Raw genomic sequence first — 55,934 nt, 5'->3', positions numbered from 1 at the left:
GAACCCGATGCCAGACTTCTCGAACTCGCTGTCGTTCCCGGGCAGGACACCGTGCAGGTGACGGTGACGCGACGGTGATCAGCACCTCGACATGAAGGCCTCGATCAGCTGTTCGGCGAAACTGTTCGCCTCGGTACGGATCCCATTGTGATCGCCCGGGAACTCGGCGACCTCGAGACCGAGCCGGTCGGCGATTGCGGCGGCAGGCCGGGCGGACAAAGCGCTACCGCTGTCGCGGCCCACCGCAAGAGTGAGGCGGTCCGCTGATGCCGCCAGTGCCGCGAAATCGGGCTGGTAGGAGGTGATTGCTTTCAACTCGTGTTCCACCATGGCCGGCATGTTTTCGGCCAGTCGGGCTCGCAGCTCCCGAATGTGCGGCGGCAGTTCCGAGAAATCAGGAGGGGGTGTCAGCGTGCCGCCGATGCCGATCACGAATCGGGCCATCGCCGGGCCGACGCCGTCGGTGCGGAACAGTGACCGGACCTCGCCGATCATCGTGCGATGCGTGGCTGCGTCCGCGAGAACCTCGAAACAGGGTGGTTCGTGGGCGAGGAGTGTGCGTACCGAGTCCGGGTACCGGGCAAGTAGTTCGAGGCAGACGACGGCGCCCGCGCTGGTGCCGAAAACGTAGGCGGGTTCATCTGTCACGTGCGTGAGGAGGCGGTAGGCGTCGTCGGCCTGCACCGCCACCTGCCGATCCTGCGGTTCGCCGTCCTGCGGGCTCCGGGAGTAGCCGCGCGGATCGAACGCGACCATTGTGCACCGGCGCGCGAGAACCTCGGCCATCTCGTCGAATACCCCGGCATCGCCACCTCCACCGGGGATCATCAGCAGTAGCGGGCCGCTGCCGCGCACCTCGTAGTGCAGGGTGGCGCCGGGTACGGGCAAGGTCGCAGACTTCATCGTGGCTACGCCTCCTTCACGATGGATGCCGTTGTGTTCAGCACGATCACACGAAAGCTCCGACTGTCGCGGCCGCATCGAATCATGCTGAACTCGAGCTTAGTCCGGCCTGTGCGAGGGCCATGCGTGGTCGGTAGGTCGTTCGAACCGAAGCGAATACCGGCAATGAGCCATGAATGCTCCTCAATCGAGAGGACGCAACGCGATCATCGTTCGTGGGGCGCAGAAGACGAAATGGCCTGGGGATCTGGCAAGGAGTTCCCCGTTGTTGGTCAGCGCGTCGGAATCGGCGTTGATGGCGCGGAACGGTGTGGTCCAGACGGTTTCGCCGGTTCGGGGGTCGATTGCTCGCAGACCGGTGGGGTCGGTGAGGACGGCGACGTTGGTGTCCCAGGCAGAGATGGTGGCGAATCCGTCGGATTCGAGGCGCCAGAGACGTTGGCCGGTGCGCAAATCCAGGCCGGACATCGTGTGGGCGGTGTAGTCCTGAAGTAGAGCGATGTCGCCGAGGATTGCGGTCGCCGCGCCGCGGGTGTTCGGTCCCTCGCCCGTATCGGGGGAGGTGTAGACGAGATCGGGGCTGGACCAGCGGACGGTGCCGTCGCGGCGGTCGTAGGCGGTATCGGCCATGAGGACGGGAATGGAATCGTCGGCTGGTTCGTCCAACACCAGGTCGTGCACACCCGGTTGATTCGTGGTGGCGAGGGTGCGGCCGGTGCGGTCCCGGATGTCGGTGCTGGTGACCCGGTAGCCGTCACAGTCGGTATTGACGCGAAGTACCAGGGCTTCGGATGTTGCTGTGGTGCGGGAACATCCGTCCAGTTCGCCGGTCCAGGTCGGCTCACCGGTGACCAGGTCGAAGCCGGCCAGGTCCGCACCCAGGGCGAATATGCCCTGTCCATGCGAAACGTCGAGCGCATCGGGGGACAGGCTTTCCCATGCCGTGCCCATGGCGAACGACCTGGACCAGTGGGCCTCGGGATCGGCGAGAGTCCCCGAATGCACTCGGACGTCATCGGATTCGACATCGCCTTCTGCGACGTAGAGCCGATCGTCGGCCGCGGCGATGGCGAACACCATCCAGTCGGAGGGTGTGCGGGTGATCGCGCCGGTGTCGATGTCGTATCCGATGAGGGCGGGATTTTCGGCTGCCACCGAGGTGTAGCAGATGAGCGTGCCGTCGACCGGGGAGTCCGCGCAACCACCCAGCTCGGCAGCCGGTGCCTGCCAACGCTTCTCGCCCGTCTCGGCGTCGAACCCGTACATGCGCGGTTCGCGCAGCGACATGTCGCTGTCCGCTATCCCGATCACGGTGATGAGCGTGTCGCCGGCCTCGATGAAACCGGCACCCCCGACGTCGTATTCGGTGCCGTTGGCGGGGTCCCGGAACTCCGCGAACGCCCCGCCGTATGTCGCGGCCGCGTCGACCGACCAGGCCAGACCCGGTGCGGCATCGTTGGTGCCGGTGATCTTGCGGGCGGGGTCATCCGGCTGTGTCAACACAGCCACAGCGCCCGCACCCGTGACGAGCGCGGCCACGGCAGCGAGCACCAGGTTGCGTACTCCCGGTGTCATCGCTGAACCTCCAGTCCGGGAGCCAACGCGATCGCTTCGAGTTGCGTGGTGGACAGGGGTTCGGTGGGCGAGTCCGCAGTGGAAGACACCTCGATCTTGGTGCCGTTCGGGCGAGTCACCGTGATCGTGCGATCGGTGTGCTGTGTCATCGGCCCGGTGCCGTCGGAAGAGCCGAAGCGCGATTCGCGGAGCTCGACAACCGATCCGTCCGCCAGCCGTCGATCGCTGACCAGGTCGTCGTGGTCGAACGGCCGCGCAGGCTCGGTCGGCAGCGGTTGATCGGCGTCGATCGAGATACTCAGCAGCGTCTGCTGTCCGTCGGCGGTGACCCGGACTTTCTGGCACAGTCCGCCGAGTGAGCCGGGCAGCAGCTGACCGAGTGGCCGGTCCAGCACCAAGCCCTCCATCGGGATCTCCGACAGCACCGCACCCAGGCGCCGCGCAGTCGCCTCATCGATCTGCGGGGTCCGGTCTGCTACGAAATAGCAAGGCTCCGGCGGCTGCGGTGTTCCGGGCGGCACGGCAGCGGTGACGCGCACGCCTGGCACGGTCACTAACGTGACGAGTTCATCGATCGTCAGCGGCACGGTGCCGGTGGGATCGTTTCCGTCGGGTGCGTCGGTGGCGTTCGCGGTCACCACACTTCCGTCCGGAAGATATGCGGTGGCGCTGCGGGACAGGGTGCGGACACCGTCGGTCTCCGACCAGGAATCCTGGGTGTCGACCACCGTTGTGTCTGCGAGGTGGCGACGCTCCTCGAGTTGGCCTGCGACGCACGGCGGTATCGGCTCATCGGAGGGCCGCACCGACACCGACAACGAGCCCGCGTGTTCACCTCTGCGCAGTGACGCACGCGCGTTGGTGAAATTGTCGAACTCCGTTGTTTCGGGGTCGCCGAGGATCGGCTGGAAGAACAGGGAGTCGTCGATGGGGGCGAAGTCGAGAACAACCCCACTGGGGAGCGCATCGTGCACAGCGGCCGACATGGCGACGGCCTTGGGGCCGGAGAACCAGGGATAGCCCGGGTTGTCGTAGCCGAACTCGTCGACCGCCGCCCATCCGAACAACTCGCCGTCGGCGGGCGGATCGACGGTGTCGCATCCAGGGATCTGCGTCGGATAGGTCACCGACGGCGTGAGATAGGTGTGCTCCTCCGGTTCCAGGGGCACAGCCCTGGTCGTCGTGGGCGGTGCGGTGGTCAACTCCGGTTCGGGCTCGTGCAGCAGCCCACCGACGATCACCCCGCAGGCCACGATGGACACGCAGACCAGCCCGGTGGTCCACGCACTCACCGCCCGTGACGGACGGTCCGCGCTACCTTCGCTGTCGTTATCCGACACTCTGTCTCCCTCCAGCCCGACCATTAGATCAGCAGGCCGCCGCCGCTTACCCCACTCGGTCCCGCGCACGGCGGCCGGGACACCAGCGGCGGGGCCCCACCACTTGGGGTCTTTCGCCCGCGCGGCCGCACCCCTACCGTTCACAGCGTTCGACGTGGTCGGGGAACCGATGCAACCTGGAGGATCAGATGAAACGCACTCTCGCCGCCGTAGCCGTCACCGCCGCGCTCTTGCCCGCAGCCCAGTTCGCCACCGCGGCGACCGCGTCCGCTGCCCCGCAGCAGGCATTCGTGGACGGGCCGATGCTCGGTTCGGCCGATGTCGGCTGCGGTGCGCAGGGATGCACCAATCCGCTGGTGAAGTTCCTGCTCATCGATCTGCTTGGACTGCTTAATTCCGGATCGGCGGGAACCACCGCGTAGGCGTTCGATGGTTGCTTCCGCTGGAAAGGCAGCGGAAGCAATCACTCCGCCAACGCCGTGCGGAACAGTTCCCAAGAGCGATGCAGGTCCTGCTCCCAGTACCCCCAGGAGTGGGTTCCGGTGTCGCGGAAGTCGAAGGTGGCGGGGATGTCGAGGTCGCGGAGGCGATCGCGGAGTTGGTGGGTGCAGAGGTTGGTGACCTGTTCGAGTGGGGCGCCGAACAGGAGTTGGTAGGCGAGATTCAGGGGGCCGCCTGCGTTGGGGAGGTTGTCGAGGGAGCCGGGCAGGCCGGTGCCGGTGGAGACGTAGATGGCGGTGCCGCGCAGGTCGGCGGCATGGAGGTCGGGATCTTTCGCGGCCCACACCTCGCGGCTCGCGCCCCACATGTTCGCCGGGTTGCCGCCGTTGGCGGCGACCACCGCGGTGATCAGGGCTCGGCCGCTCAGATCGCTGGTTTGTACGCAGCCGCTGTAGGAGCCGATCGCGCGGTACAACTCGGGTGCGGCCAATGCCAGCTGGAACACCGCAGTACCCGCCATGGAAATCCCCGCGATGGCGTTCTTTCCGGTGCCGTCGAAGGCGCTGTCGATGATCGGCGGCAGTTCTTCGGTGAGGAAAGTGGTCCACCGTTGTTTGCCCAGCACCGGATCATCGGTACGCCAGTCGGTGAAATAGCTGCCGCGGCCGCCCATCGGGACGACGAGGGTGAGCTGCTGGTCGGCGAAGAAGTCGACGATATCGGTCGCGTTGGTCCAATTCCGGTCGGCGCCACCGTCGGCCCCGTTCAGGAGGTACAGCACCGGCGCGGGCTTCGAAGTATCGGGCGCGGGAAGCACTTTCACAGTGATCTCGGTGGCCATCGCGGTGGAGTGGACTCTCAGGTCCAGCATCCGATCGGCGCCTTCGGTCACGCTGACGATCCGGGACCCGTCGGGCGCGTGCTGCGCCCCGGAGGGAATCGGCACCGCCGTCCCGCCATCGGGTGCACCGGAGACGGACGCCGGTTCCCATGCGGTGCACAGCGCGGCGATCACGGACAAGGGCACCAGCACGCTCATCGCCCGCAGCCGGACCCGACCTCGCGCGGAATCGATGCTCACCGGACACCTCCGAATACCCGCCGTGCCTGTAGTTGGGACGGTAGGGGAGTGCGGTCGAGATAGCCGCGAATCCGGCCTTTGTTGGAAGCGCGGGCAGAAGAGGCGGATCCCGACTGGGTCAGATCACAAGGATCCAGCGTGGAAGCCTCGACATTTCGTTGTCGGGGGCGCGGGCGTCGGTATCGCATCACCATGATCGTCGGGTCAGAACGCGAAGTCCCCCAACCTTTCGGGACCACCGACCGTTCTCCCATATGTGGTGATCGTCGCCAAAGCTGAAATCGGAAGTTTCTGCTGTTATGAACGGGTCTACGGGAGTGGGGTGCGATGGAACAGCGCGGGGTGAGCGGCGTCGAGCCACACGAGCCGGTCGCGGCGGCGTTGCGCACCGCGGGACCTCGGATACCGCAGCCTCCTGTCGACACGCGCGGCCCGGCCCGACCGCCCATCGCGTCTGCGCCACGGCGCCCGTTGTACTGCGCCCATTGTGGCGGGACACCTGCCGCTGCGGTTACCGTCTACGGACACCGCGGTCTGGTGCTCTGGATGTCGTTTCTGCGCAGTTCAGGTCCCTTCTGCCGCGACTGCGGCCTCGCGACGTACCGGCGGATGACGCTGGAGAACGTGTGGCTCGGCTGGTGGAGCCCGTTCTCGATGTTCATCAACGTGGTGACCATGCTGATCAACCTGCTGACCTATCGGGGCATCGCCAAGCTTCCACCGCCGATTCCGGGTATGCCGGGGCAACCGATGATGCCGGGGAAACCGCTGCTGCGTAGACGTGCCGCTGTCGGATTCCTCATCCCAGCAGTCCTATCGATGGCGGCGGTGGTTGGACTCATCGTCGGCAGCGGAGCGGCGGTCGGTGGCCTGGTCCGAGAACCAGCACCGATAGCGTCGAGCGACGCGTTGCAGAGTGACCGTGACCTGGCTGACGGATGCGCCGACCAACGTAGCTATTTCACGCGGGCCGACGCGTATGCCGGTCCCGGCCCGCATCCGATCGCTGTGTTCCGGACCGACGCGATGGGAAACGTCGACCCGGTCGACGGCATACAGCGGGATATAGATCGGCCTCGGCAGTGGATGGGTGTCGACGCCGAGCGGTATCAGCTGATCGTCTGCCTGGGATCGGCGCGCGGCGAAGAGCGAGTGGGACAGTGCGATTTCGACAACGGGCCCCTTACGCTGTACCGCGGGCTCTACGACGCCACCGTGTACGAGGCGCGTACCGGGGCCGAGGTGGGCACCGCGCGGCTGCGCGGCTCCAGCAACATCGAGGGGGCGTGCCCCTATTTCGTGTTCCTACCCGCCGGTGCGAACCTGTATACCGAGCCCGGCCTCGCCGAAATTCAGCGGGTGCTCGGCACCTACGTCGACCGTACGATGCCCGGCCCGGCCGCGGCGGCGTCGACCAAGGACCTCAGTGGCTTGTGCCGCACTCTGGCTACCCAGATGCCGGACCGCGACCAGCTCGGACCCATGGGACCGGTCACGGATCCGACCGACACCCCCGTCACGCAATCCTGTAACTGGTCGAGCGACACCAGATTCGTCACCGTCGATGTGCGGGCGCACGCCAGCTACGGTGTTGCCGGATCTCAGTCCGCCGACAATGCCCGCACCCACCATGAGACGGCGACGAAAATGATGGCCGACCCGAAGCGCGGTGCGGGTCCGGAGAATATGACCGGTCTGGGAGAACAGGCAGCTGTTGCGCCGTCGCACCTGTACAGCAACCCCGGAGCCACGGTCGCGGTTCTGGCCGGCGATGTGACCGTCGAAGTGACCTGGACCGGCGAGGCGCTGTCCTACAGCGACGCCAGGGATCAGGCGGTCACGGTGGCGCGCACGGCGCTCGGGCTGGCGGGGAAATAGGCTGGGACCGGCAATCACTGCCAAGGGCGCCGGAAGTCGGTGAGGAGTTCGAGGATGGGAGCGGCTGGGGATACCACTGGCCCGCGGCTCGATTCGGCGTCGGTGCGGATTTTCGCGAATTCTGGAGCGGTGGCAGGCGCCGGCTTTGTCATCGGCCCGAATTCGATCGCGACCTGCGCGCACGTAGTCGCCGACGCCGTCGGCGCCGACCCGGCGGATCCACGGCCGCCGCAGCTGCCGGTGTCGATCGACTTCCCACTGGACGTCCGTAGCGGACGCGCCATGGCCAGGGTGCGCCGGTGGGGACCGATTTCGCCCGGCGGTCGTGGCGACATCGCGGTGCTCGAGATCGTCGAGGGTGTGGCCGAACCCCTTGCCGGACCGCCGTTCTGGGTGGCGTCGCAGCCGTGGGGCCGCGAGTTCCGGATGCTCGGATTTCCGGTCGAAATGGACGGCGGCATGTGGGTCGGGGGTGAGTTCCGCGCACCGCAGGGAGCAGGCTGGCTGCAATTGCAGGCGGCGGCGGGCGGGCAGCCGATCACACCGGGGTTCAGCGGGGCCGCGGTGTGGGACGTGAGTTCGGGTTCCGTGGTCGGTATGGCGGTGGCGGCGGATGCGCGCAGATATACCCGCACCGCGTTCATGATCCCGATCGACGAGGTGCTCGGACTGGACCCCGCGATGCTGCCGAACCCCTATCGCGGCCTGGAACGATTCGAAGAGTCCGACGCACACCTGTTCTACGGGCGCGACGCCGATATCGAACGCGTGCTCGCAGTGCTGGAGCAGCGGAGCTTCGTTGCGGTCACCGGCCGATCGGGGACCGGGAAGTCGTCATTGCTGAGCGCGGGCGTGCTACCTCGAATGCGGCGCACGGGCACGGTCGTCGCGACCGTTCGTCTCGTGGGCGATTCGGCTGTATCGCCGTCGGTGCACACGGGCGATCCGCCGGCCCTGTCCGATTTCATGGCAGGGCTCGCTCAGGCCGAGCACCTCGCCCCCGGTGACTGCGCGGCGCGACTGTCAGAACAGGTCGCGGGCGCCGACTTGCTGATCTTCCTCGACCAGCTGGAGGATCTGGTCACGGCGGATCCGGCCCGCGCCAGAGCCACCTTGCGCTGGATCTTCGGACTCGTCCAGGCCGAACCGCGGATTCGGGTGGTGACGACCCTGTGCTGGGAAGCCATCGGTGATGTCATCGACGACGAAATGACACACAGGTTCGACGGGTCGACGGTCTCGCTGGCCGCGATGGGCCGCGAACAGCTGCGCCAGGTGATCCGAGGTCCGGTAACGCATTCTCCCGGTGTCGTCGTCGATGCCGATCTGGTCGAGCGGCTCGTCGACGATACGGTCCATGAGCCGGGTGGATTGCCGCTGCTGGAATCGATGCTCAGCCAGCTCTGGGATCAGCGCCGCAGTGGCAGGCTGACCCTGGCCGACTATCACCGTTGCGGCGGCGTCGGTGCATCGATCGCCCACCGCGCCGAACGGGCACTCGCACAGTTCGCCGACCCCGGCTCGGCGGCAGCCGCGTGGCGGTTACTGCTGACGCTCGCGGTGCCGAGCGCCGCCGGAGCCGGTTTCGTGCGATCGGCGGTGTTGCTGGCCGACGTCGCGGAGTTACGCAGTGCCGCAGGGTATCTCGCCCGCGATCGGCTGGTCGTGATCGGTCGCCGGTCCGACGGTGCCGAGTTGGTAGAACTCGCCCATCAGGCTCTGATCGACAATTGGCCGAGACTGCGCGAGCGGCTGGAATACGATCGGGAATTTCGGTCGTGGCTACAGACTCTGGACCATAGTCGGCGCAGTTGGGCGGCGGCACAGCGTGATAGCGGAGCACTGCTGCGCGGCGGCGCGCTGTCGGTGGCCGAGGATTGGCTGGCCGTCCGCGCGGCCGACATTCCGCGACCGCATCAGGAGTACATCGAGGCGAGCCGGCAGGTGCGCCGCAGGGAGGTTCATCGCTGGCGGGCCGTCACCGCCGTCCTCACGGCACTGGTGGTGATCGCCGCGTCCACCGCTGTCGTGGCCTACCGGAGTAGTCAGCAGCGGGCGGCGCAGCTGCGGCTGGCGGCGGGTATCAGCCTCGCCAAGGAGTCGATCCGGCTGGCCGACACCGAACCGTTGACCGCCTTGCAGTTCGCACAGGCCGCGCACCGGCATGCCCCGGGCAATCCTGAGGTGGAGGCCGCGCTGCTGTTCCATCAGGCCGGTCTGGGGACGATCAGCGACTTCACTCCCGGTATGCCGCCCGGTGAGGGCAAAGGCGTCGCCAGCAGGGATGGTTCGGTGTTCGCGGTCGTCGATGCGACCGGTGCGGCCACAGTGGTGAGCGGACTCCGGGGGCGCACCCCGCGAGTGTGGCGTGTACCTGCGCCCGAGCCTGTCGTCGGTCTGGACCTGTCGCCCGACGGCCGCAAGGTCGCGTTGTTCACGAAGAGCGGCGAGGTATCGATGTGGGACGTGCACGCCCGCAGCGGGCCGGTGACCATTCGCGGCGCTGCCGCGCAGCAGGCGCCGGAGGGTGCGTTGACCGGAAGGTTCTCCGAGGACGGCGGGCTGTTCGCGCTCTCGTGGGATCCCGCCAGGGACGGGTTGAATGCCTCGCCTCCGGATGTCCTCGAAATATACGACACCTCAGGGCGCCGGCCAGTCCGGCTGAACTCGCTCCCGGCCGGCGCGCTCGACCAGTATCCGGTGGATATCCGCGCTGACGGTACTCGAATCCGGTTCTCCGAGTTCGACGGTACCCAGTTCCGTAATGTGGTGCGGGATATCCGAACCGGAACCGTCATCACAGCCCTGCCGGACGGTACCGCCACCCGGGACCACATCCTGCACTGTCTGCCGTCGCCGCCGGATCAGCCAACAGCGGAACTGGCCGTACTCGACGCGGACACCGGCGCGGAACGGTTCCGATTCCGGATGGGCCGCGAGACGTGTGCCAGTCCTGTGACAGATATGGCCGACCAGTTCGTGTTCACCGCCGACGGCCGCGACAGCGATACGGCCCACATCGGCACCCTGTCGAGCCTGGCCACTGGTGCCACCTATCGAATCGGCCTGGCGCGCAGTGTCGGCTACGGCGCGCTGATCGTCACCGCGACAGACCGTGGACCGGTCCTGAGCATGCTCACCAACGGCGGTCTTGCTCGGTACGCGCCTGCGGCGACCGTCGCGGACACCAGCGTGTTCGATGGCGAGCCCGCGGTGACGGCGTGGTCGGATGACGCCGAGTCCGTGGCCACCTACAGCGTCGACAACGCGTCGGGGGCCGGCCGGTTGGAGATTGCCGGCGTGGGTGCGGTGCAGCGCCGACTAGCGCACACCCTGCTGGTCCCGGCGCCGAACGAGGTCCATCTCGGGGACCGCCCTACGCTGAGATTCACACCGGACGGCCGCTATCTCATCGCCATCGGCAACCGCCCGGAGCTGGTGATCTTCGCCGCCGCAACACTGGAAGTCGTCCACCGGATCGCGCTGCCGACACCACCGGAGCTCGGTGATCCGACCGGATGGCGCGGGGCGGCGACGTTTCTCGGCAGCGATGAGGTCGCCGCCCTCTACGGCGGGACCCTGACACGCTGGCGCATCACGGATGGGCAGCGCGTCGCCGACCCGTTGCGGCTGTGGCGTGACCAGGTGGAACTCGAGCGGTTGAGCAGCGACGGCGGGATCGTGGAACTGGACCGTCCCGGCGAGATCCTGATCGGTTCCCGCCAGGGACTGTCGGTGTGGAATACGAACGAGCGCCGTCGCATCCGAGTGCTCGACTTCGAGCGGGTCTCACAGATGAAGGGCATGTATATCGACTCCGCCGAACCCGTCGTCTACCTCGCACGCAAAGGCGCCACCGAGATGTGGAACGCCGAGGACGGAACGATCACCCGCCCGACGCAGCCGATGCCGAGTCCGATCGATGTCGTGGGGGTGACCGACGGCGGTCTGTGGGTGTCGCAGGAGAAGGAGTCTCCGGACGATGTCGAAATCTGGGACCCAGTGCGCGGCCGGATCACGACGCTGAAGCTGCCCGACGGGTCGTACAGCGCCACCGTCGCGAACGACGTCCTGCACGTCCTGTACCGCAACGGCACACTGCGCATCAACCTCGCCAGGGCGAGCATGTTCGCGGGTCTGTGCGCGATCAACAACCGTGGATATACCGACGGCGAACTCGCACAGTTGCCGATCGGCGCCGACTCGGCACCACCGTGCGGCGACTGACGAACGTAGTGAGCTGGTGACCGTTGTGCGGAGACCGCAGGGCTAGCTGGTCCGGCTGCCTGCGAGCACCTCCGGCAACGCCCGTGAGCCCCTGGCGATGTCGGTCGCGACATCCAGGTCGAGTCGTACTTCGAGATCCGGTTCGGCGGCCGCGCCATCGTGGTGGGTGAGTCCTGCCTCGGTGATGACGTAGTGGAAGACCGTCTCGCCGATGTGCACCGTCACCGTTCCGGCTGGAACCACTGCCGCGACGGCGCGTCCGAGTGGTAGTGCGAACCAATGCGCGCGGACGGCGTCGGTGGTGCGGCGCTCGCCCAGGAGCGGGGTGCCCCATACCGACAGCGCTTCCAACACGGGCCGCAACCCAATACCGGCAGCGGTGAGTTCGTACAGGGCCGTCGTCGCGCGCGGACCCACTCGGCGACGGGTGAGAATCCCCTCTCGCTCGAGGTCCTTCAGCCGTGCGGCCAGCACATCGGTGCTGATGCCTGGCAGGTCGGCGAACAGGTCGCTGTAGCGGCGTGGCCCGGCGGTGAGTTCGCGGACCACCAGCAGCGCCCAACGGTCCCCGACGACCTCGAGGGCCCGGCTCACCGCGCAGTGGTGGTCGTAATTTCGGCGTGGCACCCCGCCACTCTATCCTCGTGCTTGGAAATTCCAAGTGCTAACTTGGATTTTCCAAGTAGAGTAACGCCATCCACACCGAGAAGAGGGCGTCCATGCAGGTCAAGCAGTCGAGCAAGTTGTCGGGAGTGTCGTACGAGATTCGCGGCCCGGTAGCCGAGCACGCCGCGCGACTGGAAGCCGAAGGGCATCACGTGGTGAAGCTCAACACCGGCAACCCGCTGCCGTTCGGCTTCGAGGCACCCGAAGAAATCCTGCAGGACATCGTTCGGACGCTGCCGAATTCGAGCGGTTACTCCAGCTCGAAGGGTCTGCTGTCGGCGCGCCGCGCGGTGGTGCAGTACTACCAGACCCTCGGCCTGCCCGATATCGACGTCGAGGAGGTGTTCCTCGGCAACGGCGTCTCCGAACTGATCATGATGGCCATGACCGCGTTGCTGGAAAACGGCGACGAAGTACTCGTTCCCGCACCGGATTTCCCGCTGTGGACCGCCGCGACAGCCCTCAACGGCGGCCGGGCGGTGCACTACCTCTGCGATGAATCCGCCGACTGGTTCCCCGATGTCGCCGATATCGAGTCGAAGATCACCGAACGTACCCGCGCGATCGTCATCATCAATCCGAACAACCCCACCGGCGCGGTGTATTCGCAGGATGTGCTGCGCGACATCCTCGAAGTGGCCCGCCGCCACAACCTGATGGTGTTCTCCGACGAGATCTACGACAAGATCTACTACGACGGTGGCACCCACACCGCGACTGCCGCACTCGCGCCCGACCTGCTGTGCCTGACGTTCTCGGGACTGTCCAAAGGCTATCGCTGTGCGGGTTTCCGCTCCGGATGGATGGTGGTGTCGGGGCCGACCCAGCACGCCGCGAACTACCTCGAGGGCTTGACGATGCTCGCCGGTCTTCGCCTGTGCGCGAATGTCCCCGGCCAGCAGGTGATTCAGGCCGCCCTCGGTGGGCATCAGAGTATCTACGACCTCACTCTGCCCGGCGGACGCTTGCGTGAGCAGCGCGACCGCGCGTGGGAAGCGCTCAACGCGATCCCCGGAATCTCCTGTGTGAAACCCAAGGGCGCGCTCTACGCGTTTCCCAAAATCGACCTCGACATGTATCCGATCGTCGACGACGAGAAGTTCGTCCTGGATCTGCTGTTGCAGGAGAAGCTGCACATCGTGCAGGGCACCGGCTTCAATTGGCCTCGCCCCGACCACTTCCGCATCGTCACCCTGCCGCATGCCGACGACCTCGAGGCCATCATCGAACGGATCGGGCGCTTCCTGGCGACCTACCGGCAGTAGTGGTCGAGCTTGTGGCCCAGTGCGCCATCGCGCGCCGGATCAACGCGCGCGAGCGTGGTCCAGCCGGTCCAACCTCGCTGGGCCAACAGTTCGATCAGCTGACGGGCCGGTGGCCAGGTGTCGAATGCCAGCGTGTCCAACAGCTCGACCAACGTTGACTCGATGCCGCCGCCGATGTACTCCTCGCCGTGCTCATCGGCTATCCGGGTGATGTAGGCGGTCATCGTGTCGGCGAGTTCGATGAGTTCCCGGTCGTCGGCGCGGTCGAGCGCCTTGCCGAGGACGCGATAGAAGTCGATGAGCTGCGGGTCGTCGAGTTGTTTCCGCTTGCGTGCCATCCATTCCGGGATGTGGTCGGGAGCGTGCACGACGAGCGGGATCCAGCCGTCGCGTTCGAGCTCGACTATCCGCTCGTCGATTCCGAGTGCCCGCAGCCGGTCGAGAAACTCGACTATTTCCGGAGGCAGTGCCAGGTTGTCCCCGGCGGCGAGACGGGCGATCTGCTCGCGGTGGCGCTGCCGCTCGCGGATCTCGTCCTGAAGCCGCTTGTCGATGTCTGCGACCGCCGCGGCAAATTCGTTCTCGTCGGCCTGCAGCAGTTCTCGCACGCGGGCCAGCGGGATCCCGGCCTTGCCGAGGCTTCGGATCTTGATCAACTCGACCAGGGCGTCAGCGGTGTACCTGCGATAGCCGGAGTGGTCTCGCTCTGGCTCCGGCAATAGCCCTTGTGCGTGATAGTGCCGCACCGCCCGCACCGTTACTCCGGCGTACGATGCCAGCTCGCCGATGGTCAGCATCAGACAAGTCTCCCGGACTTCGGGGCCGCGGACGAACCCCTCAACAGGCCGGGTGTCGTCGCTCGCGAATGATTCCGGCGATGTGCGGGGCATGCGTGAGGACAAGTCCGTGGTCGGCGTCGAGCCAGGACGTGGCGATATTCGGTCGCTCGCGGACCAGGCGCTCGATGCCTGCCCGCCAGTTCCGGTTGTACCGGCCGGCGCGCTCTTCCTCGCTGCTGCCTGCCATCGAGGCCGACATGATCATGCGGATGGGACTGTCGATGTTCTGGTACTGATCGAGGATTCCGGATCGGATCCGGTCCAACTCGACGTTGAGATCGAGAATCTGTTCCACGGTGAGCAACATTTGACGCGCAGTACCTCGGTAGGCCTCATGACCACTCACGAGTTCCTCCCACAGGCCCCGGAACCACGGCAGATCGGCCTCGGTGAGGAACGGTTCGGGCAAGGGGTTCGCGCCGTCGACGAGTACGAGTTCGGTACCAGCGTCGGGATGTTCGGCGGCATAATGCACGATCACATCCGCACCAAGCGAGTGGCCGACGAGCACCGGAGCCGAGGGCAGGCCGCGGCGTCGAAGCTCCGCCATCACGGCGACGAAATCGCTGCGGAACGCCGTGAAGGAGTACTGCGCGGTCCCCGTCGAAAGACCATGGCCTCGCAGGTCGAAAGTTATGACGTCGAAGTCGCGCCGTAACAGGTGTGTGAGTTCGCGCAGATCGGCCTGTGTCGTCAGGAGCCCGGGGCACAGGACCAGCGGTCGTCCACGGCCGCGTCGGGACACCGGAATCGTGACTCCGTCATGGTGGACTCTGAACTGATCGGTCTTCGTCGTCATACCGCCCATGCTGAGACGTTGACCCTGCGTCATGGTCAACAGTCGATTGAAGTCGGCTGTATGTCCGTCACGGAGTGCACACCACCGACGCGCCCGCGTAGGAATGTGCGGCCGTCTTGTGTCCCACGCCCATACGATCGAGCGATGAGCGAGCTGATCGCAGTCAGTGGGGCGACCGGGGCGATCGGCGGCCGGGTGGCCCGCAGGCTGGCTTCCGCGGGCGTCGAGCAGCGGTTGATGGGTCGCGATGCCGCACGGGCTCCCCGGCTTCCCGGCGCGCATTTCGCCGTCGCGGATTACGCCGATCCCGCGAGCGTGCGCACCGCGCTCGACGGCGTCGGCACCTTCTTGTTCGTCTCGGCCACCGAAACGCGCGATCGCGCCGATCAGCAGCGTGCGGTCGTGGGTGCCGCTGTCGCGGCGGGCGTGCGCCGCATCGTCTACGTCTCTTTCGTCGGCGCCGCGCCCGACTGCACTTTCACCTTCGGACGCGATCACTGGTGGACCGAGCAGGAAATCCGTTCCTGCGGCCTCGAGTTCACCTTCCTGCGTGACAACTTCTATCAGGACATGCTGCCGCTGCTGGCCGGCGAGGACGGCGTCATCCGAGGTCCTGCCGGTGACGGGCGAATCGGTGCCGTCGCTCGCGCCGATGTCGCCGATGTCGCGGTCGCCGTCCTCACCGGTGCCGAGCACGACGGCCACACCTACGACGTGACCGGCCCCCGGGCAATCACGCTGACCGAAGCGGCCGCCATGATCAGCGACGCCACCGGCCGCACCGTCCGCTACCACCCCGAAACCCTCGACGAGGCGTATGCGAGCCGTGCCGAATACGGCGCGCAGGAGTGGGAGGTGGCGGGCTGGGTGACCTCCTACCAGGCGATGGCCACCGGCGAGCTGGACGTCGTCACCGATACGGTGCCCAGACTCACTGGCCACCCAGCCAAGGACTTCACCGAACTGCTGGCCGAAACGAGGTCGTGACGGCGACGAAGCGCGACGACTGAGGAGGCCACAGTGTCGACGACCCGCATGCCCGCGGCATTCCTGGGACACGGCAATCCCATGAACGCCATCGAACGCAACCGCTACACCGAGGCGTGGCGCGCCTTCGGCGCCTCGGTACCGCGTCCACGCGCGATCCTGGTGATCTCCGCGCACTGGTACATCAATGCCACCGCGGTCACCGCGATGCCGCACCCGCGCACCATCCACGATTTCTATGGCTTCCCACCCGAACTGTTCGACGTGCAATACCCGGCGCCTGGCCTGCCCGCGCTGGCCGATCAGGTCGCCGATGTCGCCGAACCGCACTGGGTCGGCTGCGATGCCGACAGCTGGGGTATCGACCACGGCACCTGGTCGGTGCTGGTGCACGCCTTCCCGGACGCCTCGATCCCGGTCGTCCAGCTCTCGCTGAATGCCTACAAGGACACCGACTACCACCTGGATCTGGGCTGCAAGCTCGCGCCGCTACGCGATGACGGCGTGCTCATCGTCGGCAGCGGCAATATCGTGCACAACCTGCGGGCCATCGATATGAGCCTGCCCGACGGTGGCTACGACTGGGCATTGCGATTCGATGACGCCGCACGTGATGTGCTGACCACCTCGCCCGCCGAGATCGCCACCCTGGACCGGCACCCGGATTTCGCCGCCGCCGTACCGACTCCGGACCACTACCTGCCGCTGCTGTACCTCGCGGGCCTCGCCGGCGACGAGCCGCTCACCCCGCTGGTCCGTGGCCATGCGAGCGGCTCGATCTCCATGGCCGCCTACACGCTGGACGCGACCTGCCCGGACAGCGCGGGCGATATGCCGGGCGCACCGGAACTACCCGCCGACGTGCCCGCCACCGACAGCAATATCTAGCCCTCCTGGTTGCTCTCGGATAGCCACGCGGTGGCAGTGAACCGCGTAAGCTTTCGCCCAGTTGCCGAAGCACTGGCACAGGTGGGCGAAAGCATACTGATCGCGGTCGCCGAGAGTTTCCCGCCGTGTGGGCGGGCGCCGTAGAGCGCAGCGATCGCCGTAGGAGAGTGCCCCGCTTTCGTCGCATAACCGGTGACTTCCGTTCCGGCAGCACGTATCCGAACGCGCGATTCGAAAGGAGCGTCGCGTAGTGAAGCAGGCGCCGTCGAGGCCCGCCGGCGCTGGTGACCGCAGTCGGTAACGCCGAGATGGGATGTGACAATGAGCGAGTCCTGGCCCAGTTCGATGAGTTCCTTCGACGACATCTTCCAGCGATTCTTCGGGCCCGGAATGTCGGAACGGCCGCCGGTACAGCGCACCGATCTCGGCCGGTTGCTCAGCGACAACGCCAAACAACTCGTCGCCACCGCGCAGGCCGCGGCCAAGGACTGGAGAAGTCCCGAGATCACACCCGAACATCTGCTCTACGCGGCGACCCTTGTCGAACCCACACGCGGCATTCTCGCCGAACTCGGACACGACCCGGACGAGCTCAGCATGAAGATGCGCGAGGCAGCCTCCGGTAACGGCTCGAGCAATGGCAACGGCACGCTCGCGCTGAGCCCGTCGGCCAAACGCGCCATGCGCAACGCCCAGCGCAGCGCCGCCGAAGCAGGCAGCAGCTACATCGGACCCGAACACATCCTGCTCGGCATCGCCGAACTGGATACGGCCGCAGCGCAGGCCATGGCCGGTACCCAACTGCCGGGCAGCGACGGCCACCGCAAGGACAGTGACACACCGACCCTCGACGAATACGGCCGCGACCTCACCGCCGAGGCGCGCGCGGGCAAGGTCGACCCGGTGGTCGGGCGCGCCGAGGAAATCGAGCAGACCGTGGAGATCCTGTCGCGGCGGCGCAAGAACAATCCGGTGCTCATCGGCGACCCCGGTGTCGGCAAGACCGCCATTGTGGAGGGTCTGGCGCAGCGGATCGTCAACGGGGACGTGCCGAGCACGCTCACCGACCGCCGCGTCGTCGCGCTCGACGTCGGTTCCTTGGTCGCGGGCAGCAAATACCGCGGCGAATTCGAGGAAAGGCTGACCAAGATCCTCGACGAGGTGCGCGCCCATTCCGACGAACTGGTGGTGTTCATCGACGAACTGCACACCATCGTCGGCGCGGGCGCCGGTTCGGAGGGCTCGATGGATGCGGGCAATCTGCTCAAACCGGCGCTGGCTCGTGGTGAACTGCACGCCATCGGCGCCACAACCATCGACGAATACCGCCGCCATATCGAGAAGGATGCAGCCCTCGAACGGCGTTTCCAGCCGGTGATGGTGTCGGAGCCCTCGGTGGCCGACACCATCGAGATCCTGCGCGGGCTCGTCGACGTCTATGAGGAACACCACCAGGTGCATTACACCGACGAATCGTTGGTCGCCGCCGCGGAACTGTCGGACCGCTACCTCACCGACAGGTTCATGCCGGACAAGGCCATCGACCTCGTCGATCAGGCGGGTGCACGGGTGCGGTTGCGGACCCGGACTCCTGGCCCCGATGTGCGTGAACGCGAGGAGGAGGTGGCACGACTGCGCAGGGAGAAAGACGCCGCCGTTGCCGCCGAAGACTATGAGAAAGCCAAGGAGCTCAAGTCCGAGATCGCTGTCGCCGAAGAACAACTCGACGATGCGGGCACGACCGAAGCACCCGAGGTGACCCTCACCGATATCGCCGAGGTCATCTCACGGCAGACCGGTATCCCCGTCGCCGATCTCACTACCGAGGAACGTCAGCGCCTGCTCCAGTTGGAGGACGTGCTGCACAAACGGGTGATCGGCCAGGACGAGGCGATCGTCGCGGTCGCCGAAGCGGTGCGCCGGGCGCGGGCGGGGCTCAAGGATCCGAACCGGCCCATCGGGTCGTTCCTGTTCCTCGGACCCACCGGCGTCGGGAAAACCGAACTGGCGAAAGCGCTGGCCGAGGCCGTATTCGGCGACGAGGACCGGCTCATCCGCTTCGATATGAGCGAGTTCCAGGAAAAGCACACCGTGTCGCGGTTGGTCGGCGCCCCTCCCGGATATGTGGGCTACGACGATGCCGCCCAGCTCACCGACAAGGTGCGCCGCCAGCCTTATTCGGTGATCCTGTTCGACGAGATCGAGAAGGCGCACCCGGATGTGTTCAATGTGCTGCTGCAACTGCTCGACGACGGCAGGGTCACCGACTCCAAGGGCCGCACGGTGGACTTCAAGAACACCATCGTCATCATGACCAGCAATATCGGCTCCGACCTGATCCTGTCCGCGCCAGAAGGCGATCTGGACTCCATCACCCCGAAGCTGACCGAGCGCCTGCGTTCACATTTCCGCCCGGAATTCCTCAACCGCATCGATGACACCATCGTCTTCCACCGCCTCGACCAGCAGCAGATCCACCGGATCGTCGGCCTGGTGCTCGACGCCACCCGCCGCCTGCTGCGTGCCCAGGACATCGAACTCGACGTCACCGAACCAGCGGTCGACTGGCTCGCCGAGCACGGTTACCAACCCGAATTCGGCGCCCGGCCGCTGCGGCGCACGGTGCAGAAAGAAGTGGACAACAAGCTGTCGCGACTGCTGCTCGACGGCGATCTGAAGTCCGGCGACACCGTGCGGCTCGACGCCGACAGCAGCGGCCTGCAATTGTCGGCGGTCGAGCGCCGCGGGGCGAAAACCGTGGAGGCTGCCCCGTGACGGAGGAGCCCGACAAGGAGCTTAGTTACCGCACCTCGCTTCCTGGTAGAAGGCCGACAACCCGTCGTCGATGGGGTGGGGCTGCGGCGTCCCGGTAGCGTCCAGCTTGTTCCATCGCATGAGGTTCATCGCCACCGTCATCTGCCGCTTACCGTCGGCGCGGGTCCACGACCACGTCAAGGCCCCGAACACCGTGCCGCCGTGGCCCCAGAATGTGCCGCAACCCGGGAGCTCGATCCGTTGCAGGCCGAGGCCGTAATCGATCGTCTGCCCGTCCTGAGCGATGACCGCAACCGTGTCCTGCATCTGTGCCAGCGATGACGGGCTCACGAGCTCGCCGCCGAGGAGCTCGGCGTAGAAGCGGTTGAGATCTGCCGTGGTCGACACCAGGCCTGCCCCCGGCTTCATCCACGAGATGCTGTACTCGCTGTAATCGCGCGGCGGGTCGATCATCCCGTACATCGACTCGTACATTCGGGAGTGCGGCCCATCGATGCGAGGCTCGTCCGGAAAAGCGGTGTCCCTCAGTCCGGCCCGCTCGATGACGTTCTCGGCGATGTAGTTCTCCATCGTGGTACCGGTGACCTGCTCCAGGAGCTCGCCGAGGAGAAAGTAATTGGTGTTGGAGTACACCCCCGGGGAGCTGCCCGGCTCGCCGGTGGCGGGAGCGTTGACCCCCATCTCGATCAGCTCGGTCGGCCGGAACTCCGTGAACCGGTTGTCGTCCAAGCTTTCCGGCGACACATCCGCTAGCGAGGGGAAGCTCGCGAGGGACGGAAACGCCGTGGGGAGGTAGTCGGCGAGCCCGCTGGTGTGGTTGAGCAGCATCCGCACCGTGATCTTCTTGCCGCGATCTCCAGGGACCAGATGCGGCAGGTAGTCGCCGATCGGCGCGTCGAGCCGGATCCGGTCCTGGTCGACCTGCTGCATGATCGCGGTGGCGGTGAAGGTTTTGGTGATGCTGCCGACGCGTTGCAGCATGTCGTCCTGGATGGGGCGGCCGGTCTCGAGATCGGCGACTCCGGAAGCGCCGCGCCATATCTGGTCGCCATCACGCACCTCGGCGAACACACCAGGCATCCCCGCGTCGTGGACGGCGTCCAATGCCGACCGCAACCGAACAGGATCGAGGCCGGTCGAGGTGTCCGTGCTGCCAGGAGGCACACCTTCTGCCACGTCGGGGGCTGTCGCCGAGCTACACCCACCGAGGCTCAGCGCTGCCACACTCGCGAATATCGTCAGGCGCATCTTCACGACACCCGTCCTCTCGTGACCAGGGAGAACGCTGTCGGTTCGGGAACCATGATCATGTCGTCGATACTCGCGCCGATCCGGCATGTTCCGCGTCCGCTGGTGGGCGTCACCGTCTACGTGAATTCGCGTAGAACAATCGCGGCAGCTACGTCACTCGTCGTAGCCCGAGCCGCGGTACTTACTGGGCGAAATGACTCAGCCCGGTCTGGTAGGCGATCACGACCAGCTGGGCGCGATCGCGGGCACCCAGTTTCACCATCGCGCGGCTGACATGGGTGCGTGCTGTGGCCGGGCTCAGAAACAGCGCCGCACCGATGTCGTCGTTGCTCATGCCCTGCGCCACCAAGGCCAGCACTTCGCGCTCCCGGTCGGTCAGCACCGCGAGCCGCTCCTCGCCGGATCTGACGGCGCGGCGCTGCGCGGTGACCTGGCTGATGAGGCGGCGGGTGACCCGGGGAGCGAGCAAGGCGTCACCGGCGGCAATCACCCGAATGGCATGCAAGAGTTCGGCGGGGCCCGCGTCTTTGAGCAGGAACCCGCTCGCACCCGCCTCCAAGGCCTCGAAGACATTGTCCTCGGTGTCGTAGGTGGTCAGGATCAGGACCTTGACCTGCTCCAAGCCGCTGGTCGCGGCGATCTGCCCGGTGGCGCGTATCCCGTCCAGCTGTGGCATGCGGATATCCATGAGGACGACATCGGGGCGGGTGGCGCGAGCCAGTTCGACGGCTTCGGCACCGTTGGTGGCTTCACCGACGACGGTGATGTCGTCCTCCAGGTCGAGCAGAACTTTGAAGCCGGATCGGACCAGGCGTTCGTCGTCGGCGAGCAGTACCTTGATCGGCGGCGTGGGGTTCACAGGCACGACCCCGCAGGGGCGAGTGGCAGGCGGGCGATGACCTCGAAACCACCACCGGGTCGCGACTTCGCGTCGAGCTCGCCGCCGAGCAGTTGACAGCGTTCGCGCATTCCGAGAATGCCGCGGCCGGTGGTGGCCGAGCTGCCTGCGCCGTCCAGGACAGGTGCGGTGTCGTGTCGGCCCTCGTCGGTCACCCGTATCTGCAAGTCGTCGACACCGGAATGGATCGCCACCGCCACCCGGGTCGGGCCGACGTGGCGGATCACGTTGGTGATCGACTCCTGCACGATGCGGTATGCGGCACTGCCCACCGCACTGGGTAGCGACGGCATCGGCGAGATCTGCTCTATATCGATGTCGAGCCCGGCGTCACGGGCCTTATCGGTGAGTTCATGAATCTGCTCGAGACCGGGATGAGGCGTGCGTTCGTCGCCATCGCGCAGTACACCGAGGATGGCGCGCATCTCACGCAGCGCCCGTGCACTGGTCTGTTCGATGGTCCGCAAGGCTTCGCGGGCCTGCTCCGGCCGCCTATCCAGCACGTGTGCGGTGACACCGGATTGCACGTTGATGATGGCGATGGCGTGGGCGACGGTGTCGTGCACTTCGCGGGCGATGCGCAGCCGTTCGGCATCTACCCGAGCCCTGGCCTCCTCGTCACGGGAACGTTCGGCCAGTTCCGCCCGTTCCTGCGCATCGGCGGCGATGACCCTGCGAGTTCGAACGGACTCGCCGAGCGCTGCGCTGATCACCGACCCGCCGATCCGGAAGAACACCCAGCCGATGGCCACCCGCGGCTCGATATCGGCTGCCGCGATCAGCCAGCCGATGCCGAGAACCGTGGTCCCCGCGCCAACGATCATCAGCGATCGGCGCCCGTCGCCGTATGCCGCGAGGGTGTACAGCGCGACGAAAAGCCCGAGGTAGGAGAGTCGATCGGGAAAGTCGAGACCGAAATAGATCAGGCTCGCCACCGCGGTGATCATGAACACCAGAACAGGCCGCTTGCGACGGGCGACGACGGCCACGCCACTCACGATCAACAGGGCGTACCCGAACGCCGACACCGGCTCCGAGACCGGGGCGAGCGGCACCGGGATCGTGGCGCTCTGCACCTGAACCGCGGTGACGAACAGCGCCAGCAGGACATCCGCCGACCAGGCAGGTCGATGCGCTATGCGGGCAGATAACCGCTGTGACATCGCCCGCCGAACCATGCCGTGACAGTACGGCATTCGCCGGCGGACAGACGGCCGGTCGGCGGGTGTACGGGGCGTCGGTAGCCTGTCGGTGGACGCATTGACGACCAACGACAAGGAGTTCTTGCCTTGGAGGATGTACTACGGCCGCTCATCGTCTTCTGCGGGACCATCGCGCTCACCGTGGTAGCCGGTCTGCTCTTCGATCGGCTGATGCGCTTCTATGCGCGCAGACGCCCGGACACTCGGCTGCCGCTGTTGCTGCGCCGCGTGCGGTTGCCGCTACAGGTGTTGCTCGGTGCGGTGGCGCTGCACGCGACCTACCCGTTGGCGGAGCTGGAACTTCGCCAGGACGCGGTGATCCGCAATGTGCTGGCCACGATGGCGATCATGGCCGCGGTGTGGCTGGTGATCCGGGCCGCCGACGCGGTCGCGGACAACACCCTCAGCGCCTACGCGCAGCGCACCCGTGATGTCGCGCGGGTGCGGCAGTTGCGAACTCAGCTCGGGCTGGTGCGCCGCATCGTCACTTCGGTGCTGGTGGTCACCACGGCCGCGGTAGCGATCCTGCTGCTGTTCCCCGGCCTACGGACCCTCGGGACTTCGCTGCTGGCTTCGGCGGGCGTGATCGGCATCATCGCCGGTGTGGCAGCGCAATCGACGTTGAGCAATTTGATGGCCGGACTACAGATCGCCTTCGGTGATTCGGTGAAGATCGGCGACACCGTCGTGGTGGAAGGGGAGATGGGCACGGTCGAGGAGATCACCCTCGCCTTCCTGACGGTGCGGATCTGGGACGACCGCAGGCTGACGATGCCGGTGTCCTACTTCAACAGCCAGCCATACGAGAACTGGTCGCGCGGCGGTTCGCAGCTCACCGGCACGGTGTATCTGCACCTGGACCACAGCACGCCGGTGCCGCTGCTGCGCGAACACCTGCACGAGTATCTGCGGGAGCGGCCGGATTGGGACGGACGATCGTGGAATCTGCTGGTCACCGACAGCGCGCCGACCAATATCGTGGTGCGTGCGGCGATGTCGGCCGCCGACTCCGATGACGTGTGGACCTTGCGCTGCGCGGTCCGCGAGGAACTGCTGAACTGGCTCGGCCGCAACCACCCGTACTCGTTGCCCAAGATCTCGACGTCGATTTCCGGTATGCCCGACGAGGAGCAGCTGATGGCATTGACGGGCGCGAGCGAGAACGGGCACCGCAACTGACACCTCGCCCGCGGGCAGGTTGTGCTGCGGCAGGCAGGCTCAGCCACCCGGGCGCGCTGCGGCGTCCTGACGCGCGGTCTGCTGCCCCGCGCCCGACGGCTCGCGCCACGCCTCTGTGACGCCGGGCCGCCCGTCCTCCACGACGAACGCGGCCCTGGTCTCGATCGGTGCGCCCGGCCGGTGGACATACGGCACCACCCGGAAGTCACTGCGCCACAGCTGCTGATCCAGCTCGACCCGGACGTAGCCGCGCTGCCCGTTGTAGAACTTCATATCGGGATTGGCATCCAGCAGCAGCCGCCCGCGATCGGGCAGGTCGGCGCCGTCGCCGCCGGTGGTGATCGAGGTGCCGGTGAACTCGGAGGCCACCACCGGTGTGCTGGGATCGGCCGGGTCGCGGCGCAGGTCGGCGGCATAGTTCTCATGCCGGTCACCGGTGATGACAACCAGATTGCGCACGCCGTGGTCGACCGCGCCGCCGAGCACCGCGGCGCGTTCGGCGACGTAGCCGTCCCAGCCATCGGTTCCGACCGCCAGGTCCGGGCCCGGGTCGTAATCGCTCTGGCTCATCGCCACCTGATTGCCGAGGACCTGCCACCGCGCGGGTGAGTCGGCGAAGCCGTCGATCAGCCAATCCCGTTGCGGCCGGCCCAAAATGGTGCGGTCTGCGTCGAGCCGGTCGGCGCAGCCGGTGACGAGGCCGCCGTCGCCGCATGCCTGTGGATCCCGGTACTGCCGGGTGTCGATCATGGTGAAATCGGCCAGATCGCCGAACCCGTAGCGACGGTGCAGGCGCATATCCGGTCCGGCAGGCAGTTGCGCGATGCGTAGCGGCAGGTGCTCGTAGAGCGCCTGGAAGGCGGCGGCACGGCGTCGGCGGAACAGCGCCGGAATGCGGTAGATGTCGAAGCCGAGCCCCGGTGCGTCGGCAGCCCAGTTGTTATCGACCTCGTGATCGTCCATGGTGACCAGCCACGGAAACGCGGCATGCGCGGCCTGCAGTGGTTGCTCGGATTTGGCCTGGGCGTACAACAGCCGGTAGCCGGACAGGTCGAACGCCTCATCGCGCAGCTGCGGCGCGATGGCCGCACCGTCGCGGCCGAGCCGCCAGGACCTCTCGTAGATGTAATCGCCCAGATGCACGACCAGGTCGAGATCCTCCGCGCTCATGTGGTCATAGGCGGTGTAGTACCCCGAACTCCACGACTGGCAGGACGCGAACGCGAACCGCATCCGGGAGACCGCCTGCCCGGCCGCGGGTGCGGTGCGGGTCCGTCCGATCGGCGAGATCGCCGAACCGGCGCGGAACCGGTAGTAATACCAGCGATCCGGGGCCAGCCCGCGCACCTCCGGATGCACGCTGTGGCCCAGCTCCCGCGACGCCACCGCCGCACCGCGGGTGACCACGCGGCGGAACTGCTCGTCTTCAGCCACCTCGTAGTCCACGGTCACCGGTGCCAGTGGCATACCACCGAGGCCGTCGGGGGCCAGCGGATCCGGTGCGAGCCGGGTCCACAGCACGACCCCGTCGGGGGCGGGATCACCGGAGGCCACTCCGAGCGTGAACGGGTCGTCGCCGAGCAGCCGCGGTGCGGCGAACCGGGCGCTGCTCGCGGTCGCCGCACCCGCCACTATCGCAGCCGAGCTTGCGGCCCCGAATCTCAACAACTGACGACGCGACACGCCCATGGCCTCCAGCATGCCCCGATCCGCTCGAACGTGGGGCAAGGTCCGAATCCGGCGCATCGATGGCGTTGTGATCCCACTGCCCCGATGTCGGCTCAACGATTGAACTGCTGACGATGTGGACTCGCCGTCCGCGTGGTTCTGTGCCCGCTCTCCGGGATATTCGGTGCGCCCCAGCGCCCTGCGAGGCTAGGTTCGCCTCGCATGGGTAGCGCGCCTCGGCAGTGACCGAGCAGCCGATAAGGAGGACGAAGATGTCCGAAGCACCGTCGCCGGTTTCCCTCGACGCCGACCTGGCGCGACGACTGGCCCGGCTGGAAGCCGTCGAGTCGATCAAGGCCCTCAAGCATCGTTACTTCCGTGCATGTGATGCCAAGGACCCGAAGGGGTTCCGGGACTGCTTCATCGCCTCCGGTTCGGCGCTCGACTACGGCGAACTCGGCGCCTTCGACGCCGACGGGATGGCCGCGGTCTTCGAATCCATCGCCCTGAAGCAGGTCGACGGCAAGCACGTCGTCCTCGATATGCACCACGGCCTGCACCCCGACATCACCGTCCACGACGAGGCCACCGCCTCCGGTAGCTGGACGCTGAAGTTCCGCCAGGTGAACCTCGTCGAGAACACCGAAACCGTTTCGACCGGCGAATACACCGACGAATACGTCGTCGAGGACGGAGCCTGGAAGATCGCCACCTGCCGATTCGATCGCCTCTGGTCGATCACGAGGCCGATCGACGAGTCCTGCCGCGTGACGCAATAGGCGAGCGGGCCACTGCGCGAGCAGTCGGCTGTTCACCCGAGCGCGGCGACAGCGGCGCGCGTGGCATCCGCAATGAGCGCGTTGTCGGGTTCGGCGTCCTGTTCGGATTTGGTCGACAGCACGGCGATGACGATGGGGGCGCGGCCGGGCGGCCAGGCCACAGCGACATCGAGGGCGGAACCGTAGGCAGGGCTCCCGGTCTTGTCGCCGACTATCCAGTCGCCCGGCAGCCCTGCGCGGATGCGGGTATCGCCGGTGGTGTTCGCGACCAGCCACGAGGTCAGTTGGGCGCGTTCGGGTTCGGCGAGAGTGTCACCGACGACGAGGGTGCGGTAGTCGGCGGCGAGGTCGGACGGTGTGGTGGTGTCGCGCTCGTCGCCGGGGATCGCGGTGTTCAGTTCGGTCTCCCAGCGGTCCAGGCGTGAGGTGCCATCGCCGATGGACCGCAGGAACGCGGTGAAGCCCTCGGGGCCGCCGAGCAGCTTCAGCAGCTGATTACCCGCGGTGTTGTCGGAGATGGTGATGGCGGCGTGGCACAGCTCGCGCACGGTCATACCGGTCTCGACGCGCGTTTCGGTCACCGGCGAATATTCGACGAGATCGGTGGCGGGGAAGTGGATCACCTGATCGAAGTAGCCCGTCGACAGCGGATGGTCGCGCAACAACGCTCCGCAGGCGAGGCCTTTGAAGGTAGAGGCCATGGGGAATCGCTCGCCCGCGCGGTGCGAGACACTGCGCCCCGAGCCGGTGTCGACGGCGAACACACCGAGCCGTGCGCCGTATGTCGTCTCCAGCTCGGCGAACTGGGGTGTGGCAACCGCGGAGGTGGCAACGGCGGCTGTGCCGGAAGCGGGCGCGGCTCCCGAGTTCGAATCGCACGCGGTCGTGAGCGTCAGCGCGGACACCGCCAGTGCGGCGGCGAGTAGCCGCCTGCGGTCGACGGGGATGAGGGCCGATGGTGAGAAGGTCACGGCGGCACCACATCATCGAACCGATGGCCCACGCCAATAGCAGGCCGCTGCGTCCGCGAGTCGCACTCGATATCGCCGCAGGTCGGCGCGGGTATTCTGGCGTCGAGACGGCCTGTTCCCGCGCGATGGCATCGACCAGTCACGACCGGCTGGTTCAATGACCGCCATGGACCTGATCCGCCACCTCCGCTTCTTCGTCGCCGTTGCGGACGAGGGGCATTTCGGGAGGGCGGCGGCCGCGTTGGACATGACCCAACCGCCGTTATCGCAGGGTCTGCGCCGGCTCGAACAATTCCTCGGCGTCGAGCTGGTGCACCGCACGCCGCACGGCGCGGTTCTCAGCTCTGCGGGGCGGCAACTGCTGCCGCGGTCCCGGCTGCTGGTCGACGACGCCGAACAGTTCTTGGCCGAATCGCAGCGCATCGCCCACGCCCGCGGTGACGTGCACTGGGGTGTGGCCGCGCCCGTGCCGGACACAGTGGTCACCGCCTGTGTGACCGCATTGCGAGCCTCGGCAGGCCCCGGCGCCACGGTCTCCACGACAGTCGCAGCGACCACCGACATTCTCGGTGATCTGCGTGCGGGTCTGTGCGATGTCGCGGTGATCGAGCACCCCGCCCTCCTCGACGGCGTCGAGGCGGGACCAGTGGTCAAGATCGCGCGCCGGCTGGTGGTGCCGTCGGATCACCGCAGCGCCGCTGTCGAACGGCCCACCTTTCGCATGCTCGCCGACCTGACGTTCGCGCATCCACCGCGCGCGGGCAACCCGCCCGCCTTCGATACCGTGCTCGACCTGCTGCGCGAACGCGGGCTGGACACACCGGTCACCACCGCCCGCGACGATCGCGCAGTCCTGGCTGCCGTCGCTTCCGGCACCAGCTTCGGGCTCACCGCGATGCCGCCGTCGCCGACGCCGGGCGTGGCCTGGCTGACCATGGCGCCGCAGGCGTTCGCGCTGCGGGTTCGGGTGGTCCGGCGACCGGACGCCAAGCCGCACGCCGACGCCCTGGACCGCGTGCTGTACCGGGAGCGGCTGCGATGAGAATCGCGCAGACCGTTGGCAGGGCCGCGGGCCGGGAGCCGGCCGATCGGATCCGCGCAGTCTTCGCGGACGCGGGCTGCACCGGCTGGCTGCACGCCCGCCGCTGCGGTACGGCGGCGGAGATCTCCGTCGACGGCCTGGACCGGGTGGTCACCGCCTCGGTCTACAAGCTGGTGCTGTTCGTCGCGTTCTGCCGCCGGGTCGACGCCGGGCTGATCGATCCCAGCGCCCGGCTGACCGTGCATCCGGCCGACTGCACACCGGGCCCTACTGGCATCGCGGCTCTGCACGATCCGGTGACCATGAGCCGCCGCGACCTCGCCACCTCCATGATGACGGTCTCCGACAACGCCGCCGCTGACATCCTGCTCGGTGAGATCGGGCTGGGCGCCGTCGAGGAGCTGCTTGCCGAGCTGGGACTCACCGAGACCCGGATCGTGGGCGGCACCGCCGACGTCCACCGCAGCCTGGTTCGCGATACCGACACCCATACCACCGCCGAGGCGTTCGCAGCGCTGGCCGACAACGACGAGGCCTGGTCGGTCTCGGCCTATGACCCCTCCTACGCCAGCGCGACGACCCCGCAGGAGATGACCCGGTTGCTGGACCTCATCTGGGGTGGCGGCGTGCTCGCACCCGAGCAGACCGCATTCGTGCGCTCGGTGATGCGCAAGCAGGTGTGGCCGCATCGCATCGCCTCGGCGTTCCCGCATCGCGGCGTCTTCGTCGCGGGTAAGACCGGCACCATCGGCGTGATCCGCAACGAGGTGGCGGTGGTGGAATTTCCCGGCGAGTATCCGGTGGCGGTCGCGGTGTTCACTCGTGCGGCGCGTGCCGATCCGCAGCTCGCGGTCGTCGACGCCGCCATCGCCGAGGCCGCGCGTATCGCAGTCACCGAGCTGCGGCACCCGCTCACGCAGGGCTGACAGCTATCGGCACCTGCGCCGACGGCTAGTTCCCAGATTCGATAAACAGGTATTACTAAACCCTGTTCACCCGGTCTGTGATTGTGGTCTAATCGGAGTGGAACCTGTTCTACACAACGCTGTGAGGTCTGCACCGGAGCAGGCCGCAAGGAGGTACTCGTGGCCGCACCGTCCATCCCCGCCGGGTTCGATTTCACCGATCCCGACCTGTACGCCCAGCGCTTGCCGATCGAGGAATTCGCCGAGCTGCGCCGGGTCGCGCCGGTGTGGTGGTGCCCGCAGGGTAAGGGCCGCAGCGGCTTCGACGACGGCGGCTACTGGGTGGTCACCAAGCTCGACGACATCAAGGAGATCTCGAAGAGTCCCGAGCTGTTCTCCTCGGAGGAGAACACCGCGATCATTCGCTTCAACGGCGATATCGCGCGCAACGAGATCGAAATGCTGCGCATGCTCATGCTCAACATGGATCCGCCGAACCACACCAAGATGCGCCGCATCGTGTCCAAGGGCTTCACCCCGCGCGCGGTCAACAGCCTGCGTGACGCCCTGACCGAGCGCGCCGCACGCATCGTGCACGAGGCCAAGAAGGAAGGCCGCGGCGATTTCGTCCAGCAAGTCGCCTGCGAGCTGCCGTTGCAGGCCATTGCCGAGCTGATCGGCGTGCCGCAGGAAGATCGCGGCAAGATCTTCGACTGGACCAACCAGATGATCTCCTACGACGACCCGGACTTCGAGGGCGACCACAAGATGGCCACCGCGGAGGTCATGGGTTACGCCTGGAACCTGGCCGAGGAAAAGCGCAAGTGCCCGATGGACGACATCGTGACCACGCTTCTCGACGCCGACCTCGACGGTGAGGCGCTGGGCTCCGACGAATTCGCCTGGTTCGTGATCCTGCTCGCCGTGGCAGGCAACGAGACCACCCGCAACGCCATCACGCACGGCATGAAGGCCTTCGTCGACAACCCCGACCAGTGGGAGCTGTACAAGGAGCAGCGTCCGCGCACCGCGCCCGACGAGATCGTCCGCTGGGCCACTCCGGTCACCGCCTTCCAGCGCACCGCGACGGCCGACACCGAACTCGGTGGTCAGCAGATCAAGAAGGGCCAGCGCGTCGGCATGTTCTACAGCGCGGCCAACTTCGATCCGGAGTCGTTCGAGGATCCGTTCGCGTTCAATGTCCTGCGCAATCCCAACCCGCATGTCGGCTTCGGCGGCACCGGTACCCACTTCTGCGTGGGTGCCAACCTGGCCCGGCTCGAGATCGACCTGATGTTCAACGCCATCGCCGACGCGATGCCGAACCTGCGCGAGCTCTCGGAGCCGGTGCGGCTGCGTTCGGGCTGGCTCAACGGCATCAAGCGCTGGGAAGTCGCCTACGAGTGAGTATCACCGTCGAGTGAACGATGAGCGGCATCGCCCGGACGGGCGGTGCCGCTCTGGTGTGTGCCCCGATCAGCGGCACGCTGGACCCGATCCGACGTGAGGGACGACGGGCTCGGCGTGAGCACTACTGTCGGGGTAACCGGTCCGGCCGAGGACTGAAAATGTCGTGGAGGTGGAACTCGTTATGTTGTCGACAGCGTGGTCACGCGAGATGGGCCTGCGGGTCCCGATCGTGAACGCCCCCATGGGTGGCGTGGCCGGAGGCAGGCTTGCCGCCGCTGTCACCGCAGCCGGTGGTCTCGGCATGATCGGCATGGGCAGCGCGGGCTCGGCGGCGCGGTTGACCGCAGAACTCGAGCAGCTCGGGCCGGATCCCGGACCGTTCGGCATCGGGATGATCGACTGGGTCCTCACCCGTGAGCCTGCGCTGTTCGACACCGCGCTGGCTGCACGGCCAACCCTCATCTCGGTCAGCTTCACCACCGACCTGTCCTGGGTCGAGCCCGTGCACCAGGCGGGGATCCTGGCCGCCACCCAGGTCTACGACCGCGAGCAGGCGCGGCGCGCGGAGGCCGCGGGCGTGGACGTGATCGTGGCCAGGGGAGCCGAGGGCGGCGGTCACGGCGAGCCCACGCTGGCGACCCTGCCGTTGCTCGAGATCGTCTGCGACGCCGTCGATGTGCCGGTGCTGGCGGCCGGTGGCATCGCGACCGGACACGCACTGGCCGCGGTACTCGGCGCGGGAGCCGCCGGAGCCTGGCTCGGTACCCGCCTGGCCGTGTGCCCGGAAGCGCTGACCACCGACCACGCTCGCGCGGCATTGTTGCGCGCTGACGCGACCGACACCATCACCACCCGCGTCTTCGACATCGGCCAGGGCCTGCCCTGGCCGACCCGCTATCCGGCGCGCGTCCTGCGCAACGATTTCACCGACCGATGGGACGGTGCCGAGGACGCCCTCGCGACCGACGAGCGCGCTCACGTCGAACTCGCCGCCGCGGTCGACGCCGACGATCCGCGGCTGGCACCCGTCGACGCGGGCCAGGGTATCGGCCTGGTGACCACCAGTCAGCCCGTCGCCGAGGTGTTCGAGGACATATGCACCGCCGCCGCACGGTATCTCACCGCCCGTTCTACGATCGCCGAACCCGACGCCACCCCTGGCTGATCCCCGGCAACTCGGCCCGCTGTGCGGGCGGTCGGGTGCATCGGCATCAACCGTTGTAGCGGCGCAGCCAATCGAGGGTCAGCTCGCGACCGAGTTGAGCGCCCGTGGTGAGAACCGCCGCGTCGTAGGCGTGCTCGACGAACGGGACCTCCACATAGCGGTGCGGGATTGCGGCTGCGGCGAGGTCGCCGGCGAAATCGGCGGTGTGCGAGGCGAACACGAGGTGGTCGGCGCCGCTCTGGATCAGCAATGTCGGCGGTGATTGCGGGCTCAGCTGTGGTGCGGAATCGGTGGCGGCGTAGCGCTCGGGGTATTCGGCGGGGCTGCCGCCGATGTACTTTCGCCCGACGTCGGCGCCGCCGGCCGAATCACCTTCGGAGGCGGTGAGGTCGACGGCGGGATAGATGCCGACCGCGGCGCGCACGCGCGGCAGATCTGCGGCGTCGCCGCAGGTCGGCTTCAGCGCATCGGCATTGATCTTATTGGCGACATTGATCGCCAGGTTGCCGCCTGCCGATCCACCGAAGGTCGCGACCCGGCCCATATCCCAGCCGTATTCGTCCGCATGGGCAGCGGCCCAGGTCATCGCACAGCCGACATCGGCTTCCTCGGTGTCCCAGCGGTGGACGGTGGCGTCGGAGAGCCGATAGTCGACATCGAGGACCGCATATCCCTGATCGGCGAGCCAGCGGGTGTACGGGTTGGGGCCGCGGCTGCCCGCGATGAATCCGCCACCGTGGATGCTCACCACCAACGGGGCCGGCCCGTCGGTGCCGGGCAGATAGAGATCGGCTTTCATCTGTTCGCCATCGAGTGTGGCGTAGGTGACGGTGCGGTCGGGCTGCCCGCCGACCGCCGCCAGCGGCACCACGGGGGCAAACAACACCCATCGGCCGGTGTGCTGATGCATGGTGTACACCAGCGCCGCGCTGGTGACGATGGTCAGTGCCAATCCCGCACCGGTGATTCCGGCGACCGTGCCCGTCAGCCGCCGCGAACGCCCACCCCGGAAGGCGAACACCGCGAGCGCCACCGCGACGATGCCGAGAACCAGATTCCACGAGCCCACCGAGTCGCGCAGCGAACCGAGGATCAGGATGGCGGTCTGCACCCCGAAGACCTGCAACAGCGGGCTCGTCCAGCCGACCGGAACCACCGCGAACAGTTGCGCCACCAGCAGATACAGCCCGAGAAGTGTGGCGAATACGAGTGCGACCGAACGCAGAACAGGCCATCGTCGCCGATCTACGTCGGTGTCCGGTGGCTCGGACTGCTGTGCGCGTTCATCGCTCACTGCGGCTCTCCCTCGTCGACGCCCAACGGTACCGAGGGGGCGAGCATCCGCTGCCGCCGGTTCAGCGATCAGAACCCCATAGCCGCCAGCCGCGGCAGCTCGCCCGTCCGGCACCCTTCGATCACGAAGGACTCGTGCTCCACCAACGGCGTCGGCAGCTTCCCGATCGGCCACCAACGCAGATCGGCGGCTTTGTCCGGTTCCATCAGCCGCGGTTCACCGGTCCAGGTGCGGCATTCGAGGAAGAAGTCCACCCGGTGGTCGATGTCCTGCGCGCCATCGCCGTAGCGGCGGTGAAGGACGGTGAGCGGCACCAGGTCCGACACAGCGACCTCGATCCCGAGTTCCTCGGCGGCCTCCCGTGCGCCCGCGGTGAACACCGATTCGCCGAACTCGACATGCCCGGCCGCGGCATGCGCCCAGAACCCGTCCATGAAGCCCGTGTTGTGCCGCAGTTGTAGCAGCACTTCCTCATCGTCGCCGGTATTGCGTCGAAACAGCACATAGACGGCGGGCACCAGCCGGAATCGCTCGGTCACTTGTGCAGGGTAACGAAATCTCGGGCGCGCCCACTGCGGAGCAGCGTTCACACGCTCGACGCGCGCAGGTGCTCCAAGACCGCGAGCACCCGCCGGTGATCGTCGGCTTCGGGGTGCAGACCGAGCTTGAGGAAAATCGCCCGGACATGAGCTTCGATCGTGCGTTCGCCCAGGAACAGCGCGGCGCCGATGGCCTTGTTGGATCGGCCCTCGGCCATCAGCGCGAGCACTTCGCGTTCGCGCTCCGACAGCTCGTCGACCGCGCGTTGCTGCCGATGCGGGCGTGCCACCATGCGGCTGACCACGCTGGGGTCGATGGCGCAACCGCCGTCGGCGACGCGGCGCAGGTCACCGACGAATTCGTCGATATCGGAGACCCTGTCCTTGAGCAGGTACCCCAATCCGGCGGTGCCTGCCGCGATGAGGCTCGACACGTGCTCGGTCTCGACGTACTGCGACAACAGCAGCACCGCGGTGTCGGGATACTCGCTGCGGATCGTCATCGCCGCGTCGATGCCCTCGGTGGTGTGTGTCGGTGGCATGCGGATATCGACCACAGCCACCGTGGGCCGGTACTCACCGACCATCCGGAGCAGCGTCTGCGCGTCACCGGCTTCACCGACCACGTCGATGCCCTCATCCCGCAGCAACCGGGTGATCCCGCCCCGCAGCAGGGCCGAATCGTCGGCGAGTACGACCCGCAGCGAATCGTTGCGCCGCACAGCCGAAGCTTGGACGGAGTCGAGTCGAGTCGGCACGGCATCGGCCGTAGCGGCCTCGGGCACAGTGCTCGGCTCGATATCGAGTGCTTCGGCGGCAGCGGCGACGAACGCCCGGCAAGTCGGATACCGGTCCTCGGGTGTTTTCGCGAGCGCCCGGGCCAATACCGCGTCCAGGCGCGCCGGAATTCCGGGCCGGTCCCGGCTGGGCCGGGGGATCGGGCCATGACTGTGCGCCTGCCACAACTGCGCGAGACTGCGCCCCGGATAGGGCGGGCGGCCGACGAGCAGCGCGTAGAACGTGCAGCCCAGCGCGTAGATGTCGCAGCGATCATCGACCTCGCTGCCACCGAATTGCTCCGGCGCCGCGTATTCCAGGCTCGCCACGAACATGCCGGTGCGGGTCAACCCGGTGGCCTCGTCCAGGGCTTTGGCGATACCGAAGTCGGCGAGCAGGACGCGTTCGGGCTCATCCGGGCTCGGTGGCGGACCGAGCAGGATGTTCGCCGGCTTCACATCGCGATGCAGCACACCGAGGTGGTGCGCATGATCGAGTGCCCGGCCGATCTCGCTGACGATGTGCAGCGCCCGGCCCGGCCGCACCGGCCCGCTGTGTACCAACTCGGCGGCCGTGGTGCCGGGCACGTACTGCATGGAGATCCACAACCGGTCGTCCACATGCCCACGGTCGTAGACGGCCACGATATTGGGATGCTCGAGCCGGGCGGCGTGGTCGGCCTCCAGCTCGAACCGGGCGCGCACGGACTCATCGGCACCGGGCCCGGTGTGCAGCACCTTCAACGCGACCTGTCGCGGCAGGTGCGGATGCCCGGCCAGGTAGACCGCCCCCATGCCGCCGGAACCGAGCAGCCCTTCGATGCGGTATCCCGCGAAGAGGCTGCCGGTCGTCAATTGCCCGCTGTTCATCGCCAACCACCATCCTTCGCGGCGGCCTACCTCCATTGAACTACGCGCGCGCAGGTCGGGGAACCATCTGCCGGTTGTCGGTACGGACTAGGTATCAGGAGGTGGCTTCGGGGGTGAACGGCAGGACTGCGGTGAGCCGGGTGCCGCCGCCGACGGGGCTGTCGACGGTGAGGGTGCCACCGAGTGCCGCGGTGCGATCACTGAGCCCGCTCAGCCCGCCGCCGGGGGCGATGACGGCACCGCCGACGCCGTCATCGGCGATTTCGAGGGACAGGGCGTCGCTGTCGCAGTGCAGCTCGATTGCGATCAGCCCGGCCCCGGCATACTTACAGCTGTTGGCCACGGCTTCGGCGGCGATGAAATATGCCGCGAGTTCGATACCGGGCGGTGGCCTCGTCCGCAGACCATCGTGGATTTCGACCGGCAGCGGCGCGCGCTCCGCCAGTGAGTTCAGCGCGGCGGCGATCCCGCGATCGGCCAGCACCGGCGGGTAGACACCGCGGGCGAGTTCGCGCAGCTCGATCAGCGCGGTAGCCAATTCGGTCGCGCCGTCGGAGAGCAGTGCGCGCAGACGTTCCCCGTCGGGTGCGCGCTGGGCGCGGCGCAATAGCAACTCGGCCGCGACCAGACGTTGCTGCGCGCCGTCGTGCAGATCGCGTTCCAGCCGCCGTCGCTGGGTGTCGCCCGCGGTCACGATCCGTTCACGCGACCGGCGCACTTCTACCAGCTGGGCACGCAGTTCCTGCTGCAATCGCGCGTGTTCGAGTGCCAGGCCCGCGGCGCCGCGCACCGCGGCCAGCAGTTCCGGCTGCGAACGCAAGGTCTCGTCGTAGACGAGCGCGCCGAGCGGCACACCGTCACGCTCGAGCACGGTTGCCGCGCGCGGGCCGCTCCCGTGTGGCAACGTCCGCGTGGTTCCGTCCTCGTCGACGTACACGCCGAGCTCGGGTTCGTAGGTCCAGAGCACGAGGGTGGGGTCGTGCAGGGCGCGGCGTAACGCACCGACGAAACTCTCCTCGACCGGAGCGTTCCCGATTTCCACCATCGCGTCGCTGATCGCGGCTTTGGCCAGGCGATAGCGAACCAAGCCCCAGACGACCGCGATCGGCAGCAGCGCCGTGGTCGGATACCGCAGATCGCGCAGGCTGTGGAGCCACCCTTGCTGGGAATCAGGGAATTCCGCGGCCGCGACCAATATCCAGATGGTGAGCGCCGCTGATAGCAGACATGCCACGGCCAGCGGCATGAATCCCGCGCGGAACGCAGGCGAACCGGTCCGCCAGCGATAGCCGATGACACCGAGCAAGGTCGCGCCCATGACCAGCGCGATCGCACCCGCACCGATCTGAATCACCTCGGCCAGCGCGGGAATGTCGCGAATGAGCAGCAGATTGACCGAGGTCGACGGGTAGGTGCTTTCCGCGAGCCGCGGATCGAAGAACAACCATTCGCAGGCGACCCCGACGGTCGCGAGCAGCCATGCGCCGCCGACGAACCAGCGCTCCCACCTCCGGCGCAGCCGTCCGGACGGGAATCCGAGCACCATGTGGATGAGAACCGGCAGATACAGATTGGTCAGCAGGACACCAGCGGTGAACAGTGCCGGATCACTGGAACGGCGGATGCCGCCGGCCAGCCACAACAGCCCGGCCATCGCAATCAACGCCCCGGCCTGCACATCCGGCCGGGCTCGCCAGGCCAGTGTCCCCGAGATGACGAATGACAGTCCGGCGCACAGGAACAACACCAGCTCGATCACGCCGAACACCGGCGGGTTCGGTCCCTGTGCGGCCACGAAGGATTCCCGCGGGCCGAGCAGCAGTGCCCGCGCCGGATCGTGGACCGCCGGCTCGGACCAGTCCACCGCCAAGACCACGGCTGCCACCAGTGCCACGGTTGCCGCGACCATCAGTACGAGTGCTCGACGACTCATCGCCTGTCCTTCGATCAACCCGTCGATATCCAGCTTCGTCCACCCGCGACCGTCGCACCACCGTGCCTGCACCGAAATCTTGGTCCGCTGTGCCGGGAGCCGCCCCGACGGACCCGCGGGGCGGATGCGCGAAGATGGGTCCGTGACCACCGATAACGACCGGCCGGGACCGCCCGTGACCAGCGCCTCCATCCTCGTGCTCACCCTCGCGCGTCGGGTGGAGACCGAACTGAACGCCGCGCTCGCGCCGCTGGACCTCACTGTCGGCAGGCTCGGACTGCTCGGCCATATCTCCGGTGTTCCCGGTGCGTCGTTCAGTGAGCTGGCGCGCATGTCGAGTATCAGTGTGCAGAGCGTGCACACCGCGGTGAAGGCTCTGGTGGGTGCGGGTTTGGTACGTGACCGCACGGCGCGCGCGGGGTCGGCGTCGACGATCGAACTCACCGCCAAGGGAAAACGCCTGCTCGGACAGGCGCGCAAGGCGGTGTCGGAGGTGGACGAGCAGCTGTTCGGCCCGGACGCGGATCCGATTCAGCGCAAGGTGGGCGCCGCCCTCGTGGCGGTGTTCACCGAGGCGATGGCCGCGGAGTAGCCGACAAAGGTGAGCTGAGTCACCAATGCTTCAGGTGAGTTGAAGGTTGCGGCTAGGCTTCAACCGATCTGAAGGATGGAGTGGTCGGTGCAGCAGGTGTTGTTGTCGGTGCACGTTCTCGCGGGCATCGTGTTCGTCGGTGGTTCTGCCGTCGCGACGAGCTTGTTTCCGCGGTACGCGCCCGTCGTCGTGGCCGGTGCGGCGGCCGAGGTGCCGTCGGAGCGAAATCCGGCGGTGGCGAGTGCATTGCACCGGATCACCGGAGGTTATGCCGCCTGCGGAATCATCGTGCCCGCCATCGGGATCGTACTGGCGGCGGTGCAGGGGCGGATGGGGGAGGGGTGGATCACCGCGGCCATGATTCTTACCGCGGTCGCCGGTGGGCTGCTCGCCGTGCAGATCTATCCGATGCAGCGCGACGCACTGCGCGCGCCGGATGACGGTCGCCGCCTGCGCGTTTTGGCGATGCTGGCCGGCATCTACAACGTGCTGTGGACCGTCGTGGTTGTCCTCATGATTGTTCGGCCGGCCTGATCGTCATCGTCGAGTAGCGGAGCGGTCGGTGCGATCGAGGGTCTTTTTCCGTAACTGCGAGTTTCACTCGTGGTGAATTGTGCTGCGAGGAGTTTCGCGCTGCGGTTCATCTCGTCGGCGACGATCGGCATGATCGCCGAATAATCGGTATCGGCGCGCGGTGATCCGGTGTAGTGGGTCTCCAGCGTTACCACTGTCGGTGAGTTCCGCGCGTCCGCAAGGGAAATCGAGTAGGTGAAATGATTACCGGTGAGTCCGATACCGCTGAGTCCGAGCCGTTCGAACGGTATGCATTCGGTGACGGTGAGGTCGAGCTCGTGGATGATGCTGGCTATGGTTGCCTGGGCGCGGACGGTGATGCCGAGAGCGAATGCCTCCGGCACCGTGCCGATCCAGAAATCATGATTCGGCATCCACCTCGCCAGCTGATCCGGGCGGGAAATCAGCGCCCACACTTTCTCTTTCGGTGCATTCACCGCGCAGGAAGCGCTACTGCGGGCCAGGGCCACTACTGTTGCCTCTCCATCGACTGGGGTTGAAGGTTACATCATCGTTAGATGACAGGCAGCTGGACTCGCCGAATTGGTGGGTGGAATGCGAACGGCGGGAGGAAAATTCACGCCATGTGAATGCGATTGTCGAATGTAAGAACGTTTGTGTCGTTCATCTGCAATTGACGTTCGCGGCAAGATGATTCCCCGGTACCGCCGCGATGGGGTCGATCGGCGCGCTCGCAGTGAGCGAAGCCGGCGTTTCGGCAAACGTTCAGCTTCCGGGTCGCGGTAGGCGTCCAGTGGCCTCGACGTGCGGCTGCCTGCGCGGGTAACGGTTCGTGGTCGCATCGTGACCGGACGGCGACATATTCCTGGCAACTCTGTGATCTAATCCGGTTGACCGTACGATCTGGTCACACGATCACAACACGCTAGGGGACGTCATGTCAGTGTGGGATGTGTTCTGGCTCATCATCATGAGCTTCGCGTTCGTCGCGTATCTGATTCTGTTGTTCACCATCATCACCGACCTGTTCCGCGACCGGCAGACTTCCGGTTGGGCCAAGGCGATCTGGGTGGTATTCCTGTTCATCCTTCCGTTGATCACCTCGCTGGTGTACCTGATCGTCCGCGGCAACAGCATGGCCGAGCGGGCCAATGCCGAGGCCGACCGGGTGCAGGCGGCCACGGACACCTACATCAAGCAGACCGCCGGTACCAATTCCGCCGCGCAGATCGCCGACGCGAAGCAGCTGCTCGACGACGGCACCATCTCGCCGGACGAGTTCGACCGGCTCAAGGCCAAAGCACTGGCCTGACAGTTCGCGAGAGCGGCGGAGGCGGTGGGGTGTGCGAGTGGCCGCCTCCGCCGGCTCCATGTGGCCAATCGCGATCATTCGACCTCGCGGGGGTGGCAAGGGCCGGATGGCCGGGCCTTGCACGACGGCGCCGTCGACGGTGAATCGGGAACCGTGGCACGGACATTCCCAGGTGCGTTCGGCATCGTTGAATGCGACGAGGCAACCGAGGTGGGCGCAGGTCGCCGAGACCGCCTGCACCGCGCCGTCCTCACCGCAGGCGGGGAAACAGCACCGACCGTCGAACACCGGATAGTGCGTCGCGACCACGACGTCACCGGCGGTGAGGCGGGCGCCGGAAGCGACGGTGAGCACCGGCGCGCGGCCCTCGTCCAAGTTCACGACGCGACTGTTTTCGTAGACGAGCCCGCCGCGCGCGATGATCGCCCCGGCGAGTGCGAGCAGATAACGGCGCGGATGGAACTGGGCCTGCTCCTGGAGCCGCACTGCGGCCGAGACCGGGAACGGCAGCCCGGTCTCGGTGACGAACTCGGCGGGCAGGCCTGCCGCGGTGGCCGCGTCGACCTCACGCCGATGCCGGCACCGACCACCGCAACGTCGACTCGGGTCTCATCTCCATCCAGCGCGGGGTATGCGGTGGTCTCGGTGGAATCCATCCAGAACGATTCGTCCACGACTCGGCTGGTTACACTCGGCGTCTTCCCTGTTCGGACGTGCTCGAACGCGACCCGGCGGCCGGTCATTCGACCGCGATAGGACACGAGGTAAATGTCACAGCAAGGTAACGGTCGACGCTTGTGGCTCGACACCCTGGACAACTCATGTGGTGGTCGATCCGACGGCGTCGGGCGGGGGGCGATGGCCGCGTGATGCTCATGTCTCGTCGAGAAAGGCTTCATCGATGCGGTTGCGCCGCCCCGGCCCCCGGCCCGAATCCTCCCGTACCGGCATCGGCCGGGCTCTGCTCGCGCCGCTGGTCGCCCTCGTCATGGCAGTCGGTGCCGCTGTCATGGGGGCGCCGAGCGCCTCGGCCGCGTTCAATCCGGACGGCTTCGACTTCTGGGTCGATTCCAGCATGGGGCCGATCAAATCGCGCGTGTTCCGTGCCGCCGACGGCAATACCGACCGTGTCGTCTACGCACTCGACGGCATGCGTGCCCGCGAGGACCTCAATGGCTGGGAAATCGAGACCGAGGTGGCCAGAGAGCTGACGAAGGCGAACATCAACGTCGTCATGCCGGTCGGCGGGCAGTCGAGCTTCTACATCGACTGGAACGCGCCGTCCAGCTTTGCCGGGATACCGCCCGGCGCGGCAGGCTCATCCAGCGGCTCCGGCGGCTTGAACGTCTTCTCCGGCGGTCCGGGCAAGGACTACACCTACAAGTGGGAGACCTTCCTGACGCAGGAACTGCGCTACTCGCTGCGTGATCGCCTGGGCTTCAACCCGAACCGCAATGGTGTGTTCGGGCTGTCGATGGGTGGCAGCGCCGCGCTCACCCTGGCCGCCTACCACCCCGACCAGTTCAGCTTCGCGGGTTCGTTCTCGGGCTACCTGAACATTTCCGCGCCGGGTATGCGCGAGGCGATCCGTGTCGCGATGATCGACGCCGGTGGCTACAACGTCGACTCCATGGCCGCGCCGTGGGATCCCAAGTGGCTGCGCATGGACCCGTTCGTGTTCGCGCCGCGGCTGATCGGCAACAACACCCGCCTGTGGGTTTCCGCCGCCAGCGGCTTGCCGACCGCCACCGACGCCCCGAGCTTCGGCACCCTCAACGGCATGGCCTTGGAAGCCCTCGCGCTGGTCAATACCCGGGCTTTCCAGGTCCGCATGGCTACCCTCGGTGCGAACAATGCGACATTCGACTTCCCGGCGTTCGGCATCCACGCCTGGAACAACTGGCAGGACCAGGTCATCCGCATGCTCCCGGCTCTGTCGTCGTCCATCGGCTGAGGTAGCGCGGTCTGGCAAACCTCGAACCGGCGAGGCGATCACACGATCGCCTCGCCGGTTTCGCATATCGGGCCCGTGACGTGGGCAAATACTGCTACGGGGCGGCAGGCGCACTGCGGGGTGGAAGAAATGAGCGGGCCATGTGGTTAAAAGTTGAACCAGTTCGATTCGATACCGAGTAGCACGGTCCGCGCCCCCGAACCGGGGGAGCGGTAGAGAATGGAGACGCTATGCCTGCTGTTACGGCCGATACGCTGACCCTGCCCCGGATCGCGCCCGCCGCGCCCGAGACCGTCGAGCGCCCCGTGCGCTCGGTGACCACCGGCCCACGCGGCTATGAGGGCGAAGGATTCCCGGTGGTTCGGGCATTCGCCGGAGTGTCGAGTGCGGACCTCGATCCGTTCATCCATATGGACCAGATGGGTGAGGTCGACTACGAGCCGGGGGAGCCGAAGGGCACCGACTGGCATCCGCACCGCGGATTCGAGACCGTCACCTACATGATCGACGGCCGCTTCCAGCATCAGGATTCCCATGGTGGCGGCGGGATGATCGAGAACGGCGCCACCCAGTGGATGACGGCAGGCTCGGGCGTTCTGCATATCGAGACCCCGCCTGCGGAACTGGTGGATTCCGGTGGACTGTTCCACGGCTTGCAGCTGTGGGTGAATCTTCCGGCCAAGGACAAGTTCCTGGCCCCGAAATATCAGAGCCTCGAGGGCGGGCAGGTGCAATTGCTCGCTTCTGACGACGGTGGCGCGCTGGTCCGGGTGATCGCGGGCTCCATCGACGGCCACGACGGCCCCGGATCGACGCACACCCCCATCACCTTCGCGCACGCGACGATCGCCCCCGGCGCGCGGCTGTCGACACCATGGCAGCCCGACTACAACGCCCTGGTCTACGTCTTGTCGGGCCGCGGCACCGTCGGCGCCGAAGCCCGGCCGATCGAGCAGGGCCGGCTGGTGGTCTTCGGGAAGGGAGACCGGATCACCGTGGCCGCGGATACCGCGCAGGATTCGAATCGCCCCGCGCTCGAGGTCCTACTGCTCGGCGGCAGGCCGATCCGGGAACCGGTCGCGCACTACGGGCCGTTCGTGATGAACACCCGCGCCGAACTGATCCAGGCCATCGAGGACTATCAGTCCGGTCGGCTCGGCGTCGTTCCGGAGAACGCGCTCATGCCGCACCGCCCGCACTGACGCGGGTTCAGCCCATGCGGGCAGGTTCGCTGCGGTAGCGGGAAACTGGGCCATCGATGCGGCACAGCTTCCACAGCAGGCGCGCGACGGGATTCATGAGGCCCAGGTCGGTGGCGAGCATCCGGACGTCGGCGAAGGAGTCGCGCAGCATCTTGCGTGACTGCGGGCTGCTCCAGAAGACCTCATTGACGACCCGCCTGGGCACATCGCATTCGCGCCGGAACTTGCGGGTCGGAACCGCGATGAGATCGCAGATGATCCGCATGGTCGGCGCGAACAGTAGCGACAGGAGGAACCTGCGGAGGGGCCCGAGCTTCGGTACCGCATTGTGCAGGTACTCGTGGGCGAAGCTGATGTGGCGGGCTTCCTCGGCGACGTGGATCGACATGACACGCTGCAACATCGGGTGGGTCTGCGCACCCGCCCGCAGGACGGTCTTCTGTGCGTGATCGATCGGCTCCTCGCCGGCCAGCACCATGGTGAAGAACCATGCGGGGAAGATCGACGCCAGGAACGGAACCAACGGCCCGACGAATTTCACCCAGGTGCGCATCCCGCCGACGTCCATCCCGATCCGGTCGACGACCTCCTGGAACATCATCGTGTGATTGCACTCTTCGATGGATTCGTGTGTGCAGTAACGGAACTCGGGGGAGCGGTTGGGTAGGGAAAAGACGTACTGCATGAGCCCGCGGATCAGGATGTTCTCGAATTGCAGGCCGACCTTGGCCACATTGGCCTGCCGCCACATGCCGACGTGGATCTGGCGTTCCCGTGGCAGCGCCTGATACCAGGGATGGCCGCCGAACGGATCGGACGGTGGCAGGATCCAGCGTTCGTCGTCGGCGTGCACGGCGAAATCGGGGTCGTCCCAGTCGATGTCGATGTACGGGTCGAAGCGTCGGTGCACCGAGCCGTGCGACAGCGTCGCCAGTATGTCGGTGTACCGATCGATCTCGGGCTCGATGCCCGGCTGCGTCGTCTTCATCCCTGCCTCCTCGTCGGATGACTGTGACACCGCGTCACGCTCACATGGTCGACGGTACAGCGCAGGAGGGTCCCGAACAAGGGTTGATCGTGACAAAGTGTCACGCACAGGTGAGTGGGTGAAATCCTGGTCAGGCCGAGATCAGGCGTCGGCTGTGGCCTGGGTCAGCAGCTCGCGCAGCGGCAGATCCGGGTCGACGGTCACCCCGCGAGCGCGTGCGTGGCCGTCGATGAGAAACCACAGCGATTCGGTGAGCAGCCGCGACACTTCGTCGGCGTCATACCCGGACGGCTCGGTCTGCAGCCACCTGGTCACCGCACCGTCGACCATCGACACCACCGAGTACGCGGCCACATCGATGCCGGGCTCATCGATTCCCAGCAGGGCGGCCGCCATGGTGAACAGATCGGTGATGCGCTGGGCGATAGCGAGTTTGGTACTGCCGACCACCGCGAGACCGGCCGGGTCGTGACTGCCGGGTCCCTGCTCGACCCACAGATGCAGACGCGGCCGCGCCGACACCAGCTGCACGTAGGTGTCGATGATCCGGCTGAGGGTCGCGTGTAGGCTGTCGTCCAGATCGAGGGTCGGCATGACCTGGCCGATGCTGGACTCGACGACGTATTCGCGGGTCTTGTCGTCGAGATCCTTACGATCGGTGAAATGCCGGTAGACGACCGACCGCCGGATCCCGGCCCGCTCGGCGATGAGCTGCAACGGGATGTCGGCGCCGGGCTCCGATTCCTCGATCAACGCGATCAGTGCGTCCATGATGGTGCGCCTGCGTTCGGAATTGTGGTCACCCCACCTTCCGCCACCCGCATCCGCTTGCTGCGACACCATGATCACAGCATCCCACCTCGGTGGGCGGGGCGAGAAACCGTGGAGGGCGGTGGTCGGTATCGGTCGACCACGGCGCTGCCTGGGCGACCAGATCGCGGACGCTCGAGCTCAATGGAGGCGGCCCTCGTGACTGGGTCTGTCGAAGGCGGGGACCATGCCGGTGCGCAGCTGGCGAGCCAGGCCGGGCTCGGCCAGATGCAGGCGGCCGATCGCGGCGAGATCGAATTCCCCGTCGTCGAGGCGGCGCAGCAGGCCGTCGAGATCGGCGGGTTCGGGGCGGCCGGGGTCACGCAACGATTTGTTCAGGCCGATGCTGCCGACCGCCATGCTCACTGCTCCGGTCAGTTTCTTGGCCCAGCCGGCCAAGGTCAGGTCGCTGCCCGCGAAGGCGGGGTCGTGGAAGCGGCGGGCGCTGGCGTCGAGCACGTCGACTCCCGCGTCTACCAGTGCGTTCAATACGACCGACAGCTCGTCGGGTGTGTCGGCGATCCGCGCGCTGTAGTCCTGCTGCTTGTGCTGGGAGAAGCGGTAGAAGATCGGCGGCCGCTCGCCGATTTCGCGGCGGATGGCGCGCACGACCTCGGCGGGAAAGTTGGTGCGCCGCCGCAGGTCTCCACCCCAGTGGTCATCGCGCACATTTGTCGACTCCCAGAGGAACGAGTCGAGCAGGTATCCGTGGCCTGCGTGGATGGCGATCCCGTCGAAGCCGACCGCCATCGCATTGCGCGCCGAACGCACGTAGGCGGCGATCACCTCCTCGATATCGCCCTCGGTCATCGCACGGGTGGGGACGTTCGCCTTCGCGATGTAGTCCGCGGGATAGACGGTGCGTCCTGGCTCTCCCCACAACCCCGACGGGCGCATGGGGGCCACTTCCGGATCGACCGCACCCATCGCGCCCCACAGCGGTCCCACATGCCAGAGCTGCGGAACGATCCGCCCGCCCGCCGCGTGTACCGCGTCGACAACGCCACGCCAACCGGCCATCGCCGCATCACCATGTAGGCGAGGCACTTTCGCACTGTCCACCGCGCTCGGATGGTCGATCGCGACACCCTCGGTGATGATCAGCCCGGTCCCGCCCTCCGCGCGTCGGCGGTAATAGGCGGCGACGTCGGCGCCTGGCACCCCGCCCGGGGAATGCTCACGCGTCATCGGCGACATGACCACTCGGTTCGGCAAGGCCAGCGAGCGGATATCGATCGGGGCGAACAGTGGTGTCACAGCGGCCGCAGGTAGTCGAAGAACCCGGGCGTCTTGTCCTCACGCAGCCGGGTCAGCTTGCGGTAGCTGATCAACCAGCGCTCGCCCACTTTGCGATACTCCTCGTGATAGTGCCCGTAGCCGTGCAGGTGTTCCTCGCGGTCACCGTCGCGCCACCAGAGTTTGTCCTCCATGGCCCAGATTCCGGTGGCGGTGGTGTCGCTGGTCAACTCGATTTCCGGGGTATGGCCGTGATGGACGGTGGTCACCGTGGTCGGGCCGTCCAGCAGTGCGCGGATCGCCTCGGCGAGCCGGTGGTTGCCGACGATGCGGTTCGCGGCGCCATCGGTCTGCGGCTGCTTGTCGCCGGGCAGGCCGCCCCAGGTTTCGGAGACGACGTCGTCGGTGTGCAGGCGCGGGTAGAGGTCCCACTGCTTGGTGTCCATACAGCGCAGCCGTGCGGCGAAGGTGCGTTTGATATCCTCGATCGCCAGTAGCTGCTCGGCGGCAGACGTTGATGTCGCGTGCGTCATGGTTCCACGCTGTCAGCGCTGGTGGAGACCGGCAAACGCGGCTTCCGGTGAGCGGACGCTGGCGCCGGGCGCTGGTCGGCGGACAGGTCGAGATAGTGCGCGATCGCCGCGGCGGTCAGCCGGACGGGGGCGGCATTCGGGAGGTCGAACCGGACCTGGGTGCGCGGCCCGCTGATGGAGACTCCGATCTGCGTTCCGCGGTAGGTGCCGATTCGGGCTCCGATACAGCCGAGCCCGCTGGTGCACACACCGAACGCGATCCCGGCCGGGCGGTCGGCGACGGCACGGTGCGCCGGCGCGGTCAGTGCCTTGCCGATCGTCGACGCGGCCGCCGGAATACGCGACCCGACCCGGGTGTGCAGTGTCGATGACTTCCGGTCGCCGACCTTGTCCAGGTAGACGACTTCGGCGCCGTCGAGGACGCCGAGGTGCACGATGTGGCCGGTCACCCGGTGCAGTTCGCTCAGCAGCGGCCCCACCACCCGGTCGAATCCGTTCTGGTAGGCGGCGAGCACGCCGAGTTCGGCGAGTCGATCACCCAACTCGTACTGGTGACCGTGGCGGCGCAGCCAGCCCATCCGCACCAACTGCTCGAGCATGCGCAGCGTGCTGGTGCGCGGGATGCCGGTGTGGCGGGTGATATCGGTGAGCGTCGCGCGGGGAGTGTCGCGGAAACTGTCGATGACCAGTGACAGCCGGTCGAGCGTCGAGGGCGGAACGGCAGTGTTCGGTGTGTCGGTGACCGGCATACTCACCCCTCGGGCGTGGGTGGCCGGTACGCGCAGCCCGGCCGACGGTGTAACAGGTTCCAGTCAGTGAACCATGGGATGCGCCGGTTCGATGGCGCCGGTCCCGCTGTGCGGGCATCGCGTCTGCCTGCGGTGATTCCGCTGTTCGGATGCGGGTGTTGCCTGTGGGCCCGGTTCACCGGCAAGGTCCGGAGGAACATGTGAAGGAGCGAGGCCGATGACCCCATCCGAGGATGCCGTCGAACAGCGCTTGGCGCGCTTGGAGCACCGTATGCGGTTGCTCGAAGACCACAACGAGATCATGCGGCTGCTCTACACCTACGGTCCCGCCGTCGACAGCGGTCTGGCCGAGGTGGTGTCCGAATTGTGGACCGAGAATGGGGTCTACGACGTCGACACCGGCCGGATGGACGGTCGCGATGCCATCGCCGTGATGGTCCGTAGCGAGGCGCACCAAGGCTTCATCCACCAGGGTTGTGGCCATGTCATGAGTCCGGCACGCATCACCGTCGACGGTGACACCGCGACTGCGGTCTGTCATACACAGCTGATCCTGCGTGATCCGGACGGATCCGGATACCGCGTCAGCCGCGTCACCGCCAACCGCTGGGAGCTGACCCGCACCGCCGAAGGATGGCGGGTCGTCACTCGGACGAGTCGCATTCTCGACGGGCAGGAGGCAGGTCGGGGGATCCTCGCGAGTGGGTTGCCCGAAGAGGCGCCGTAGGGCATGGAGTCGTGCAGACGCGCTGGTCGATCCGCCTCGGCGACCCGGACGCGGATCGTTACACACTCAGCCCGTCGAGTGCCATCCACGCAGTCTTCGTCGCGTCTTCGGCGGCGGGTAGCAACGGCAGTCGGACTGCGGGGCTGGGAATCCGCCCTTGTTCCGCCAACATCGCTTTGATCACCGCCGGATTCGGTTCGGCGAAAACGGCTTCGGCAAGGTCGGCCAGGCGGTGTCCGAGAGCGCGAGTCGAGTCGATCGGACCGTCACGCCACCCGGTGACGAGGTCGGCGTAGGCCGCGGTCGCCAGGTTCGCGCAGGCGAGAATTGCGCCGTGTGCGCCGAGGGCGAGCATGGGTGCGGCATACAGATCGTCGCCGGCCAGGACGGCGACCTCGGGCGAGACGTTGCTCATCAAGCCAACGGTGGTCTCGTCGATCGCGCCGACCGCATGTTTGAAGCCGATGATGTTGGGTGTCCGCGCCAACTCCAGCAGCGTGTCGAGGCCGAGCGTGCGGCCGGTCCGATACGGAATGTTGTAGACGATCAGCGACACCGGGCCCGCGGCGAGGCTTCGGAAATGGGCCAGCACACCGGCTTCGGAGGGCCGGGTGTAGTAGGGGACGACCGTGAGCGCCGCCGTGATTCGCTCATCCAGAGCAGACAGCGCGGCGAGAGAGCTTGTGGTCGAGTTCGTGCCTGCTCCGGCGATCAGCGGTGCTCCGCGTTCGGTGCAGACGCGGACGCAGATATCGAGGACGCGGGCGCGTTCCTCGGCGGTGAGCGTGGCCGGTTCGGCGGTGGTGCCGAGTGCGACGATCCCGGTCGCGCCGTCGTCGAGGACTTGGTGGGCGTGACGTTCCAGAGCGTCCGGCGCGAGTTCACCGTCAGCGGTGAACGGCGTAATCAGCGGGACGAAAAGGCCGGCGAGGGTCATAGGAACAGATTGCTTCCCCGATGAGCCTCAGGTCTAGTTCATGTTTCTATTGTTGAGCGTAATCTGACCTGATGCTCGATGTGCGCAGGTTGCGACTGCTCCGCGAACTGGCCCACCGGCAGACGATCGCCGCCGTCGCAGAGGCGATGAGCTATACGCCCTCAGCGGTCTCCCAGCAGCTGAGCGCACTCGAACGCGAGGCCGGCGTGCCGCTGCTGGAGCGAACCGGCCGCCGCGTCACGCTCACACCGGCCGCACAGACCCTCGTCGAGCACACCGAAACCATCCTCGCCACGCTGGAGCGCGCCGCAGCCGACCTGACCATCGCAGGCGCACAACTCACCGGCACCCTGCGCATCGGTGCCTTCCCCACGGCGGTGCCGACGATTCTGGCGCCCGCCCTCATCACGCTGAGTGGTGACCATCCGGGCCTGGAACTGGTGGTGACACAGCTCGATCCGGCCACGGCCCCCGCCGCGCTGCGCGCCCGATCGGTTGATATCGCCCTGGTCCAGGAATACGACCACGTGCCCGTCGCACCGGATCCCGCGCTGGATACCGATCCGCTGCTCGCAGAAACGATCTACCTCGCCGCGCTCACCGACGATCCACTGTCGGACCACCGCACCTCACCGTGGATCGCGAGCACTCCGGGCACCCTCTGCCACACGATGACCATCAGGGTCTGCGAAGCCGCGGGATTCACTCCGCGAATCCGCCACCACGTCGACGATTTCAGCACCGTCCTCGCCCTCGTGGCCGCCGGCCGCGGAGTCTCTCTGGTACCCGAACTCGGCGTCGGTACCCCACCCGCGGGCGTGGTTCTGGCCCCGCTCGCCACGCGACGTCACACGAGGTTGGCCTACCGGAGCGGCACCCGTGACCATCGCGCGGTCAGCGCCGCCCGGGCGGCGCTCCACGACTGTGCTGCAACATATTTCCCGCAGGCCCTGCCTTAGGTTCGTCAGCCGAGGTCGGCGAGTTTGCGTTGCAGAACGGCGCGTTCCTGGTCGTTGCCGCACCGGCGAACAGCCTGTTCCAGCTGGGTGCGGGCTTCCTCTCGGCGGTCGAGGCGGAGTAGGAGTTCACCGCGCACACTGGGCAGCAGGTGGGAATTCGCGAAGGCGTCGGTGGCCGCCAGTTCGTCGACGATCGGCAATGCGGCTGCGGGCCCGTCCGCCATGGAAACGGCAACGGCCCGGTTCAATTCCACCACCGGCGACGGTGCGAGCCGGCCGAGCGCCTCGTACAGCAGCACTATCCGATCCCAGTTGGTCTCCTCGACCGAGGGTGCGACGGCATGACATTCGGCGATCGCGGCCTGCAACCCGTACGCGCCCAGACCGCGGCCGAGTTGTTCGGTGCGGGCCAGCGCTGCCCGGCCGCGCGCGATCGCGGAGCGGTCCCAGCGGCGCCGGTCCTGCTGTTCGAGCAGGACCGGATGACCTTTCGCGTCGGTGCGGGCGGGAAAACGTGCTGCGGTCAGTTCGAGCAATGCGAGCAGGCTGTGACCCTCGGGCTCATCGGGTACCAGCCGGGTCAGGACCCGCGCCAGCCGCAGCGCTTCGGCGGCGAGGTCGAGGCGCATCAACGCGGAACCGGAACTGGCCGACGATCCTTCGGTGAAAATCACGTAGATCACGCTCAGTACCGAACCGAGCCGCTCACTGCGTTCGCCGACCGCAGGCACCTCGAACGGGATCCGGGCCGCGGCGAGGGTCTTCTTCGCCCTGGTGATCCTCGCCTGCACGGTGGCGGTCGGGACGAGGAACGCCCGCGCGATCTCATCGCTGGTCAAACCGGCCACGACCCGCAGGGTGAGCGCGATCCGCGCCTCCCGTGACAGCACCGGATGGCAGGAGACGAACATCAGCGCGAGCAAATCGTCGTCGATCTGGTCCGGGTCCCACAGCACATCCTCGGCCTCCCGCACCGGATCGCTGGGCGGGCTGCCCGCGACAACGCCGCCCTCACCCAGATCGTGGGCGAGGACGGCGTATTTGTCGTCGCGGGCGGCGCGGCGGCGGAACGCATCGATCGCGCGCCGCTTGCCGACGGTGAGCAGCCAGCCCGCGGGGTGGCGAGGTACGCCCTCCCGCGGCCAGGTCACCAACGCCTCGGCCAAAGCCTCTTGCGCGAGGTCCTCGGCCAACGCGAAATCGCCGGTGTAGCGCGCGAGCGCACCGACGATCCGCGCGGATTCGATCCGCCAGACCGCGGCGACGGCATCCCGGCCGGTGGGGTCGGTCATCGCCGGAGCCCGGGCTCAGAGCTGGCCGGTGGCCTCACGCCAGGCCCGCTCCTTCTCGACCCACACGTTGTCCTGCGGAAATTCGTCGATCGTGGTGACGCGGCGGATCTCGGCCTTGGAACCGGGTCCCGCCATCGGCGCCCGCTTCGCCCATTCGACGGCCTCTTCGGGTGAGGCCACATTGAGAATCCAGAAGCCGCCGAACAATTCCTTGGTCTCGCCGTACGGGCCGTCGGTGACCACCGGTGTCTCGGACGAGTAGTCGACCACGACGCTCGTCGCCGGGTCGGGGTCGAGGCCCTCGGCGGCTACGAGCACGCCTGCCCGGATCATCTCGTCGTTGAAGGCGCCCATCGAGTCCATGATCTCGTTGAAGTCGACGTCCTGGAACGCCGCGAAGGTCTCGTCGGTGGCGCGCATGATCAGCATGTACTTCATGGTCAGTCTCCTCGGGGTTGTCCGGGTCCTTATGACCCTTTCACTCCTAGGTCGAACAGGAGGTGCGACCGATCGACACGACCGTGAATTTTTTTCCGAGAACTTTTCCCAACGGCATTCGCGCAGGTCATCAGTAGGCGATGAACAGAATTTCCTCGCGCGAGTAGTCGTGGCCCGGGTGTTCGGCGGCGAGATGGGCCTGGGTCTTGGCGACCAGGTCGTCCTCGTCGGTGCCGGTGATGTGCTCGCCGCAGGGGCAGTTGAGCCTTGTCTTCATCGGGTGCCCTTCTTCCTCATCGACCACGTTCTGTCGAGTGAACCACGCCCATCCTATTCGTGAACGGGTTTTAGTAATTGGGTTTCACTGCTGCCGGCCAGGTCCCCGGCGACCTCACGGGACGATGGCGAAAACAGTTGCGGGGGAGCCCGAACCGCCACGGTAGATCGGCCCGCCCGCCAGCACCCATGCGCCGATCACCGGAAGCGCACCCAGACCGGCCAGGCATTCCAGGCTGATCCGGTGCTCACGGTAGAGCAGCTTCGACACCGCATAGGAGTCGTCGGTGCCCAGGTCGGGTCCGAAGGTGTCGATACCGAGTGCACCGCGGCGGCCGAGCCTGCCGGTGTCCAGGAGCCAGTCGACGGCATCCACCGCGAAACCGGGCATATGGCCCGTGTCTACGCCGGTGCCGAGGAAGTCGGGGGTGCCCCATTTCTTCTCCCAGCCGGTCCAGGCGATCACGGCGGATTCGTCGGGGATGCGCCCGTGCCGGTCCTCCCATGCGCGCAGGTCGGCGGCCGTGATCGCGTGGTCCCGGTTCTGTACGCACTCATCGCGGACGTCGATCTTGACCGCGGGCAGCAGCAGATCGTCGATATCGAGCTCGTCGGCGGCGAGACCGGAGGGGTCGAAGTGGATCGGGGCGCCCCAATGCGTCCCGGTGTGCTCGCCTTGCCGCACGTATCGCAGGTAATAGCCGTCAGCGGCGATGGTGGCGACGGTGTCGATATGAAAAGCGGGATCGCCCGGGTAGAGCGGCGTGGTCGCGGGGTCGTGCACATGCGACAGGTTCACCAGCCGGCCGAACGGCGCGTTCATCGCGGGTCCGGCCGCAGCACCGAGGCGCCGAACCAATGGCACAGCAGCAGCGCCATCTCCACATCGAGCCGATCGCCGGTGATGGGTTCGCCGCGACGCTCGATCGCCCGGTTGACGCGGTACTTCACCGAATTGGCATGCAGGTTGAGCGCCTCGGCGGCCGCCTTGTGGCTCGACCCGGTCTGTAGAAACACCCGCAAGGTCTCGCGCAGCCTGGCGTCATTGTCGCTGTCGACGGCGAGCGGCCCGAGTACGTTGTGCACCCAGCTGCGGGCCTCGGAGAGATCGCGTCCGAGCAGCGCGGCGGCCGTCAGGCCCGGATCGCCCGCGGCGGTGACCCGTTCCGCCCCTGGCCCGGCCGCCAGCGCGACCGTCCGCGCCTGCACCGCCTGCCGGTGCGAGTCCCGGAATCCGTCGATGCCTGGCAGCGGCGTACCGAGTGCGATCCACGGCGCGTCGGCCCGCCCGGCAGCGAACCGTCGGACCTGCTCGGCGCTCTCGTGCGCGGTGGTGGATGCCAGGGGTATCCAGCCCCACCCGGTGAGCCGGTCAGCGGCGACGAACAGTCCCGCGCCGAGCGCATCCATCGATTCGGCGAGCTCACGAACGAACCGCTCCATCCGGCTCAACTCGTCACCGCCGGCGGGCAACCACAACACCAGTGCCAGATGGGTGCGCCGCAGCGGATACCGGATCGCGTCGGTCACCGCGTCGACGTCGACGGCGCCACCGTCGAGCACCTCCCGCACCCGGACCGCGCGCGTGCTGTTGCGGTTCTCCAGCCAGTGATCGCGTTCGGTCTGATACGTCGCGACGACCTGCTGGGAGATCCAGTCGATATAGCCGAAGGTGATGGTGGTGATCTGCTCGAAGACGTCCAACTGCAGCTGTGGGTCGAGCTCGAGGGTCCGGACCTCCTCGAACACGATGCTGAGCAGCTTCTGCTGCCCGAGACGGTAGGCGCGGACCAGCGCATTGGGGGCGACGCCATGCTGGGCGAGGCGGCGCGCGTACTCCAGCGCGGCGGTCGGTGGCTCGACGTTCTCGATCGGGATGGCGTGCTGAATCGCGGAGAAGATGGTGTCGACGTTGCCCTCGACGCTGTCCCGCAGTAGCTCACGCAGCTGCTGGTCGCCCTGGAGATCTTCGATCTCGGCCAGCAGGTGCAGCTGAATCGTCCGGCTCACTTCGGCGATCCGGTCGGCGAGGCGTTCGACCGCGAAGGCGGCATTCACGCCGACGGCCGATGCGTCGTCTCCACTGGTCATGGCCAACAGTAGAACGCGGTTCGGCCTGCGCAGGGCGCATTCAGGGCGACGTTGTCCCCAGGAGACAAACCGGACCGCAACCTTCATCGTCGCGCGACGGTGTGATGTGGCTCTCACATTCCTAGCGTTATGGCACAGACCACCTCAGGACCGCCAGGAGTGACGATGAACCTGTCCACGCTGCCCGATCGCCGCGCCGCGCAGCATCCGACCGCGCCCGCCGTCGCCGATGACGACGCCGAACTCGACAACACCGGATTCCTGGACGCCGTGCGCCGGGCCGCGGGAACCCTGCGCGAAAACGGAGTGCGCGCCGGTGACGTCGTCGCGGTGATGCTGCCCAACACCGTGGACCTGGTCGTGACGTTGTTCGCCGCATGGCGTCTCGGTGCGGCGGTGACCCCACTGAACCCCGCGCTGGTCGCGGACGAGGTCGGCTACCAGGTCGCGGATGCGAATGCCGCGGTGCTGATCCTGGCGCGGCCGCTCGACACCGTCGTCGATGTGCCGGTCGTGCTGCCGGTCGAGGCGCTCACCAGTGGCGACGGCATCGAGGAGCCGATCGAGGTACCCGGTGACGCGCTCGCCCTGCTGATCTACACCAGCGGGACGACCGGAAGGCCGAAAGGCGTGATGCTCGACCACGCCAACCTGCAGGCGATGTGCGGTATGGCGATCGACGCGTTCGAGCTGACCTCGGCCGATCGCAGCCTGCTGGTCCTGCCGCTGTTCCATGTCAACGGCATCGTTGTCAGCACGCTGTCGCCACTGCTGGTCGGGGCGAGTACCACCATCGCGGGCCGGTTCAGCACGCAGACGTTCTTCGATCGACTCGAGATCAGCGGCGCGACCTACTTCTCCGCGGTACCGACGATCTACACCATGTTGGCCGATCTGCCAGCCGAGGTGCGTCCGGATACGTCCTCGGTCCGGTTTGCGATCTGTGGCGCGGCACCGGCCAGTGTGGAGCTGCTGGAGAAGTTCGAATCCCGGTACGGCATACCGGTCGTCGAGGGCTACGGCCTGTCCGAGGGGACCTGTGCCAGCACCGTCAATCCGCTGAAGGGCAAGCGCAAGCCGGGCACCGTCGGCTTGCCGCTGCCGGGCCAGCGCGTGCGGATCGTCGACCCCGACGGTGCGGACGTCGGACCGGGGGAGGCCGGTGAAGTGCTGATCTGCGGGCCGAACATCATGCGGGGCTACCTGAACCGCCCGGAGGAGACGGCGCGAACAGTCGTCGACGGCTGGCTGCGTACCGGTGACATCGGCCGCTTCGACGAGGACGGCTATCTGGTGCTGGTCGACCGAGCTAAGGACATGATCATCCGCGGCGGGGAGAACATCTATCCGAAGGAAATCGAAGCCGTCGTCTACCGGTTGCCCGAGATCGCCTCTGCGGCAGTCGTCGGGCGCGGCCATCCGGTCTACGGCGAAGAGCCGGTGCTGTACGTGGCGCTCAATTCCGGCGCGAGCATCGATGCGCAGCGAATCCGCGCCCATGTGAGTGCTTCGCTGTCGAAATACAAAGTGCCGACAGCGATCACGATTCTGGATGAGCTGCCCGCCAACGCGGTCGGCAAGCTCGACAAACCGAAACTGCGGAAACTGGATCTCAACGCCGACCGCTAGCCGACACCCCAACCCGCCCACTCAGAAGGAGCCGACATCATGGGTTTCACGACACCGGATCTACCAGCGGTGGATCCCACCGAATTCTTGCGGAAACCACTCATGGAGCGAATGCGAATTCTCGGCCTC

51 protein-coding genes and 1 pseudogene (2 of these 52 running past the window's edge) are annotated in these 55,934 nt (G+C 67.0%); 23 read left to right on the top strand and 29 right to left on the bottom strand.

Annotation, left to right across the window (positions count from 1 at the left end; genetic code table 11):
* A protein-coding gene (locus ACFXNW_RS24120; RefSeq protein WP_379420033.1) for a hypothetical protein crosses the window boundary here: on the top strand, positions 1 to 78 show its 3' portion. Its footprint begins 63 nt before the window's first position; only the last 78 of its 141 coding nucleotides appear in the window; the start codon falls outside the window, past its left edge; the stop codon is at positions 76 to 78.
* On the opposite strand, the gene ACFXNW_RS24115 is transcribed toward ACFXNW_RS24120, so the two are convergent.
* From ACFXNW_RS24115 to ACFXNW_RS24105, 3 genes are all read right to left on the bottom strand, one after another.
* Positions 79 to 903 (bottom strand): alpha/beta fold hydrolase, encoded by an 825-nt coding sequence (locus tag ACFXNW_RS24115; RefSeq protein WP_379420032.1) that lies wholly within the window; start codon positions 901 to 903, stop codon positions 79 to 81.
* Between the two features lie 183 nt (positions 904 to 1,086).
* Positions 1,087 to 2,478, bottom strand: a complete 1,392-nt coding sequence (locus ACFXNW_RS24110) for a PQQ-binding-like beta-propeller repeat protein (RefSeq protein WP_379420031.1) — start codon at positions 2,476 to 2,478, stop codon at positions 1,087 to 1,089.
* Complete coding sequence (locus tag ACFXNW_RS24105; RefSeq protein ID WP_379420030.1) at positions 2,475 to 3,818, bottom strand: hypothetical protein; 1,344 nt, start codon at positions 3,816 to 3,818, stop codon at positions 2,475 to 2,477. The genes ACFXNW_RS24110 and ACFXNW_RS24105 overlap by 4 nt, the downstream gene beginning before the upstream one ends.
* A 188-nt stretch (positions 3,819 to 4,006) precedes the next feature.
* Between ACFXNW_RS24105 and ACFXNW_RS24100 the strand changes: the two genes are divergently transcribed.
* Positions 4,007 to 4,240, top strand: a complete 234-nt coding sequence (locus ACFXNW_RS24100) for a hypothetical protein (protein ID WP_379420029.1) — start codon at positions 4,007 to 4,009, stop codon at positions 4,238 to 4,240.
* 41 nt (positions 4,241 to 4,281) lie between these two features.
* Here the strand turns inward: ACFXNW_RS24100 and ACFXNW_RS24095 are convergent, their stop codons facing one another.
* Positions 4,282 to 5,298, bottom strand: coding sequence for an alpha/beta hydrolase (locus ACFXNW_RS24095; RefSeq protein WP_379420111.1), 1,017 nt, complete (start codon positions 5,296 to 5,298; stop codon positions 4,282 to 4,284).
* A 651-nt stretch (positions 5,299 to 5,949) separates the two neighbouring features.
* Here ACFXNW_RS24095 and ACFXNW_RS24090 point away from each other — a divergent pair.
* Both ACFXNW_RS24090 and ACFXNW_RS24085 read left to right on the top strand, forming a co-directional pair.
* Positions 5,950 to 7,218, top strand: a complete 1,269-nt coding sequence (locus tag ACFXNW_RS24090) for a hypothetical protein (protein WP_379420028.1) — start codon at positions 5,950 to 5,952, stop codon at positions 7,216 to 7,218.
* Between the two features lie 54 nt (positions 7,219 to 7,272).
* Positions 7,273 to 11,445, top strand: a complete 4,173-nt coding sequence (locus ACFXNW_RS24085) for a trypsin-like peptidase domain-containing protein (RefSeq protein WP_379420027.1) — start codon at positions 7,273 to 7,275, stop codon at positions 11,443 to 11,445.
* 42 nt (positions 11,446 to 11,487) lie between these two features.
* Here the strand turns inward: ACFXNW_RS24085 and ACFXNW_RS24080 are convergent, their stop codons facing one another.
* Positions 11,488 to 12,072, bottom strand: coding sequence for a winged helix-turn-helix transcriptional regulator (locus ACFXNW_RS24080; protein WP_379420026.1), 585 nt, complete (start codon positions 12,070 to 12,072; stop codon positions 11,488 to 11,490).
* A 92-nt stretch (positions 12,073 to 12,164) separates the two neighbouring features.
* Here ACFXNW_RS24080 and ACFXNW_RS24075 point away from each other — a divergent pair, with 92 nt between their 5' ends.
* Positions 12,165 to 13,376, top strand: a complete 1,212-nt coding sequence (locus ACFXNW_RS24075; protein ID WP_379420025.1) for a pyridoxal phosphate-dependent aminotransferase — start codon at positions 12,165 to 12,167, stop codon at positions 13,374 to 13,376.
* Here the strand turns inward: ACFXNW_RS24075 and ACFXNW_RS24070 are convergent.
* Positions 13,364 to 14,173: a MerR family transcriptional regulator gene (locus ACFXNW_RS24070; protein WP_379420024.1), complete on the bottom strand. Its 810-nt coding sequence runs from the start codon at positions 14,171 to 14,173 to the stop codon at positions 13,364 to 13,366. The genes ACFXNW_RS24075 and ACFXNW_RS24070 overlap by 13 nt on opposite strands.
* 40 nt (positions 14,174 to 14,213) lie before the next feature.
* Complete coding sequence (locus ACFXNW_RS24065; protein ID WP_379420023.1) at positions 14,214 to 15,014, bottom strand: alpha/beta fold hydrolase; 801 nt, start codon at positions 15,012 to 15,014, stop codon at positions 14,214 to 14,216.
* Between the two features lie 144 nt (positions 15,015 to 15,158).
* On the opposite strand from ACFXNW_RS24065, the gene ACFXNW_RS24060 reads away from it, so the two are divergent.
* The 3 genes from ACFXNW_RS24060 to ACFXNW_RS24050 all read left to right on the top strand — a co-directional run bounded on the left by ACFXNW_RS24060 (position 15,159) and on the right by ACFXNW_RS24050 (position 19,664).
* Complete coding sequence (locus ACFXNW_RS24060) at positions 15,159 to 16,001, top strand: NAD(P)H-binding protein (protein ID WP_379420022.1); 843 nt, start codon at positions 15,159 to 15,161, stop codon at positions 15,999 to 16,001.
* A 48-nt stretch (positions 16,002 to 16,049) separates the two neighbouring features.
* Positions 16,050 to 16,889: a 4,5-DOPA dioxygenase extradiol gene (gene ygiD, locus ACFXNW_RS24055; protein WP_379420109.1), complete on the top strand. Its 840-nt coding sequence runs from the start codon at positions 16,050 to 16,052 to the stop codon at positions 16,887 to 16,889.
* Between the two features lie 321 nt (positions 16,890 to 17,210).
* The gene (locus ACFXNW_RS24050; protein ID WP_379420021.1) at positions 17,211 to 19,664 is read left to right on the top strand and encodes an ATP-dependent Clp protease ATP-binding subunit; all 2,454 of its coding nucleotides are present in this window, start codon (positions 17,211 to 17,213) and stop codon (positions 19,662 to 19,664) included.
* A gap of 21 nt (positions 19,665 to 19,685) precedes the next feature.
* On the opposite strand, the gene ACFXNW_RS24045 is transcribed toward ACFXNW_RS24050, so the two are convergent.
* The 3 genes from ACFXNW_RS24045 to ACFXNW_RS24035 form a co-directional block, all read right to left on the bottom strand.
* On the bottom strand, positions 19,686 to 20,912 hold the full coding sequence (locus ACFXNW_RS24045; protein ID WP_379420108.1) for a serine hydrolase domain-containing protein: 1,227 nt from the start codon (positions 20,910 to 20,912) through the stop codon (positions 19,686 to 19,688).
* 184 nt (positions 20,913 to 21,096) lie between these two features.
* Positions 21,097 to 21,774 (bottom strand): response regulator, encoded by a 678-nt coding sequence (locus ACFXNW_RS24040; RefSeq protein WP_379420020.1) that lies wholly within the window; start codon positions 21,772 to 21,774, stop codon positions 21,097 to 21,099.
* Positions 21,771 to 22,991 (bottom strand): sensor histidine kinase, encoded by a 1,221-nt coding sequence (locus ACFXNW_RS24035; RefSeq protein WP_379420019.1) that lies wholly within the window; start codon positions 22,989 to 22,991, stop codon positions 21,771 to 21,773. The genes ACFXNW_RS24040 and ACFXNW_RS24035 overlap by 4 nt, the downstream gene beginning before the upstream one ends.
* Before the next feature lie 111 nt (positions 22,992 to 23,102).
* On the opposite strand from ACFXNW_RS24035, the gene ACFXNW_RS24030 reads away from it, so the two are divergent.
* Positions 23,103 to 24,194, top strand: a complete 1,092-nt coding sequence (locus ACFXNW_RS24030) for a mechanosensitive ion channel family protein (protein WP_379420018.1) — start codon at positions 23,103 to 23,105, stop codon at positions 24,192 to 24,194.
* Between the two features lie 39 nt (positions 24,195 to 24,233).
* Here the strand turns inward: ACFXNW_RS24030 and ACFXNW_RS24025 are convergent, their stop codons facing one another.
* Positions 24,234 to 25,883 (bottom strand): alkaline phosphatase D family protein, encoded by a 1,650-nt coding sequence (locus tag ACFXNW_RS24025; protein WP_379420017.1) that lies wholly within the window; start codon positions 25,881 to 25,883, stop codon positions 24,234 to 24,236.
* Between the two features lie 251 nt (positions 25,884 to 26,134).
* Here ACFXNW_RS24025 and ACFXNW_RS24020 point away from each other — a divergent pair, with 251 nt between their 5' ends.
* Positions 26,135 to 26,641 (top strand): nuclear transport factor 2 family protein, encoded by a 507-nt coding sequence (locus tag ACFXNW_RS24020; RefSeq protein ID WP_379420016.1) that lies wholly within the window; start codon positions 26,135 to 26,137, stop codon positions 26,639 to 26,641.
* 32 nt (positions 26,642 to 26,673) lie between these two features.
* Here ACFXNW_RS24020 and bla read toward each other — a convergent pair whose 3' ends face one another.
* Positions 26,674 to 27,537 carry a class A beta-lactamase gene (bla, locus tag ACFXNW_RS24015; RefSeq protein WP_379420107.1) on the bottom strand — a complete coding sequence of 288 codons (864 nt, stop codon included), beginning with the start codon at positions 27,535 to 27,537 and terminating at the stop codon, positions 26,674 to 26,676.
* A 232-nt stretch (positions 27,538 to 27,769) separates the two neighbouring features.
* On the opposite strand from bla, the gene ACFXNW_RS24010 reads away from it, so the two are divergent.
* The 4 genes from ACFXNW_RS24010 to ACFXNW_RS23995 all read left to right on the top strand — a co-directional run bounded on the left by ACFXNW_RS24010 (position 27,770) and on the right by ACFXNW_RS23995 (position 32,134).
* Positions 27,770 to 28,654 (top strand): LysR family transcriptional regulator, encoded by an 885-nt coding sequence (locus ACFXNW_RS24010; protein WP_379420015.1) that lies wholly within the window; start codon positions 27,770 to 27,772, stop codon positions 28,652 to 28,654.
* The gene (locus tag ACFXNW_RS24005) at positions 28,651 to 29,580 is read left to right on the top strand and encodes a serine hydrolase (protein WP_379420014.1); all 930 of its coding nucleotides are present in this window, start codon (positions 28,651 to 28,653) and stop codon (positions 29,578 to 29,580) included. Before ACFXNW_RS24010 ends, ACFXNW_RS24005 begins: the two co-directional genes overlap by 4 nt.
* A 159-nt stretch (positions 29,581 to 29,739) precedes the next feature.
* Positions 29,740 to 30,966, top strand: a complete 1,227-nt coding sequence (locus ACFXNW_RS24000; protein ID WP_379420013.1) for a cytochrome P450 — start codon at positions 29,740 to 29,742, stop codon at positions 30,964 to 30,966.
* 172 nt (positions 30,967 to 31,138) lie between these two features.
* Positions 31,139 to 32,134: an NAD(P)H-dependent flavin oxidoreductase gene (locus ACFXNW_RS23995; protein WP_379420012.1), complete on the top strand. Its 996-nt coding sequence runs from the start codon at positions 31,139 to 31,141 to the stop codon at positions 32,132 to 32,134.
* Between the two features lie 46 nt (positions 32,135 to 32,180).
* On the opposite strand, the gene ACFXNW_RS23990 is transcribed toward ACFXNW_RS23995, so the two are convergent.
* The 4 genes from ACFXNW_RS23990 to ACFXNW_RS23975 form a co-directional block, all read right to left on the bottom strand.
* Positions 32,181 to 33,428 (bottom strand): alpha/beta hydrolase fold domain-containing protein, encoded by a 1,248-nt coding sequence (locus tag ACFXNW_RS23990; RefSeq protein WP_379420011.1) that lies wholly within the window; start codon positions 33,426 to 33,428, stop codon positions 32,181 to 32,183.
* Between the two features lie 68 nt (positions 33,429 to 33,496).
* On the bottom strand, positions 33,497 to 33,967 hold the full coding sequence (locus tag ACFXNW_RS23985; protein WP_379420010.1) for an NUDIX domain-containing protein: 471 nt from the start codon (positions 33,965 to 33,967) through the stop codon (positions 33,497 to 33,499).
* 47 nt (positions 33,968 to 34,014) lie between these two features.
* A complete protein-coding gene (locus tag ACFXNW_RS23980; RefSeq protein WP_379420106.1) occupies positions 34,015 to 35,613 on the bottom strand; it encodes a protein kinase in 1,599 nt (532 codons plus the stop codon).
* 94 nt (positions 35,614 to 35,707) lie between these two features.
* The gene (locus ACFXNW_RS23975) at positions 35,708 to 37,546 is read right to left on the bottom strand and encodes a sensor histidine kinase (protein WP_379420009.1); all 1,839 of its coding nucleotides are present in this window, start codon (positions 37,544 to 37,546) and stop codon (positions 35,708 to 35,710) included.
* Between the two features lie 142 nt (positions 37,547 to 37,688).
* On the opposite strand from ACFXNW_RS23975, the gene ACFXNW_RS23970 reads away from it, so the two are divergent.
* Positions 37,689 to 38,138 (top strand): MarR family winged helix-turn-helix transcriptional regulator, encoded by a 450-nt coding sequence (locus ACFXNW_RS23970; RefSeq protein WP_379420008.1) that lies wholly within the window; start codon positions 37,689 to 37,691, stop codon positions 38,136 to 38,138.
* Between the two features lie 87 nt (positions 38,139 to 38,225).
* Entirely contained in the window at positions 38,226 to 38,672 is a 447-nt protein-coding gene (locus tag ACFXNW_RS23965) for a hypothetical protein (RefSeq protein ID WP_379420007.1), read from the top strand.
* Here the strand turns inward: ACFXNW_RS23965 and ACFXNW_RS23960 are convergent.
* A complete protein-coding gene (locus ACFXNW_RS23960) occupies positions 38,618 to 39,181 on the bottom strand; it encodes an SRPBCC family protein (protein ID WP_379420006.1) in 564 nt (187 codons plus the stop codon). The genes ACFXNW_RS23965 and ACFXNW_RS23960 overlap by 55 nt on opposite strands.
* A 428-nt stretch (positions 39,182 to 39,609) precedes the next feature.
* On the opposite strand from ACFXNW_RS23960, the gene ACFXNW_RS23955 reads away from it, so the two are divergent.
* Positions 39,610 to 39,984: a PLDc N-terminal domain-containing protein gene (locus ACFXNW_RS23955; RefSeq protein ID WP_379420004.1), complete on the top strand. Its 375-nt coding sequence runs from the start codon at positions 39,610 to 39,612 to the stop codon at positions 39,982 to 39,984.
* A 105-nt stretch (positions 39,985 to 40,089) separates the two neighbouring features.
* Here the strand turns inward: ACFXNW_RS23955 and ACFXNW_RS23950 are convergent.
* Positions 40,090 to 40,539: pseudogene (locus tag ACFXNW_RS23950) on the bottom strand (FAD-dependent oxidoreductase); the annotation flags it as partial.
* A gap of 346 nt (positions 40,540 to 40,885) precedes the next feature.
* Between ACFXNW_RS23950 and ACFXNW_RS23945 the strand changes: the two are divergent.
* Together ACFXNW_RS23945 and ACFXNW_RS23940 are read left to right on the top strand one after the other, a co-directional pair.
* A complete protein-coding gene (locus ACFXNW_RS23945) occupies positions 40,886 to 41,938 on the top strand; it encodes an alpha/beta hydrolase (protein ID WP_379420003.1) in 1,053 nt (350 codons plus the stop codon).
* Between the two features lie 230 nt (positions 41,939 to 42,168).
* The gene (locus ACFXNW_RS23940) at positions 42,169 to 43,140 is read left to right on the top strand and encodes a pirin family protein (RefSeq protein ID WP_379420002.1); all 972 of its coding nucleotides are present in this window, start codon (positions 42,169 to 42,171) and stop codon (positions 43,138 to 43,140) included.
* A 7-nt stretch (positions 43,141 to 43,147) separates the two neighbouring features.
* On the opposite strand, the gene ACFXNW_RS23935 is transcribed toward ACFXNW_RS23940, so the two are convergent.
* From ACFXNW_RS23935 to ACFXNW_RS23915, 5 genes are all read right to left on the bottom strand, one after another.
* On the bottom strand, positions 43,148 to 44,128 hold the full coding sequence (locus ACFXNW_RS23935) for a diiron oxygenase (RefSeq protein ID WP_379420001.1): 981 nt from the start codon (positions 44,126 to 44,128) through the stop codon (positions 43,148 to 43,150).
* Positions 44,129 to 44,269: 141 nt separating this feature from the next.
* Positions 44,270 to 44,971: a TetR/AcrR family transcriptional regulator gene (locus ACFXNW_RS23930; protein ID WP_379420000.1), complete on the bottom strand. Its 702-nt coding sequence runs from the start codon at positions 44,969 to 44,971 to the stop codon at positions 44,270 to 44,272.
* A gap of 108 nt (positions 44,972 to 45,079) precedes the next feature.
* Complete coding sequence (locus ACFXNW_RS23925; RefSeq protein ID WP_379420105.1) at positions 45,080 to 46,135, bottom strand: 12-oxophytodienoate reductase; 1,056 nt, start codon at positions 46,133 to 46,135, stop codon at positions 45,080 to 45,082.
* Between the two features lie 56 nt (positions 46,136 to 46,191).
* A complete protein-coding gene (locus ACFXNW_RS23920) occupies positions 46,192 to 46,707 on the bottom strand; it encodes a nuclear transport factor 2 family protein (RefSeq protein WP_379419999.1) in 516 nt (171 codons plus the stop codon).
* Positions 46,704 to 47,456, bottom strand: coding sequence for an IclR family transcriptional regulator (locus ACFXNW_RS23915; RefSeq protein ID WP_379419998.1), 753 nt, complete (start codon positions 47,454 to 47,456; stop codon positions 46,704 to 46,706). Before ACFXNW_RS23915 ends, ACFXNW_RS23920 begins: the two co-directional genes overlap by 4 nt.
* A 217-nt stretch (positions 47,457 to 47,673) precedes the next feature.
* Between ACFXNW_RS23915 and ACFXNW_RS23910 the strand changes: the two genes are divergently transcribed.
* Complete coding sequence (locus tag ACFXNW_RS23910) at positions 47,674 to 48,183, top strand: nuclear transport factor 2 family protein (protein ID WP_379419997.1); 510 nt, start codon at positions 47,674 to 47,676, stop codon at positions 48,181 to 48,183.
* Positions 48,184 to 48,241: 58 nt separating this feature from the next.
* Here the strand turns inward: ACFXNW_RS23910 and dapA are convergent, their stop codons facing one another.
* A complete protein-coding gene (dapA, locus tag ACFXNW_RS23905; RefSeq protein WP_379419996.1) occupies positions 48,242 to 49,120 on the bottom strand; it encodes a 4-hydroxy-tetrahydrodipicolinate synthase in 879 nt (292 codons plus the stop codon).
* A gap of 71 nt (positions 49,121 to 49,191) precedes the next feature.
* Between dapA and ACFXNW_RS23900 the strand changes: the two genes are divergently transcribed.
* A complete protein-coding gene (locus tag ACFXNW_RS23900) occupies positions 49,192 to 50,079 on the top strand; it encodes a LysR family transcriptional regulator (RefSeq protein WP_379419995.1) in 888 nt (295 codons plus the stop codon).
* 5 nt (positions 50,080 to 50,084) lie between these two features.
* Here the strand turns inward: ACFXNW_RS23900 and ACFXNW_RS23895 are convergent, their stop codons facing one another.
* From ACFXNW_RS23895 to ACFXNW_RS23875, 5 genes are all read right to left on the bottom strand, one after another.
* Positions 50,085 to 51,371: an RNA polymerase sigma factor gene (locus ACFXNW_RS23895; RefSeq protein WP_379419994.1), complete on the bottom strand. Its 1,287-nt coding sequence runs from the start codon at positions 51,369 to 51,371 to the stop codon at positions 50,085 to 50,087.
* Between the two features lie 15 nt (positions 51,372 to 51,386).
* Complete coding sequence (locus tag ACFXNW_RS23890; protein ID WP_379419993.1) at positions 51,387 to 51,809, bottom strand: YciI family protein; 423 nt, start codon at positions 51,807 to 51,809, stop codon at positions 51,387 to 51,389.
* A 130-nt stretch (positions 51,810 to 51,939) separates the two neighbouring features.
* Positions 51,940 to 52,086 carry a DUF1059 domain-containing protein gene (locus tag ACFXNW_RS23885; RefSeq protein WP_014350504.1) on the bottom strand — a complete coding sequence of 49 codons (147 nt, stop codon included), beginning with the start codon at positions 52,084 to 52,086 and terminating at the stop codon, positions 51,940 to 51,942.
* Positions 52,087 to 52,200: 114 nt separating this feature from the next.
* Positions 52,201 to 52,908: a cyclase family protein gene (locus ACFXNW_RS23880; protein ID WP_379419992.1), complete on the bottom strand. Its 708-nt coding sequence runs from the start codon at positions 52,906 to 52,908 to the stop codon at positions 52,201 to 52,203.
* Complete coding sequence (locus ACFXNW_RS23875) at positions 52,905 to 54,176, bottom strand: PucR family transcriptional regulator (protein ID WP_379419991.1); 1,272 nt, start codon at positions 54,174 to 54,176, stop codon at positions 52,905 to 52,907. Before ACFXNW_RS23875 ends, ACFXNW_RS23880 begins: the two co-directional genes overlap by 4 nt.
* Positions 54,177 to 54,341: 165 nt before the next feature.
* Between ACFXNW_RS23875 and ACFXNW_RS23870 the strand changes: the two genes are divergently transcribed.
* Both ACFXNW_RS23870 and ACFXNW_RS23865 read left to right on the top strand, forming a co-directional pair.
* Entirely contained in the window at positions 54,342 to 55,805 is a 1,464-nt protein-coding gene (locus ACFXNW_RS23870; protein ID WP_379419990.1) for a class I adenylate-forming enzyme family protein, read from the top strand.
* Positions 55,806 to 55,844: 39 nt separating this feature from the next.
* Positions 55,845 to 55,934 carry the start of a DUF3556 domain-containing protein gene (locus ACFXNW_RS23865; RefSeq protein ID WP_379419989.1) on the top strand. 1,716 nt of this gene lie beyond the right edge of the window, so only the first 90 of its 1,806 coding nucleotides appear in the window; the start codon lies at positions 55,845 to 55,847; its stop codon lies off the right edge, out of view.

Origin of the sequence: Nocardia sp. NPDC059180 (genome assembly GCF_042754945.1) — a bacterium.
Taxonomy (GTDB): Bacteria; Actinomycetota; Actinomycetes; order Mycobacteriales; family Mycobacteriaceae; genus Nocardia.
This window is presented reverse-complemented; position numbering and strand designations above follow the sequence as displayed.

What these genes read in the sequence shown, in the direction of transcription:
- ACFXNW_RS24050 (WP_379420021.1), top strand. Translation starts at nt 17,211, where the DNA reads ATGAGCGAGTCCTGGCCCAGTTCGATGAGTTCCTTCGACGACATCTTC.
- ACFXNW_RS24060 (WP_379420022.1), top strand. Translation starts at nt 15,159, where the DNA reads ATGAGCGAGCTGATCGCAGTCAGTGGGGCGACCGGGGCGATCGGCGGC.
- ACFXNW_RS23915 (WP_379419998.1), bottom strand. Translation starts at nt 47,456, where the DNA reads ATGCCGGTCACCGACACACCGAACACTGCCGTTCCGCCCTCGACGCTC.
- ACFXNW_RS24095 (WP_379420111.1), bottom strand. Translation starts at nt 5,298, where the DNA reads ATGAGCGTGCTGGTGCCCTTGTCCGTGATCGCCGCGCTGTGCACCGCA.
- ACFXNW_RS23885 (WP_014350504.1), bottom strand. Translation starts at nt 52,086, where the DNA reads ATGAAGACAAGGCTCAACTGCCCCTGCGGCGAGCACATCACCGGCACC.
- ACFXNW_RS23955 (WP_379420004.1), top strand. Translation starts at nt 39,610, where the DNA reads ATGTCAGTGTGGGATGTGTTCTGGCTCATCATCATGAGCTTCGCGTTC.
- ACFXNW_RS23940 (WP_379420002.1), top strand. Translation starts at nt 42,169, where the DNA reads ATGCCTGCTGTTACGGCCGATACGCTGACCCTGCCCCGGATCGCGCCC.
- ygiD (WP_379420109.1), top strand. Translation starts at nt 16,050, where the DNA reads ATGCCCGCGGCATTCCTGGGACACGGCAATCCCATGAACGCCATCGAA.
- ACFXNW_RS24025 (WP_379420017.1), bottom strand. Translation starts at nt 25,883, where the DNA reads ATGGGCGTGTCGCGTCGTCAGTTGTTGAGATTCGGGGCCGCAAGCTCG.
- ACFXNW_RS23880 (WP_379419992.1), bottom strand. Translation starts at nt 52,908, where the DNA reads ATGAACGCGCCGTTCGGCCGGCTGGTGAACCTGTCGCATGTGCACGAC.
- ACFXNW_RS23910 (WP_379419997.1), top strand. Translation starts at nt 47,674, where the DNA reads ATGACCCCATCCGAGGATGCCGTCGAACAGCGCTTGGCGCGCTTGGAG.
- ACFXNW_RS24110 (WP_379420031.1), bottom strand. Translation starts at nt 2,478, where the DNA reads ATGACACCGGGAGTACGCAACCTGGTGCTCGCTGCCGTGGCCGCGCTC.
- ACFXNW_RS23930 (WP_379420000.1), bottom strand. Translation starts at nt 44,971, where the DNA reads ATGGTGTCGCAGCAAGCGGATGCGGGTGGCGGAAGGTGGGGTGACCAC.
- ACFXNW_RS23875 (WP_379419991.1), bottom strand. Translation starts at nt 54,176, where the DNA reads ATGACCAGTGGAGACGACGCATCGGCCGTCGGCGTGAATGCCGCCTTC.
- ACFXNW_RS23975 (WP_379420009.1), bottom strand. Translation starts at nt 37,546, where the DNA reads ATGAGTCGTCGAGCACTCGTACTGATGGTCGCGGCAACCGTGGCACTG.
- ACFXNW_RS24020 (WP_379420016.1), top strand. Translation starts at nt 26,135, where the DNA reads ATGTCCGAAGCACCGTCGCCGGTTTCCCTCGACGCCGACCTGGCGCGA.
- dapA (WP_379419996.1), bottom strand. Translation starts at nt 49,120, where the DNA reads ATGACCCTCGCCGGCCTTTTCGTCCCGCTGATTACGCCGTTCACCGCT.
- ACFXNW_RS24100 (WP_379420029.1), top strand. Translation starts at nt 4,007, where the DNA reads ATGAAACGCACTCTCGCCGCCGTAGCCGTCACCGCCGCGCTCTTGCCC.
- ACFXNW_RS24090 (WP_379420028.1), top strand. Translation starts at nt 5,950, where the DNA reads ATGACGCTGGAGAACGTGTGGCTCGGCTGGTGGAGCCCGTTCTCGATG.
- ACFXNW_RS23900 (WP_379419995.1), top strand. Translation starts at nt 49,192, where the DNA reads ATGCTCGATGTGCGCAGGTTGCGACTGCTCCGCGAACTGGCCCACCGG.
- ACFXNW_RS23870 (WP_379419990.1), top strand. Translation starts at nt 54,342, where the DNA reads ATGAACCTGTCCACGCTGCCCGATCGCCGCGCCGCGCAGCATCCGACC.
- ACFXNW_RS24075 (WP_379420025.1), top strand. Translation starts at nt 12,165, where the DNA reads ATGCAGGTCAAGCAGTCGAGCAAGTTGTCGGGAGTGTCGTACGAGATT.
- ACFXNW_RS24115 (WP_379420032.1), bottom strand. Translation starts at nt 903, where the DNA reads ATGAAGTCTGCGACCTTGCCCGTACCCGGCGCCACCCTGCACTACGAG.
- ACFXNW_RS24070 (WP_379420024.1), bottom strand. Translation starts at nt 14,173, where the DNA reads ATGCTGACCATCGGCGAGCTGGCATCGTACGCCGGAGTAACGGTGCGG.
- ACFXNW_RS24045 (WP_379420108.1), bottom strand. Translation starts at nt 20,912, where the DNA reads ATGCGCCTGACGATATTCGCGAGTGTGGCAGCGCTGAGCCTCGGTGGG.
- ACFXNW_RS23935 (WP_379420001.1), bottom strand. Translation starts at nt 44,128, where the DNA reads ATGAAGACGACGCAGCCGGGCATCGAGCCCGAGATCGATCGGTACACC.
- ACFXNW_RS24035 (WP_379420019.1), bottom strand. Translation starts at nt 22,991, where the DNA reads ATGGTTCGGCGGGCGATGTCACAGCGGTTATCTGCCCGCATAGCGCAT.
- ACFXNW_RS23920 (WP_379419999.1), bottom strand. Translation starts at nt 46,707, where the DNA reads ATGACGCACGCGACATCAACGTCTGCCGCCGAGCAGCTACTGGCGATC.
- ACFXNW_RS23895 (WP_379419994.1), bottom strand. Translation starts at nt 51,371, where the DNA reads ATGACCGACCCCACCGGCCGGGATGCCGTCGCCGCGGTCTGGCGGATC.
- ACFXNW_RS24065 (WP_379420023.1), bottom strand. Translation starts at nt 15,014, where the DNA reads ATGACGACGAAGACCGATCAGTTCAGAGTCCACCATGACGGAGTCACG.
- ACFXNW_RS24005 (WP_379420014.1), top strand. Translation starts at nt 28,651, where the DNA reads ATGAGAATCGCGCAGACCGTTGGCAGGGCCGCGGGCCGGGAGCCGGCC.
- ACFXNW_RS23945 (WP_379420003.1), top strand. Translation starts at nt 40,886, where the DNA reads ATGCGGTTGCGCCGCCCCGGCCCCCGGCCCGAATCCTCCCGTACCGGC.
- ACFXNW_RS24010 (WP_379420015.1), top strand. Translation starts at nt 27,770, where the DNA reads ATGACCGCCATGGACCTGATCCGCCACCTCCGCTTCTTCGTCGCCGTT.
- ACFXNW_RS23890 (WP_379419993.1), bottom strand. Translation starts at nt 51,809, where the DNA reads ATGAAGTACATGCTGATCATGCGCGCCACCGACGAGACCTTCGCGGCG.
- ACFXNW_RS23925 (WP_379420105.1), bottom strand. Translation starts at nt 46,135, where the DNA reads ATGTCGCCGATGACGCGTGAGCATTCCCCGGGCGGGGTGCCAGGCGCC.
- ACFXNW_RS24085 (WP_379420027.1), top strand. Translation starts at nt 7,273, where the DNA reads ATGGGAGCGGCTGGGGATACCACTGGCCCGCGGCTCGATTCGGCGTCG.
- ACFXNW_RS23980 (WP_379420106.1), bottom strand. Translation starts at nt 35,613, where the DNA reads ATGAACAGCGGGCAATTGACGACCGGCAGCCTCTTCGCGGGATACCGC.